The organism is Kitasatospora sp. NPDC088351 (assembly GCF_040685575.1).
Lineage (GTDB): Bacteria > Actinomycetota > Actinomycetes > Streptomycetales > Streptomycetaceae > Kitasatospora.
Genome location: NZ_JBFBIL010000056.1, coordinates 1 through 52,920, shown reverse-complemented (window position 1 = coordinate 52,920; position 52,920 = coordinate 1). Strand labels below are relative to the sequence as shown.

The following is a 52,920-nucleotide window of genomic DNA, read 5'->3' as shown; positions in this document are numbered from 1 at the left end:
CAAGACGCTCGGCTGGAATACCCCAGCCGAGCGTCTACGTGATCTACTCACCACCTAAAACCAAGTGGTGTTGCGACGACCCCTTGAACCCAAGGGTTGCTCGCCGGGGCCCACGTGTGCGGGGAGAAACGTTTATGCACTCAGCGGGTAGCGCGCGTCCAGGTCGCGGAAGACCGCGCCGTTGAGCACGAAGGCGCGCTTGCACTCGTCGACCACCCGGCGGCGCTCGATGTCGTCCAGCGCCAGGCCGGCGGCGTCCAGCCTGGCCCGGTACTCGCGCTTGAAGGCGGCCGGGTTGTCGACCTCCTCGAAGACGTAGAACCGCACGCCGTCGCCCTTGCGCTCGAAGCCCCAGGTCTTCTCGGCTATGCCGCGGATGATCTGACCGCCGGACAGGTCGCCGAGGTAGCGGGTGTAGTGGTGCGCGATGTACCCGGCCGGCCACTCGGCCGCCAGCTCCTCCACCCGGGCGACGTACGCGGCGGTGGCGGGCAGCGGCGCCAGCCCCGCGCGCCAGTCGGCTCCGCGCAGGTGCTCCAGATCGCGCTCGATGGCGGCGGTGCGCAGCAGCGCGCGGTCGATGAACGGTCCGGCCACCGGATGGTCCGCCAGCTCGGCGGTCCGGCCCTCCAGCGCGCGGTAGACGTACCAGAGCTGGCTCGTGAGGTCGGCGTAGGCGTCGATCCCGAGCCGTCCGCCGAGCAGGTGGCTCATGAACGAGGACTGTTCCGCGGCCTCGTGTTCCTCGCTGCTGGCGGTGCGGAGCACGGTGGAGAACGGAGCGGGCTGCTCGGGCGTGGGCATGCGGGCCTCCAGGGGATCGGGATCGCCCCCGATTGTTATGGTTAGCCTAACCTAAGTCAACGTCATGCCGACAGGTTGTCGGTAAACCCGGACCATAGTCCCGGCCCCGGACACGGCGAAGGCCGGGGCCCGCGGATCGCTCCGCAAACCCCGGCCTCCGACTGCCTCGACCTGCCTCGAACGGCCCTGGACGAACGAGATCGGTACGACGGCTCAGTGACCGCCGGACTCCGCCAGACGCTTGATCGAGGCGGTGACCTCGGCCTCGGCCTCGGCGCGGCCGACCCAGTTGGCGCCCTCGACCGACTTGCCCGGCTCCAGGTCCTTGTAGACCTCGAAGAAGTGCTGGATCTCCAGGCGGTCGAACTCCGACACGTGGTGGATGTCGCGCAGGTGCTCCCAGCGCGGGTCGGTCGCCGGGACGCACAGCAGCTTGTCGTCGCCGCCGGCCTCGTCCGTCATCTGGAACATGCCGATGGCGCGGCACTTGATGAGGCAGCCGGGGAAGGTCGGCTCGTCCAGGATGACCAGCGCGTCCAGCGGGTCGCCGTCCTCGCCGAGCGTGCCCTCGACGTAGCCGTAGTCGGCCGGGTAGCGGGTCGAGGTGAAGAGCATCCGGTCAAGCCGCAGACGACCGGACTCGTGGTCGACCTCGTACTTGTTGCGGGAGCCCTTCGGGATTTCGATAAGGACGTCGAACTCCAACGGTTCCTCCAAGGTAGGGACTGACAGAATCCAAGTGTCTCCTACGGGAGTGAGTGCTCGGGAAAGGGGCCGTCGGTGAGAGCTGGGGTCGGGGCGGGGCATCGCCGCCGGGGAACGGCCGCAGGGCTGTTCGGAGCGGCGGTGCTGGTCGCCGGTACGGTCCTGACCTCGGGTGGTGCGTACGCGCAGCCGTCCCCCTCGCCCGGCGGGCACACCGCCGGGCACGGCGAGGGCGACGAGCGGTCCCCCGTCCCGTCCGGCTCCGCGGCCCCGTCCGCCGCCGGCCGCCCGGCGCCCGCCGCGACGGGCGTCCTGACCGCCGCCGAGGCCGGTCCGACGGCCGGGGTGCCGACCCTCCAGGGCCTCCAGCAGGCGCTCGCCGGCGCGCTCGGCGACAAGAGCCTCGGCACCGTCACCTTCGCCGTCGCGGACGCGGCCGGCGGCCGGCTCCTGTACGGCTCCGGGGCGGACACGCCCGCCACCCCCGCCTCCACCACCAAACTGGCGACCACGGTGGCCGCGCTCTCGCTGATCCCGGCGGACACCCGGCTGAGCACCCGGGTCGTCAAGGGAACGGACCCGGACCGGATCACCCTCGTGGGTGGCGGCGACCCGACGCTCACCGCGCTGCCCGCCGACCAGGTGCAGATCGGCGGGCTCGCGGCCGACGCCGACACCGCGCCGGCCTCGCTGGACGCACTGGCGCGCCAGACCGCCGCCGCCCTGAGGGCCGTCGGCACCACCACGGTCAGGCTGGACTACGACCTCTCGCTCTACTCCGGCAACCCGCAGCACAAGAACCACGACGCGGCGAACATCGCCCTGGTCACCCCGCTGATGATCGACGAGGGCAGGGTCGACCCGAAGAGCCGCGAGGAGGCGCCGGCCCGGGTGGCCGACCCGGCCGCCCAGGCGGCCGACGCCTTCGCCGCCCTGCTCAAGGCCCAGGGCATCACCGTCGACGGCAAGGCCAGGCCGTCCGCCGCCCCGGCGCCCGCCGCCGCACCGGTCCTCGGCCGGGTGGACTCGCCGACCGTCGCCCGGCTCGTCGAGCGGCTGCTGACCACCTCGGACAACACCCTCGCCGAGGCGATCGCCCGTCAGGCCGCGCTGGCCGCAGGCCAACCGGCCAGCTTCGAGGGCGCCGCCACCGCCGTCACCCAGGAGCTCGCCCGGCTCGGCGTGCCGACGGCCGGAGTGGTGCTCAACGACGGCAGCGGGCTGCACCCCGACAACGCGATCCCGCCGGCCGTCCTGGTCCACCTGCTCGCGCTGGCCGCCTCGGACCAGCACCCGAAGCTGCGCCCGGTGCTGACCGGCCTGCCGATCGCCGGTTTCACCGGCACCCTCGGCAAGCGCTTCGGCGTCAACTCCGGTGCGGCGGAGGCGGCCGGTCTGGTCCGCGCCAAGACCGGCAGCCTGAGCGGCGTCAACACGCTGGCCGGGACGGTGGTGGACACCGACGGCCGGCTGCTCTCCTTCGCCGTGATGACGAGGACCGCCGCCCCCGCCGACACCGCCCGCGCGGCCATGGACCGCATCGTCGCCCGGCTGGCCGCCTGCGGCTGCCACTGACCCGGACGCACCGGAGCGGTCCACTCCCCAGGACGTCGGCGCCTGTGGCTCCCCCCGACGGACGGGAGCACGTACGGTGAGGGCATGACGAGCGCGAGCGGCGGTGCTGACATGGTCGACTGGAATCTCGCGGTCGCAACCGCGACCAGGCTGGTACGGCCGGGGCCGGAGGTGAGCCGCGCCGAAGCGGCGGCCGTGGTGGCGGAGCTGCGCCGGCACGCCCTGGAGGCCGAGGAGCACGTCCGGGGGTTCACCGGGATGCGCTCCAGCAGTCTCACCGAGGCGGCCGCGACCCCGGTGCTGATCGTGGACCGCCCCGGCTGGGTGCGGGCCAACGTGGCGGGCTTCCGCACCATCGTCCAGCCCCTGGTGGAGAAGCTCCAGGCCCGCCGGGCGGGCAGCACCACGGCGGGCGTCCTCGGCACGGTGGGGGAGAAGGCCACCGGCATCGAGGTCGGCGCCCTGCTGGCCTTCCTCTCCACCAAGGTGCTCGGGCAGTACGAGACCTTCGCCCCGGCGGAGCCCTCGCTGGAGGCGCCGGACAGCCCGGCCGCGCTGTTCGACAAGCCCCGGCTCGGCCCCGAGGACCCGGGCCCGGGCCGGCTGCTGCTGGTGGCCCCGAACATCGTGCACGTCGAGCGCGAGCTGGACGTCGACCCGTCGGACTTCCGGCTCTGGGTCTGCCTGCACGAGGAGACCCACCGCACCCAGTTCACCGCCGTCCCGTGGCTGCGCGACCACATCCAGTCCGAGGTGCAGTCCTTCCTGGCCGAGACGGACGTCGACCCGGGCGCGCTGCTGGACCGCCTGCGGGACGCGGCCGGTTCGCTCGGCGGCGGCCTGCCGGGTCTGGCCGGCCGCGGCGACGGCTCGGCGTCCACCGGTCTGCTGGAGGTCGTCCAGTCGCCCGCGCAGCGCGAGATCCTGGGCCGGCTGACGGCCGTGATGTCGCTGCTGGAGGGCCACGCCGACGTGGTGATGGACGGCGTCGGCCCGGCCGTGGTGCCGAGCGTGGCGGAGATCCGGGAGAAGTTCCAGCAGCGCCGGGACCGCGGCGCCAACCGCCTCGACCTGGTGCTCCGCCGACTGCTCGGCATGGACGCCAAGCTCCGTCAGTACCAGGACGGCGCGGTCTTCGTGCGCGGTGTGGTCGAGCGGGTCGGCATGGACGGCTTCAACCGGGTCTGGACCTCGCCGAACACCCTGCCGACCAAGGACGAGATCCACGACCCGGCCGCCTGGGTCGCCCGCGTCGCCCACTGATCCGACCAGCCGACCAGCCGCCGATCACGCGAGCTGCTGATCAGATTGGCCACCGAAGGGTGGCCGACGGCGGTCAAACCCGTTCGTACGAGTGGTCCAATCGTGCAGATGGCGGGTGAAGATACGTTTTTCCATTCACCCGTACGTGGGACGGTGGTCGTACTGGTGGCGCGGGTGGCGTAGCGGGTCGCTCCTTTCTGCCACCATCTGTGAGCGCCCGGTAACGAGGCGCTTACGGAGGGTGCGGTTCCCGCCGCGCCCGCCGCCGTCCTGTCCCCTCCGCCGAGGAGTCGTCCGCCGTGGGCCCACACCCCGCCGTCGCAGCGATACGCCTGGCCGTACGCCGCACGCTCACCGACCTCGCCGCCGAGGCCGGCACCACCTTCACCGCCCCGGTCCGGGAGCCGCGCGAGCGTTCGAGCGGAGCGCCGCTGGTCGGCGCCGCCGTCGGGACCACCCTGATCGGCAACGCCCACCGCCACCCCTCCGGGCTGCCGCGCACCCCGGCCGCTCCCGGCTCGCCGCTGGTCCTGGTCGCCGTCAGCGGGGGCGCGGACTCCATGGCCCTGGCCATCGCCGCCGCCTTCGAAGCCCCCAAGATCGGCCTGCGGGTCGGTGCCGTCACCGTCGACCACGGCCTCCAGGACGGCTCCGCCGACCGCGCCGCCCAGGTCGCCGACCGGCTGCGCTCGCTCGGGCTCGACCCGGTCGAGGCGGTCCCGGTCCGGGTCGGCCGGGCCGGCGGACCGGAGGCCGCGGCCCGGGACGCCCGCTACGCGGCCCTGGACGAGGCCGCCGAGCGCCACGGCGCGGTCGCCGTCCTGCTCGGCCACACCCGTGACGACCAGGCGGAGACGGTGCTGCTGGGCCTCGCCCGGGGTTCGGGCTCCCGTTCGCTGGCCGGGATGCCCGCCCAGAAGGGCCGCTACCGCCGCCCGCTGCTGGAGCTGGACCGGGCCGCCACCCGGCAGGCCTGCTCCGCCCAGTCGATCCCGGTCTGGGACGACCCGCACAACTGTGACCCGGCGTACACCCGCTCCCGGGTGCGCCACGAGGTGCTGCCGGTCCTGGAGAAGCATCTCGGCGGCGGCGTGGTGGAGGCGCTGGCCCGCACCGCCCGGCTGTTCCGCGACGACGCCGACGCCCTGGACCAGTGGGCCGCGCTGGCCGAGCGCGATCTCCGGTCCGGCGAGGGCGCCCTGGAGGTCGTGAAGCTGGCCGAACTGCCGCCCGCGGTGCGCCGCCGGGTCCTGCGCAGGGCCGCACTGCGGGCGGGCTGCCCGGCCGGGGACCTCTTCGCGCGGCACCTCGAAACGATCGACCTGCTGGTCACCGGATGGCGCGGTCAGGGGCCGCTGCACCTACCCGGGGGCGTCGAGGCCACCCGCAGGTGTGGCACGCTGGTCTTTCGGCGACAGGGCGACTGACGGGCAGGCATGCTCCCGGGGCGCCGGGCCGCCGGCCACACAGACCCCGAACGTTTGAGGACGTATCCCCGGTGGATCAGAACGACATGGGCGCTGACCTCGCGAAGGTGCTCATCAGCAAGGACGAGATCGACGCCAAGCTCCTGGAGCTGGCCGAGCGCATCGACCGGGACTACGCAGGCAAGGATCTGTTGATCGTCGGTGTCCTCAAGGGGGCCGTGATGGTCATGGCGGACCTCGCCCGCACCCTGCACTCGCAGGTGACCATGGACTGGATGGCGGTCTCCTCGTACGGCATGGGCACCAAGTCCTCCGGTGTGGTGCGGATCCTCAAGGACCTCGACACCGACATCGCCGGCCGGGACGTCCTGATCGTCGAGGACATCATCGACTCCGGGCTGACGCTGTCCTGGCTGCTGGGCAACCTGGGCTCGCGCGGCCCGGCCTCGCTGGAGGTCTGTGCCCTGCTGCGCAAGCCCGACGCCGCCAAGGTCGAGATCGACGTCAAGTACGTCGGTTTCGACATCCCCAACGAGTTCGTGGTCGGCTATGGCCTGGACTACGCGGAGAAGCTGCGCAACCTCCCGTTCATCGGCACCCTCGCCCCGCACGTCTACGGCGGCTGAGAGCTCCGTTCGGGCTACGGGCGGGAACAGTACGCCGTTCCCGCCCGTTGAGTCGGGGGGACAAAGAAATACGTCGTGTCGCTGTGCTCCCGCCACGGGCGGGTCGGACTGCGGTACGGTCCAATAAAACCGCTCTTCACATGAGCACAGACCGGATGCGCCGGCGGCCACGGCCCCGCGGCGCCGTTGAGTGGCAGGAGGGACGGGGCGGCAACGCCCCGCATGGATGGACGTCAAGCGATACTTCCGTGCGCCGATCATGTGGATCGTGCTGGCCGTCCTCGCCGTCATCGTCTTGATGCAGGTCGTTTCGGATTCGAACGGCTACAAGACGGTGGACACCGGGCAGGTCGTCGCCGCGATCGACGCCAAGCAGGTCAAGTCGGCGCAGATCACCACCGGTGACTCGAACACGATCAAGATCCAGCTGAAGGACGGCGCAAGCCTGTCCAACGCCGGTACGGGCAAGGTTCCGTCCGGCAGCAAGTTCCAGGCCTCGTACATCGGCGACCAGGGTGTCGCGATCGCCGACAAGCTCCAGGCCCAGATCAACGACAACGACCAGAGCACGCTCTCCGAGGGCTACACCATCAGCCCGGAGAAGCAGAGCACCTTCGTCAGCCTGCTGCTGTCGATGCTGCCCATTGTGATCATCGTCCTGGTCTTCCTGTTCCTGATGAACCAGATGCAGGGCGGCGGCTCGCGCGTCATGCAGTTCGGCAAGTCCAAGGCCAAGCTGCTCACCAAGGACACCCCGAAGACCACCTTCTCGGATGTCGCCGGTGCGGACGAGGCGGTCGAGGAGCTCCACGAGATCAAGGAGTTCCTGCAGGAGCCGGCCAAGTTCCAGGCGGTCGGCGCCAAGATCCCCAAGGGCGTGCTGCTGTACGGCCCGCCCGGTACCGGTAAGACCCTGCTGGCGCGTGCCGTCGCGGGCGAGGCCGGGGTGCCGTTCTACTCGATCTCGGGTTCCGACTTCGTCGAGATGTTCGTCGGTGTCGGCGCCAGCCGGGTCCGCGACCTCTTCGAGCAGGCCAAGGCGAACGCCCCGGCGATCGTCTTCGTCGACGAGATCGACGCCGTCGGCCGGCACCGCGGTGCGGGCCTCGGCGGTGGCCACGACGAGCGCGAGCAGACCCTCAACCAGCTGCTGGTCGAGATGGACGGCTTCGACGTCAAGGGCGGCGTCATCCTGATCGCCGCCACCAACCGCCCCGACATCCTGGACCCGGCGCTGCTGCGCCCGGGCCGCTTCGACCGCCAGATCGCGGTGGAGCGTCCCGACCTCCAGGGCCGGCTGGACATCCTGAAGGTGCACCAGAAGGGCAAGCCGATCGCGCCGGACGTCGACCTCTCGGCCGTCGCCAAGCGCACCCCCGGCTTCACCGGCGCGGATCTGTCGAACGTCCTCAACGAGGCCGCTCTGCTGACCGCCCGTTCGGACAAGAAGCTGATCGACAACGGCATCCTGGACGAGGCGATCGACCGCGTCGTGGCCGGTCCGCAGAAGCGCACGCGGATCATGTCCGACCGGGAGAAGAAGATCACCGCGTACCACGAGGGCGGCCACGCCCTGGTGGCGGCGGCGTGCCCCAACAGCGACCCGGTGCACAAGATCACCATCCTGTCCCGCGGCCGGGCCCTCGGCTACACCATGGTCCTGCCGGACGAGGACAAGTACTCCACCACCCGCAACGAGATGCTGGACCAGCTGGCCTACATGCTGGGCGGCCGCGCGGCGGAGGAGCTGGTCTTCCACGACCCGACCACCGGTGCGTCGAACGACATCGAGAAGGCCACCGCGACGGCCCGCGCCATGGTCACCCAGTACGGGATGACCGAGCGGCTCGGCGCGATCAAGTTCGGTTCGGACAGTGCCGAGCCGTTCCTGGGCCGTGAGATGGGCCACCAGCGCGACTACTCGGAAGAGGTCGCCGGGCTGGTCGACGAAGAGGTCAAGAAGCTCATCGAGACCGCGCACAACGAGGCCTGGGAGATCCTGGTCGAGAACCGCGACGTGCTCGACAACCTGGTCCTGGAGCTCCTGGAGAAGGAGACCCTCAACAAGGAGCAGATCGCCGAGATCTTCGCGACGATCGTCAAGCGCCCGGCCCGGCCGGCCTGGACGGGCTCGTCCCGGCGCACGCCGTCCACCCGGCCGCCGGTGCAGTCCCCGAAGGAGCTGGCGCTGACCAACGGCGCCGCCGCTGCGGAGACCACCCCGGTCGACGTGGTGAAGCTCCCGCCACTGCCGACCGAGCCGCCCGCCGAGGGCTGATCCGGCCGCCTGGCAAAGGACGGAATGGATGCCGCGTCACCAGGGTTTGTACCCTGGAGGCGCGGCATCCGTGCTGTTAAGCCAAGTCCCACCTAGTTAGCGAGGCCCGCATGATCGACCCGGTGACGCTCGACGGTTCGTCCACCGTCGGGACCTTCGACCAGAAGCGGGCCGAGAACGCCATTCGCGAGCTGCTGCTCGCCGTGGGGGAGGACCCGGACCGCGAGGGTCTGCTGGAGACCCCGGCCCGGGTGGCCCGGGCGTACAAGGAGATATTCGCCGGCCTCTGGCAGGAGCCCGAGGACGTTCTGACCACCACCTTCGACCTCGGCCACGACGAGATGGTGCTGGTCAAGGACATCGAGCTGACCTCGGTCTGCGAGCACCACCTGGTGCCGTTCCGGGGCGTCGCGCACGTCGGGTACATCCCGTCCACCAGCGGCAAGATCACCGGGCTGTCCAAGCTGGCCCGGCTGGTCGACGTCTACGCCCGCCGCCCGCAGGTGCAGGAGCGGCTCACCAGCCAGGTCGCGGACGCGCTGATGCGGATCCTCGAACCGCGCGGCGCGATCGTCGTGGTCGAGTGCGAGCACATGTGCATGTCGATGCGCGGGATCCGCAAGCCCGGCGCCAAGACGATCACCTCCTGCGTGCGCGGCCAGCTGCGCGACCCGGCCACCCGGGCCGAGGCGATGAGCCTGATCATCGGGCGGTAGCGGTAGCGGTAGCGGTAGCGGTGGCGGGCGGCGGATGCGCTCAGAGCGCCCCGTGCGGTGCGGGCGAGCCCGGCCGGGAGGGTGGCCACCCTCCCGGCCGCGCCGCCGGTCAGGCCCAGTTGAGCCGGGCGCTCATCCACTCCAGGGCGGCGGGCAGCTCGCGGACCCAGCTCTCGAAGTTGTGGCCGCCGTCGTCCAGGTAGAGCGAATCGACCTTGAACTGCGGGTTGGCGGCCGCCACCTGCCGGGCGTGGTCGACGAACCTCAGCGTGTCCGGGTAGTCCGACTCCTTGCGGGTGCTGATCACCAGCAGTGAGAGGGCCGGCGCCGGGAGGTTCTGCAGCCGCCAGTCGAGGTCGCTCTGGGCGGCCAGGGTCTGATCGCCGCCGAAGAGGTTGCCGCCGGTGAACTGGTCCTCGGCCACCTTGAAGTCGGCGTGCATGCCGGTGCCGTTGCCGTAGACCTCCGGGAAGCGCATCGCCAGACGGAGCGCGCAGCTCCCGCCGGAGGAGAAGCCGAGCACACCCCAGGAGGAGGGCGAGCGGCTGACCCGGTAGGCCGAGCGGAGCGCCTCGGGCACGTCCTTGGCGAACCAGGACTCGGTGCGCGGCCCGCCGGGCACGTCGACGCACTCGGTGTCGCGGGGCGGGGCGACGGTCGGGCGGGCCAGCACGATGATGGCGGGTGCCATCCTCCCGGTCTTCCGCAGCTCCCAGGCGGTCTGCGGGACGGGCAGCTCCTTGAGCAGTTGCAGGGTGGTGCCGGGGAAGCCGGCCAGGGCGAGCAGCACCGGGAAGCGGACCATGGCGAGCTTCGGGTCGAAGTACTCGGGCGGCAGGTAGACGAACATCTGGTCGGAGAGGCCGCTCTCCGCGCCGGTGATCTCGACCGACTCCACCTTGCCGACCTCCTTCGGGGGACCCTTGGGCAGGTCGGTGACGGTCTTCAGGCCGCCCTCGGTGCTCGGCTGGACCAGCTCGTCGGAGGCCGGTGCGCCGCCCTTGTGGTTCTCGTTGCTGGTGAGGGTCAGTTTGGCGCCGCCGGGGTTCAGCAGGTCGTCCCACGAGGTGTAGAAGCCGAAGGAGTTGTTGACGGACAGTGCCAGCACGGCCAGGACCAGAGCCTGAGTGACCGTCATCAGTCCGATCCGGCCGAGCACCGGCAGCGGGCGCTGGCGGGCCAGCCGGGGCCAGAGCCAGAGGGTGGCGACCAGGGCCGCCGCGCCGAGTGCGAGCAGCGAGTTCACCAGCGCGTTGCTGGTCAGTTCCATGCCGTCGGCCTTCCGGTAGGACACTGCGGTGCGGGCTTCATCGTCTGGCGGTCCGTCAGTCGGGGCCACCGCGGCTAGGCTGTCCGGACGCCGGGGCAGGCAGGGGAGGCCGGGAGTGACCGGACGCAACCGGAGCCCTAGAATGCGGCGTCCACCGTACGTACCGCGTACGTGAGGGCCCCGTCGCGCCACGCGGCACCGGGGCTCCGGCTCCCACCCTCGGCTCAATCGCAGCGCGTGCTCGGTTCCGGTTTACCTTCCGTTTCCGGTTCCTTGGTATGCGTATTGCCTGATGAAGGAAAAGGCATGAAGGTCCATCACAACTCCTCCCCCGGAGTGACAGGACACCGCTCCACAGCCTCTACGCTGAGCTTCCATGAGCGTTCCCGTGTCCGTTGAGCCGAGCCCCGAGCAGCCGCGTCGTCGGCGCAGTCTGCAGACGCTTCGCACCCAAGCCGCCGCCGTTCCGAGGGCCTGGCTCCCCGGCGTGGTCGGCTACGCCTGTCTGCTGATCGGGCTGGTGGACATCGCCAGCGCGGTGTTCCCCAGGCTCCGGCACAGCAAGGTGCACAGCTTCGCCGGGCAGCTGCCCGGCGGTACCACCACCCTGGCCGCGGCCGGGACGCTGATGATCGGCCTGCTGCTGGTGCTGCTCGCCCACGCGCTGCGCCGGCGCAAGCGGCGCGCCTGGCGCGCGGTCTGCGTGCTGCTGCCGGTCGGCGCCGCACTGCACATCCTGCGCTGGCACCAGATCGGCCCGGCGGTGGTCTCGCTGGTGCTGTTCGCGGTGATGCTGGTGCACCAGCGCGAGTTCTACGCCAAGGCGGACCCGCGCACCCGCTGGCGGGCCGTGGTCAACCTGGTCGTCATGGGCACCGTCAGCGTGCTGCTCGGCCTGCTGATCGTGAGCACCCGGGCCAAGTACGAGGTCGGCCACCCGGGCCTGTTCGAGCGGCTCCAGCATGTCGGGTACGGGCTGTTCGGCTTCGAGGGGCCGGTCCACTACAACGCGGACCGGATGTCCGACCTGGTCGCCTACCTGCTCGGCGGCATGGGCCTGTTCACCGCCTTCACCACCGCCTACCTGGCGCTGCGCCCGGAGAAGCCGAAGCCGGAGCTGACCCCCGAGGACGAGGAGAAGGTCCGCGGGCTGCTCGACCGGCACGGCGAGCGGGACTCGCTGGGCTACTTCGCGCTGCGCCGCGACAAGAGCGTGCTCTTCTCGCCCACCGGCAAGGCGGCGATCTCCTACCGGGTGGTCTCCGGCGTGATGCTCGCCTCCGGCGACCCGGTCGGCGACGTGGAGGCCTGGCCGGGCGCGATCAAGGTGTTCATGGCCGAGGCCCGCGAGCACGCCTGGGTGCCGGCCGTGACGGGCTGCAGCGAGGTCGGCGGCGAGGTCTGGACCCGCGAGGCGGGCCTGGACGCGCTGGAGCTGGGCGACGAGGCGATCGTCGACACCGGCACCTTCTCGCTCGCCGGGCGGGCCATGCGCAACGTCCGCCAGATGGTCAAGCGGATCGAGCGCAACGGCTACTCCTGCCAGGTGCGGCGGGTCGCCGACCTCAGCCAGGAGGAGAAGTACCGGATCGCCGATGCCGCCGCCCGCTGGCGCGGCACCGACACCGAGCGCGGCTTCTCGATGGCCCTCGGCCGCTTCGGCGACCCGGGCGACGACGCCTGCGTGGTGGTCACCGCCCACAAGGCCCCGGAGGAGGGCGAGACCGGGGACGACCTGAAGGCCGTGCTGCACTTCGTGCCCTGGGGGCCGGACGGCATCTCGCTGGAGCTGATGCGCCGCGACCGGGCCGCCGACCCGGGCCTGAACGAACTGCTGATCGTCGCCGCCCTGCAGGCCGTGCCCGCGATGGGCGTGCGCCGGGTGTCGCTCAACTTCGCGATGTTCCGATCGGTGCTGGCCCGCGGCGAGCGGATCGGCGCCGGCCCGGTGCTGCGGGCCTGGCGCGGGCTGCTGGTGTTCCTCTCGCGCTGGTTCCAGATCGAGTCGCTGTACAAGTTCAACGCCAAGTTCCAGCCCGAGTGGGAGCCGCGCTTCCTGGTCTTCCCCAACACCCGCGACCTGCCGCGGATCGGATTCGCCGCGATGCAGGCCGAGGCCTTCATCACCCTCGGCATGCCGCGCCTGGGCCGCAGGCGCCAGCGGGAGGGCCTGATGCCCGCCCCGGCCCGGCCGGAGGTCGGCGAGGCCGCCTGACCACGCCGCCGCCGACCTGGACGGTGCCCCCGCCGAGAATCCTCGGCGGGGGCACCGTTCGATAATGGGGGTATGAGCGATTTGCTGTCCTTCTCCCTTCCGGCCGGACTGCCGCGGCTCGACCGCTGCGCCGTGATGGGCGTGGTCAACGTCACGCCCGACTCCTTCTCGGACGGCGGGATGTGGCACGACCCCGCCCGCGCGATCGCGCACGGACTCGCGCTCCGGGCCAGGGGCGCGGACCTGGTGGACGTCGGGGGCGAGTCCACCCGGCCCGGCTCGCAGCGGGTGTCCGAGGAGGAGGAGCTCCGCCGGGTGCTGCCGGTGGTGCGCGAACTGGCCGACGCCGGGGTGGTCGTCTCCATCGACACCATGCGCGCCGTGGTCGCCGAGCAGGCCGTCGCGGCCGGCGCCCGGGTGGTCAACGACGTCTCCGGCGGCCTCGCCGACCCGGCGATGGCCCGGGTGGTGGCCGAGACCGGCGCGCCCTTCGTGGTGATGCACTGGCGCGGGCAGTCCGCCGACATGGACGCCCTGGCGGTCTACGACGACGTGGTCGCGGACGTGGTCGGCGAGCTGACCGCCCGGGTGGAGGCGCTGCTGGCGGCGGGCGTCAAGGAGGAGCAGCTGATCCTCGACCCCGGTCTGGGCTTCGCCAAGACCCCCGAGCACAACTGGGCCCTGCTCGGCCGTCTCGACGCCCTCACCGCGCTCGGGCGTCCCGTGCTCGTCGCCGCATCGCGCAAGCGGTTCCTGGGTACGCTGCTCGCCGACCCGGAAACCGGGGAACTGCGCCCGGCCCGGGAGCGCGACGACGCGACCGCCGCGGTGTCGGTGCTGTCGGCCCGGGCCGGTGCCTGGGCGGTGCGGGTGCACGACGTGTCCGGCACGGCGGACGCCGTCCGGGTGGTCGCGGCCTGGCAGCGCGCGGCTCGGTAGGGCTCCTCCTGCCCGTTGGCAGGCAAGGAGGGAGGCGAGACGGGAGGGCCAGTGGCAGGTGACGGCAGGGTGAGTGGCGAGACCGCGGGACAGCGGGCCCGTGAGGCGGACCGGGAGGCCGTACTGGCGGCCAACCAGGCGCTGTACGAGGCCCTGGAGAACGGCGATCTGGAGGCGGTCGAGAACGCCTGGCTGGGGGCCGCCGACGCCGACGACAAGGGCGGCGTGGTGTGTGTGCACCCCGGCTGGCCGGTGCTGCGCGGACGGGCCCAGGTGACCCGCTCGTACATGCTGATCATGATGAACACGGAGTACATCCAGTTTTTCCTGACCGATGTCGAGGCCGAGGTGCACGGCGATGTGGCCCTTGTCACGTGCACCGAGAACATCCTCTCCGGCGGTGAGGCCGAGGAGGAGGGCGAACTCGGCCCGCTGATCGGCGGAAAGGTCGTCTCGACCAATCTCTTCCGCCGGACCCCGGCCGGGTGGAGGCTCTGGTCGCACCATGGTTCACCCGTCCTGACCAGCGGCGACGAGGACGACGAGGACTGAATCGGGCGCCGGCGGGAAAACAGTACCGGGTGGTGGCCCGGGAATGTCCGAGTGGTCACCGAACGTTCATGTCAATTGCCATTGGGGTGTGCGTGGCGACGGTTCGTGCCGGGTAGGACGGTCAGGCGTTGTCAGCGCTCGCGGGTAGATTCGAAACGGAGTGGCGAGCGCGATGCCCGCCTTCACCCTGCCTGCCCACGTCTTTTCCACGGGGGCGGGGCCCGTCCGACTGGGAGCAGTGATTCGTTTGCTGGACCGCGTCACCCTGCGGGGCCTGCGAGCCCGGGGCCACCACGGCGTCTTCGAGCGCGAGCGCATCGAGGGCCAGACCTTCGTGGTGGACCTGGTGCTGTACCTGGACACCCGCCCCGCCGCGGCCGGAGACGACCTCACCCGTACGGCGCACTACGGCATCGTGGCCGAGGAGGTCACCGCGATCATCGCCGGCGAGCCGGTCGACCTGATCGAGACCCTGGCCCAGCGCATCGCGGACCAGTGCCTGAAGCACGACCCGGTCGAGGGGGTCGAGGTCACCGTGCACAAGCCGGACGCCCCGATCACCGTGCCGTTCGACGACGTGACCGTGACCATCCACCGGGGCCGCGCATGACCCACGCCGCGTACCCCGTTCCAGCCGCAGAGGGAATCCGATGAGCACCAGCGACCCGACCGCCCCGCCGACCACGTTCGACCTGGAGAGCCGGGTGGACTCGGCCGACACCACGCTGCACAGCCAGCGCTGCGCCGTGATCGCCCTCGGCAGCAACCTGGGCAACCGTCTGGACACCCTCCAGGGCGCCGTGGACGCCCTCGCCGACACCCCCGGCCTCAGGATCAAGGCCGTCTCCGCGGTGTACGAGACGGCGGCCGTCGGCGGCCCTGACGAGCAGCCCAACTACTACAACGCGGTGGTCGTGCTGCGCACCTCGCTGCCGCCGCAGGACCTGCTGGAGCGCGGCAACGCGATCGAGGACGCCTTCGGCCGGGTCCGCACCGTCCACTGGGGCCCGCGCACCCTGGACGTCGACATCCTCACCTACGAGGGCGTCACCAGCGACGACCCGCAGCTGCTGCTGCCGCACCCGCGCTCGCACGAGCGGGCCTTCGTGCTCGCTCCCTGGCTGGATGCCCAGCCGGAGGCCGAGCTGCCCGGCCGGGGCCAGGTCGCCGAGCTGCTGGCGGCGCTCGGTGGTCCGGACTCCCAGGGGGTCCGGCGGCGTGAGGACATCCGGCTGACCCTGCCGGAATAACCGGCACCGGCCGCGGCCGGGGAACTCGGGCGGGGGCTCCGGCCGTACGAGTAGGTGTCCGCCCTCCGTGCGGGTGTCCGCCCGGCCGGGCCCGGTACGGTGGCCTGACGCCGTCGTACCCGCCCTCGGCTCCTGCCCGTCAACGGGCCGGGGGCACGCTCCCGGCCCGGCTGCCGGGGGAGAGGGCCCAGCCCGGGGGCGGCCGCCCGTCTCCGGTACCCCGGGAAAGGACCTCGTCCGAGTGAAGCTGCTTCGCCTCCGTCTGCTGGTCGGCATCACCGCCGCTACGACGGCGCTGTCCTGGGCCGGCTCCAAGCTCTGGGCCTCCCTGGACACCCTGCCGGCCGTGCCCGGCGCGGCGCCGGTGGTGCTGGCCGCGGTGGCGGTGATCCTGCTGGCCACCGCGCTCTCGTTGCGGTCCCGGCTGAAGGCGGCGCGCGAGCGGCAGCCCGGGGCGAAGGGGGTCGACCCGCTCGGCGCGGCCCGGGCGGTGGTGCTGGGGCAGGCGAGCGCGCTGGTCTCGGCGGTGGTCACCGGCATCTACGCGGGCGCGGGGATCTACCTGCTGGGCGAGCTGGACGTGTCGGCGCGCAAGGACCAGGCCGTCACGGCCGGCTTCGCGGTGCTGGCCGGTGCGGCGGTGATCGCGGCGGCGCTCTGGCTGCAGCACGTCTGCAAGCTGCCGGAGAACCACGACGACCCGAGCGGCCCGGCGGCATCCCCCCGCTGAGCGGGCGGCACTCGGTGATCTTGAGTGAGGGGCCGGGCACGTGCGGTAAAGGTTGCGTGCTGTCAAGGGCTAAAGGGGACCCTGGGCTGACACGGCCCCAATTCGCACGCTAGTTTCTTGGCATGTCTCGCGGACGCCACCGTCATTCCTCCGTCCTCGGCCGGGTCTTTCCCCCCACCGCCGCCGGCGTGCTCATCGTCGCCGCGGTGGCCGCGCTGCTTTTCAGTCAGGACACCGTCCTGGTGCGTTCGGTGGGTGTCGCCGCGGTGCTCGCCACGCTCGGGATCGCGGTGCTGCTGCGCCAGCGCGACCGGGCCGCGCGGGCGGCCGCCGAGGCCTCCGCCGCGCAGCGGCTGCGGGCCGAGGAGCGCTTCGAGGAGCAGCTCGCCGAGGCCGAGTACGCGGCGGAGGTCGCCGAGGAGCGGGCCACCCGGTTCGGCCGCCGGCTGACCGCCGAGAAGTCTCGGCTGGCGAAGGCCGAGACGGAGATCGCCCGGCTGCTGCGCGAGCGGGCCGTCGCCGTCGCCGAGCAGGCGCTCAAGGAGGCCGAGGCGACCCAGCGGGCGCTGGCCGCGAGCCGTCCCAGGTACCCGGCCAGCCCGGCGGCGTTCGTCCGCGCGGCGGCCGTGCTGCGGCAGCTGGAGCGGCGTGCGGCGGCGCAGGAGGCGCAGCGTGAGCGGGCGGCCGGTGCGCAGGTCGCGCTGCGGGCTCGTACGGCGCCCGCCGCACCGGTTCCGGCCCCCGCGCCCGTACCGGCTCCGGTGGTGCCCGCAGTGCCCGCTCCGGTGGCTCCTGCGGTGCCTGCCCCGGCGTCGGCCGCGTCCGTGGCGGCGGAGGACCAGGCCGTGGGCGAACGGCCGGCGGTCGGCGGGTCACCCGCGCGGCCGGTGCTGACCGCGACCGTCGAGCAGCTGGGCGGGACGCCCGCCGCGCCCGTGGTGCCGGCCGAGCGGCACCGGCCGCGGCCGGTGCAGTCCGGGCAGGTCCGGGGGCAGGGCTTCAGCTTCTTCGGCCGCAGCTCCGGCGCGGCCGTCCGGGCGGCGGCTCCGACGCCGGCCGTCGGGAGCGTCTCGGAGCTGGGCGAGCGCGCCGATCTGGCGGACGTGGTGGGGGACGAGGCCGTCGCCGCTCAGGCCCAGGCCCAGGCAGAGGCGCAGGCGCACGCCGCTTCGATGGTGCAGGCAGGGTCTCCCGCGCCGGAGGAAGCGGCGGTGGAGCCCGAGGTCGTCGATCTGACCCCGCACGACGAGACCGAACTGCTCCAGCTTCCGGAGCTGCGCGCCTCGCGCTGAACCCGGCGCCGTCGGCGCGGGCGGCCGGTCCGACCGGCTGCCCGCGCCGCGGTGTTTCCGGTGGCCGTCAACGCCGAAGCGCCCGGCCCTCCGTGGTGGAGGGCCGGGCGCTTCGGCGTGTCCGGGGTGGCGTCAGAGCTGGACGCCGAAGTCCTGGGCGATGCCCGCCAGACCGGAGGCGTAGCCCTGGCCGACGGCGCGGAACTTCCACTCGGCACCGTTGCGGTAGAGCTCGCCGAAGATCATGGCGGTCTCGGTGGCGGCGTCCTCGGAGAGGTCGTAGCGGGCGATCTCGGCCCCGCCGGCCGCGTTGATCACGCGGATGTAGGCGTTCCGGACCTGGCCGAAGTTCTGCGAGCGGGCCACGGCGTCGTAGATCGAGACCGGGAAGGTGATCTTGGCGGCCTCGGCCGGCAGGCCGGCGAGGTTGACGTTGATCGCCTCGTCGTCGCCCGCGCCCTCGCCGGTGCGGTTGTCACCGGTGTGGACGACGGTGCCGTCCGGGGTGCTGGTGTTGTTGAAGAAGACGAAGTGGCCGTTGGACAGCACCTTGCCGTCCGCGTTCAGCACGATCGCGCTGGCGTCGAGGTCGAACTCGGCACCGGTCGTGGTCCTGACGTCCCAGCCGAGTCCGATGGTGACCGCGGACAGGCCGGGGGCCTCCTTGGTCAGCGAGACGTTGCCACCCTTGGAGAGGCTCACTGGCATGGTGTTTGCTGTCCCTTCGTTGCTTTGACCCGGATAACGCGAGAGCCCGGTGACTTGGTTCCGTACCGGGTGGCCAATTTCCGCGGTGAATCACGGTTGGGCAAAGACGAGGGCAATGAACCGTCGGAACAGGCCGATCGGGGCGGGCACGCGAAGTGGTCAGATTCGGCGGTAGCGGCCCTGAAGTGACCAGATGTTCGGATTGTCGGCCAGGTCGGGGTGCATGTCGAAGAGATCGGCGAGGGTGTCCTGGAGGAAGTCCCTGGCCTCGCGCCGCAGCTCGCTGTGGCGGACGACGGCGGGTGGCTCGTCCGGCAGCCAGGTCGCGGTGACCTCGACCCAGTTGAAGCGGCGGGCGAACCGCAGCAGCTCGGTGTTCTGGGTGAAGTCGAGGTCGGCCGTCTGCACCCGGGCCGCGCGGCTGCCGTCCGGGTCGCGGTCCAGCTGCTCGGCGATGTCGCACAGGGCCCAGGCGAAATCGAGCACCGGCACCCATTTCCAGTCGGTGGACAGTTCCGTCCCGTCGGCGTCGAGGTAGACGTCGCCGCAGAAGAGGTCGTACCGCAGGGTGTGCACGGAGGCGCTGCGGTAGTCGGTCTGCGGGGGGTCGGGGAAGCGGTTGGAGAGGGAGTAGCCGAGCTCGATCACGTACGCCATTGTCGGGGTTGCGGGCGCGGCCGGATAACCGGGTGACCGGCGGCCCCGGGCACGGGATGATGGGCGCATGCCCGAGCCCATCCGCGTACGGGGCTCGGTGGTCGTCCCCGACACCGAGCTCGTCTGGCGCTTCTCCCGTTCCTCCGGCCCCGGCGGCCAGCACGTCAACACCTCCGACACCCAGGTGGAGCTGCGCTACGACCTGGCGGCCTCCGCGGCGCTGCCCGAGGTCTGGAAGCAGCGCGCCCTGGAGCGGCTGGCCGGCCGGCTGGTGGACGGGCGGGTGCTGGTGGTGCGGGCCTCGGAGCACCGCTCGCAGTGGCGTAACCGCGAGGTCGCCGCGGCCCGGCTGGCGTCGCTGCTGGGCGAGGCCACCGCGCCGCCGCCGAAGTCGCGCCGGGCCACGAAGCCGAGCCGGGGCATGGTCGAGCGGCGGCTGTCCAACAAGCGGCACCGCTCCGAGCTGAAGCAGGGCCGGCGCGCTCCGCACTCCGACTAGCCCGGGGCCGGGGAGCGGGTCAGCCCAGCTGCCGGTAGGAGCCGCGGAAGTAGAGCAGCGGGCGGCCGCCCGGGTTCGGCACCACGGCCTCCAGGACGCGGCCGAGCAGCAGGGTGTGGTCACCGGCGGCTATCCGCTGCTCGGTGCGGCACTCGACGGTGGCGAGCGCCCCGTCGATCAGCGGTGCGCCGGTGAGCGGGCCGCGGTGGTGCGGCGCGTCGGCGAACAGCAGCCGGTCGCTGAGCCGGCCCTTCATGGCGAACCGCGAGCCGAGCGCCTTCTGCTCCTCGGCGAGCAGCGAGACCGCCCAGGTGTCGGTCCGGGAGAGCACGTCGTCCATCCGGGAGTCCTCGCGGACGGAGATCAGCACCAGTGGCGGCTCCAGCGAGACGGAGAGGAAGGACGTGGCGGTCATGCCGACGTCCTCGCCGTCCTCCGGGTCGTGGACGGTCACCAGGCTCACGCCGGAGGCGAGCTGGGAGAGCGCTGCCCGGAACTCGTCGGGCGTCGCTTGGGGGGCAGCTTCGGGCTGCGGGGACGAGTACACGTACCGCACGGTAGTCGGCGGCCGGGCAGAACGGCATCGGGCCGTGGTCGTAGGACCAACGGCGCAGAGGTTACGGTTCGCCGCCGGACTCACCCGCAGGAGTGAAGCAGGGAGCCCGCCGGCCGTCAGGTGGCTTCAGTGCGCGGTCAATGCGGCCGACCAGGAGAAATATCCCGATGAAGCCCTATGTCCCCATACGGGACGGATGAACTGATTAAGGGCGCATAAGTCTTGTGTGATTTAAGTCACAAGTGGCGGCCTATTGCTGACCGAGCGTGCCGAACGCTGTGCTCCCTGTGATTCAGTTCTTCTGGCAATCGGACGATAACCATTCAAGAACTATCCGAAGCAGCCGGGGAGCCCCCGCATGGAAGCCGAGTCGGAGCCGTACGTCCGTCTCGCGACCCTCCGCACCTTGCACCGGGTCGTGGCGGACCTCAACGCTGCCCGCAGCCTGGCGGGCACGCTGCAGGCCGTGGTCGAGGGCGCGGTGCACGGGCTCGGCTTCGACGCCGCCGCGGTCAGCCTCGTCCGCCCGGACGGCGACCTCGTGGTGGCGGCCGTCTGGGAGCTGGAGGAGAGCGCCATGGGCGGCCCCTCCGTCCTGCTCGGCCAGGTCGGTTCGCGCGAGTCCTGGGACCGGCTGCTCGGCGTCAGCGACCACTGGGGCACCCTGCGCTTCCTCCCCTACGACCGGGGCTGGGCCGTCGCCAGCGACATCCCGCGCTGGATCGGGGACGGCCCGCAGCCCGTCTACGCCAACGACTGGCACCCCGCCGACGGGCTGCTCGCCCCGATGTACAGCGCCGGCGGCGACCTGCTCGGCGTCCTCTCGGTGGACCGTCCGCGCAGCGGCAAGCGGCCCGGCGCCTGGACCCGCGAGGCGCTGGAGATGTTCTCCCTCCAGGCCTCCATCGCGATCGGCAACGCCCGGCTGCGCGCCGAGATGCAGCGTGCGCTGGCCCGCCTGGAGAAGGAGCAGCAGGCGCTGCGGGCCAGCGAGGAGAGCTTCCGCCAGGCCTTCGAGTACGCGCCCAGCGGGATGGCCATCACCGAGCTGCACGGTGCCGGGCGCGGCCAGCTGACCAGGGTCAACGACGCGCTCTGTCGGCTGCTCGGCCGCCCCCGCGCGGTGCTCCGGCAGCAGAGCTTCGCCGATCTCGTCCACCCCGAGGACCGCGCCCTGCTGGAGCGCACCAGCGCCGAGAGCGGCCGGGCGGAACTGCGGCTGTCCCGGCGGGACGGCGGCTACCAGTGGGTCTGTCTGCGGAACTCGATCGTCGCCGACGCCGCCGAGGGCCCGAGCTTCCTGCTCACCCATGTCGAGGACATCGAGGACCGCAAGCGCCACGAGCTCCAACTGGCGCACCGGGCCAGCCACGACGCGCTCACCGGCCTGCCCAACGGCGCCGAGCTCAAGGCCCGGCTGGGGCGGCGGCTCTGCAACGAGCCGCAGGCCGTCGGCGCCGTCGCCGGGCACGGCGAGGGGGCTTACCCGCAGGCGTACCCCGGCTACCCGGCCGACTCCTACAGCGCGCACGCCGCGTACGGGGGGCTGGAGGGGACGGACCCGCGGTCCGGGCCGGTGCACGGTTACGGCGCGCCCGACGGGCAGCCCGGGCCGGACTTCCCCCCGGGCGGGACGGACTGGCCGGGCGGCTACGGCGAACATGTGCACGCCGTGGTCCCCGCCGACCAGGGTGCGGGCGGCGAGGTCTGGTCGGGCCCGTTCCGCTCGGGCGGCGCGGCCGCGGTGGAGAAGGGGCTCGCGGTGCTCTTCTGCGACCTCGACGGCTTCAAGTCGATCAACGACCGGTTCGGCCACAACGCGGGCGACGCCGTCCTGGTCGAGGTCGCCCGCCGGCTGAGCGGGGCCGTCCGGGACGGCGACACGGTGGCCCGGCTCGGCGGCGACGAGTTCGTGGTGCTGGCCGACGGCATCGGCCGGGAGGAGGCCAAGGACCTCGCCCACCGGCTGCGCAACGCGATCATCCCGCCGATGCGGATCGACGGCCGGGCGATGCGGGTCGGCGTCAGCCTCGGCGTCGGCTGGGCGGGTTGCGGGATGAGCATCGAGGAGGTGCTGCACACCGCGGACGAGCGGATGTACGACGAGAAGCGGGCCAGGGGCGGCTCGGTGCGCGGGGCCCGGGGCGAGCGCTCGCACCGACGGGCGGGCTGAGCAGCGGCGCGGCCCCGCCGGGCGCGAGCTACCCGCCGGTTGTCAAGGGCTCTTTCCCCGCTGTGGGAGACGGCAGGTAGGGTTCCCGGGTACGAGCGACCATGACTTGCGCCGGCGGCACGGCAGCCGGGCGGCGCGACCGCGATGGGGAGTTGACCACCGTGACGACCGCCGGCAGCAACGGAGTGCCCGAGAGCCCGGAGGGCGGTGCACCGCAGGACGACGATCCCTTCGGCTATCTCTACCGCCCGGCCGACGGCAGCGCCGCGCAGTCGGCCGAGCCGCAGCAGGGCGTGCCGCGCACGTCGTACAGCCGCCCGATGGAGGTGGGCCGTGCCCAGTACGGGCAGCAGGCCCCGTACGGTCAGCAGCCGTACCCGCCGCAGCAGCCGTACCCGCCGCAGCAACAGCAGGGGTACCCGCAGGGGCAGCCCGCCCAGCCGTACCCGCAGCAGCAGCCCGAGTACGGCGGTGTGCCGACCCAGCAGACCCGCTACGCCGAGCACTCCCGCCCGCAGCCGGGGGAGGAGCGGCCGAGCAGCGGCCGGAGCAAGGGTGCGGTGATCGGTGCCGTGGCGGTGGTCGCGGCGATCGCGATCGGGGCCGGGATAGCGCTCTCCACCGGTGACCCGGAAGGCGACAAGGACGACAAGCCGACGCCCTCGGCCAGCGCGCCCGTCACCCCGACCACCACGGCGGGCAGTACCGCCCCCTCGCCCTCGGCCAGTGCCGCCCCGGCCAACGGCCCCGGCACCGTGGACGCGAGCCAGCTGCAGGGCCAGAACGCGCCGTCCGGGAACACCGTCAAGGGCGCCAAGTCGGCGGACGGCAGCTATCTGACGCTCCAGGCCGGGTCCTCGGTGACCTGGACCGGCGAGGTCGCCGCGGCCGGGACGTACAAGCTGACCGTGCACTTCAACAACCCCGGGGCCGACGTGAAGGCGACGGTCGCCGTCAACGGCAAGGACTGGCCGAGCGGTCTGGCGTTCCGGAACTACTCGCCGGGCAAGGACGCGGCGTCCTCCTGGTACACCACCTACATAACTCCGCCGCTCCAGGCCGGACCGAACACCGTGACCGTCTCGGCCCCGGTGGGCGGCACCGTCCTGATCGACCAGGTGACGCTCGAACCCAGCGCCGGCTGACCGGCCCCGGGCACACCACGGCCGCCCGTCCCCTCTGTGCGGAGGGGGCGGGCGGCCGTGGCCGTCGGTCAGACGGACGTGACCGGGGCGAACTTCTCGGCGCCGGTGATCCACTCGCCGCGGCGCATCACGGCGACCAGGTCGTAGCTCTCGGAGTCGACGACCACCAGGTCGGCGTTCTTGCCGGTCTCCAGCGAGCCGATCGAGTCGGCGAGGCCGAGCAGGCGGGCCGGCGCGGCGGAGAGCGACTCGGCGGCCTGGTTCAGCGTCAGGTTGTTGACGGTGACGGACCGCTTGAACGCCACGTCCAGGGTGAGTGTGGAGCCGGCGATCGCGCCGCCCTCGACCAGACGGGCCACGCCCTCCTTCACCTCGACCTGGAGCGGGCCGAGCGGGTAGAGGCCGTCGCCCATGCCGGCCGCGCCCATCGCGTCGGTGATCAGCGCGACCCGGGAGGCGCCGGCGGTGCCGTAGGCGAGGTCGAGCACCGAGGGGTGCAGGTGGATGCCGTCGTTGATCAGCTCGACGGTGACCCGCTCGTCCTCCAGCAGCGCCACGATCGGGCCGGGCGCGCGGTGGGCGATGCCGGGCATGGCGTTGAAGAGGTGGGTGGCGACGGTGGCGCCGGCCTCGATCGCCTCCAGGGTCTTGGCGTAGTCGGAGTCGGTGTGGCCGACGGCGGCGATCACACCGAGGTCGGCGAGCATCCGCACGGACTCCAGGCCGCCGGCCAGCTCCGGCGCCAGGGTGACCATCCTGGCGTGGCCGCGGGCGGCGTCGACCAGCTTGCGGACCAGCGCCGGGTCGGGGTCGCGCAGTAGGTCGGGGCGGTGGGCGCCGCAGCGGTTGTGCGAGATGAACGGGCCCTCGAAGTGGATGCCGGCGAGGACGCCGTCCTCGACCAGCTCGGAGAGCACGGAGGCCTGGCGGGCGACCTCGTCGATCTCACCGGTGACGGTGGACGCCATGGTGGTCGTGGTGCCGTGTTCCAGGTGGGTACGGGCGACCTTGAGGGCCTCCTCGGCGATGCCGGAGGTGTACGAGGCGCCGCCGCCGCCGTGGACGTGCAGGTCGACGAAGCCGGGGACGACGGTGTACCCGGTCAGGTCGAGGTCGCCGGGCTCGGCCGCGCCGCCGAAGCCGGCGATCAGCGGGCCGTCGATCGAGAGCCGGTCGCCCTCGACGACACCGCCGGGCAGGACGAGTCGGGCGCCGGCCAGTGCGGTACGCCGCGGCAGAGCCGCTGATTGAATCCGCGTGGTCACGCGGTCACCTCCATGGAGAGCAGGTCCCAGGCGAGCAGGCCCGCGCCCAGGGATGCGGCGGTGTCTTTGAGCATGGCCGGTACGACCTCGGGGGGCATCTGGAAGGTCAGCCGCTCGTTGACCGCCGCGCGCAGGGGAGTGAAGAGGGTGTCACCGGCCTCGGCCAGCCCGCCGCCGACGATCACCGTGGACGGGTCGAGCAGGCTCTGGGCGAGCACGATGCCGTCGGCGAGGGCGTCCACCGCGTGCTGCCAGACCGCGACGGCACGGTCGTCCCCGGCGTCCACCGCGACGGCGCAGGATGCCGCGTCGGCGTCGGGGTCACCGCAGGCCGCGGCCCAGGCCCGGGAGACGGCGGAGGCGGAGGCGAGCGTCTCCAGGCAGCCCCGGGCGCCGCAGCCGCACTGCGGGCCGCCCGGCCGGACCACCACATGGCCGATCTCGCCGCCGTAGCCGTGGGCTCCGGCCTCGATCCGGCCACCGATGCCGATGGCGCCGGCGATGCCGGTGCCCAGCGCGATGAACAGGAAGCGCTCGACGCCCCGGCCGGCGCCGAGCCGGCCCTCGGCGAGACCGCCCGAGCGCACGTCGTGGCCGAGCGCGACCGGCATGGGCGGGCCGCCCGGGCCGGCCAGGCGCTCGCCCAGCAGCTTGCGCAGGGGGAGGTCCCGCCAGCCGAGGTTGGCGGAGAAGACCGCGATACCGTTCCTCTCGTCGATCGTCCCCGGGACGGCGACGCCCGCCGCCAGCGGGGCGACGCCGAAACGGCTTCGGCCCTCGTCCGCCAGATCGGCGGCGAAGTCGAGGATGGCGGCGACGACGGCGTTCGTGCCGTGCTCCCGCCCGGTCGGTCGGCGTGCTTCGAACAGCACGGAGCCGTCCTGGGCGAGCAGCGCGGCCTTCATGCCGGTGCCGCCTACATCGAGTGCGATGACGTGCTTCACGGAGGACAGTTTCCCTTGGTCGGGTCGGAGAGGTCTAGTCCAGTTGTCGGATTGGTCTGGTCCAAAGTAGGTGAGCTTTGTCGCAGAACCATGTCGTGTGCGGCACTTTGCGCGTCCTGCTGCGGCTCGCCGCCATTGCGCATCGTGCAATGACCTCCGCACTTCGATAACTACCCGGCACGTACCGGCCAGAGGTGTGGACCACCGTGCGGTGGGTTTGACAGTGTTACGCCTCCCCCCTGCCGGATTCCCCCGTCCGGCCGCTTTTCAGACAACTCCGACGTCCATCGGACTCCCCCCTCGAAGGCGGTACCCGCGTTGAACAGGCGCGCCCAGGTCCCCACCCGTCTGCTCGGCACCGCGCTGGCCGGAGCGCTGCTGCTCACCGGCTGCGGTGGGCAGGGCGACAGCACGGTCACCCTCAAGCTGGTCGCGGCCGACTACGGCGAGAGCGCGGAGACCAGCTCCAAGCCGTACTGGGACGACATCGCCCACCGCTTCGAGGCCGCCAACCCCGGGATCAAGGTCGATGTCGAGGTGGTCGGCTGGACCGACATCGGCAAGCGGGTCGACGACCTGATCGCCGCCGGCACGTCGCCCGACCTGCTGCAGACCGGCGGGTTCGCCGACCAGGCCGCCGCGGACCGGCTCTACCCGGCCACGGACGTGCTGTCCCTGGAGACCCAGGCCAACATGATGGATTCCTTCACGCACGCCGGGCAGATGCTCGGCACGCAGTACGGCATCCCGTTCGTCTCCTCCTCGCGGGTGCTGTTCTACAACAAGGCGGTCTTCCAGAAGGCCGGGATCAGCCAGCCGCCGGCCACCTGGAGCGAGCTCAAGCAGGACGCCGAGAAGATCAAGGCCAAGGTGCCGGGGGTCACCCCGTACGGCCTGCCGCTCGGCCCGGAGGAGGCCCCGGCCGAGTCGATGCTGTGGACGCTCAGCGGGGGCGGCAGCCTCTCCGACGACGTCGGCAACTACACCATCGACAGCCAGCAGAACCAGGCGACCTTCAGCTGGCTGCGCACCAACCTGGTCGACACCAGGCTCACCTACGCCGAGCCGGGCAAGATGAACCGCACGCCGGTGTTCACGGACTTCGCGGCGGGCAAGGTCGGCATGCTGAACGGGCACCCCACCCTGCTGCGGATGGCCGCCGCCGGGAAGATCGACTTCGGTACGGCGCCGATACCGAAGCGGGACGGGGTGGCCAAGACCGGCAGCCTCGGGGTCGCCGACTGGATGATGGCGTTCAAGGCCAACGGGCACAAGAACGAGATCAAGAAGTTCCTCTCCTTCGTGTACACCAAGGAGAACCAGCTGAAGTTCGACGAGACCTACAACCTGCTGCCGGTGACCCAGGACGCCTTCACCCAGATGACGACGGACGGCAAGCACGACGACCTGAAGCAGTTCGCGACGGGTCTGACGAACGCCAGCTTCTACCCGTTCGGGGATCCGGCGTGGACCGACGTCAGCAACCGGATCAAGGCGGGGATCGGGGAGGCCGTCACCGGCGACGCCAAGAAGGTGCTCGAGGGGCTGCAGGGGGCCGCGCTGAAGGAGGCCGCGCGGGTCCGGAAGTAGCCGGACCGGCGCGCGGGCCCCTCGGCGGCCACGGGCGTGGCGGGTGGTCGGAGCGCTCCGTCAGAGCGTGATGGCGTAGGCCTTGCGGAGGGTCTCGTGGACCGTCCAGGTGGTGCGGTCGCCGGCCCGGAGCACGGCGCAGTCGCCCGGGCCGACCTCCAGGGTCGGGCCGCCGTCGATCTCGATGGTGGCCCGGCCGCCGAGCACCACGAACAGCTCGTCGGCCTCGACGTCGGTGACCACCCCGGGGGTGATCTGCCAGATGCCGCGGAGCTGGCGGCCGTCGGGGGACTCCGAGAGGACCTTGCCGGAGACCTCGGGGGTGCCGGAGACGATCTGGGCCGGGTCCAGCGGGTCGGGTTCGAGCTCGGCGGTGGGGATGTGCAGGGCGAAGCTGGTGGTCATGCCAGCGACGGTAGCGGCGCGGGCGGGGAGCGCGGGGGCGCAGAGTGTGTCGGACCGGCGGGGGAGAATGACAGGTCGTAGCGGACCGGGGCGTCGGAGGCGGTGACGGGGCATGGGTGAGCTGACCGGGCGGGACCGGGCGGTGCTGGAGCTGGAGGGACGGCAGTGGCGCACGGCCGGGGCCAAGGAACGGGCGATCCGGGAGGAGCTGGGGCTCTCCAGCACGCGGTACTACCAGCTGTTGAACGGGCTGCTGGATCGGCCGGAGGCCCTGGCCCACGCGCCGGTGCTGGTGAACCGGTTGCGGCGGGTACGGGCGGCCCGGCGGGCGGCCCGGTAGCGGGTCGGCAGTGGGTCGGTAGCGGCCGGTGGCGGTCGGTAGCCGACCGCCGGCCGGGTGACGGCGCGGCCGCGTGGGTAGGGTCCGGGCATGGTCTTCAAGGAGATTCCGCAGCCGGACACGGACGCCGGGCGCACGGGGCTGGAGGCGGTGCTCGCCTCGCCCGGGGACGCGGTGGTCGCCCTCGACTTCGACGGGACGCTGGCACCGATCGTGGCCGATCCGAGCCTGGCGCGCGCGCATCCGGGCGTGGCGGGGGCGCTGCGGGGGCTGGCCCCGCACGTCGGCTCGATCGTGGTGGTGACGGGCCGGCCGGCCGCGCTGGCGGTCGAGTACGGCGGGTTGGCGGCGGTCGACGGGCTGGTGGTGCTGGGGCACTACGGCGCCGAGCGCTGGGAGGCCGGAGAGGTCACGGCGCCGCCGGTGCACCCGGGGGTGGCGGGGGTGCGGACGGCGCTGCCGGACGTGCTGGCGGGGGCCGGGGCGCCGGCCGGGACCTGGGTGGAGGACAAGGGCCGCTCGCTGGCGGTGCACACCCGGCGCACCGGGGCACCGGAGGAGGCGTTCGAACTGCTGCGGGCACCGGTGGCGGCCCTGGCCGCCGAGTACGGGCTGGTGGTGGAGCCGGGCCGGCTGGTGCTGGAGCTGCGGCCACCGGGGGTGGACAAGGGCGCCGCGCTGACCGGGTTCCTGCGGGAGCGGGCCGCCCGGTCGGTGCTGTACGCCGGGGACGATCTGGGCGATGTGGCGGCCTACGCGGCGGTGGAGAAGCTGCGCGGGGAGGGGCTGGCCGGGCTGCTGGTGTGCAGCGGGACGACCGTCCGCGAGCTCGCCGACCGGGCCGACCTGGTGGTCCCGGGCCCGGCCGGCGTGGTGGAGCTGCTGGCGGCGCTGGGGGAGGAACTCAGCCGAGCGCGTTGAGCTGGTCGAGGAACCACTGCTGGGGCGGCAGGGCGGTCGCGGCGGCGGCGAGGCGCTTGGTGCGGTCGGCGCGTTCGTCGGCGGGCATGGTGAGCCCGGCGTGCAGGGCGTCGGCGGTGGCGATGATGTCGTACGGGTTGACGGTGATCGCGTCGTCGGCGAGTTCGGCGTACGCGCCGGCCTCGCGGGAGAGGACCAGGGCGCAGCCGTGGTCGGAGACCACCGGGACCTCCTTGGCGACCAGGTTCATGCCGTCCCGGATCGGGTTGACGAGGGCCACGTCGGCCAGCCGGTAGGCGGCCAGGGAGCGCGGGAAGTCGTCGTCGACGTGCAGGATCAGCGGCTGCCAGGTGGGGGTGGCGAACTCGTCGTTGATCTCCTGGGCCAGCCGCCGGACCTCGGCGGTGTAGGCCCGGTACTCGGCGAGGTCGGTGCGCGAGGGGTAGGCGAAGGCGACGTGCACGACCCGGTCGTGCCACTCGGGGCGGGTGCGCAGCAGGTGCCGGTAGGCGAGCAGGCCGCGGACGATGTTCTTGCTCAGTTCGGTGCGGTCCACCCGGACGACGGTGCGCCGGCCGCCGACGGCCTCACGGAGGGCGGCGAGGCGCTCGTCGACGTCCGGGCGGTGGGCGCGGTCGCGCAGGAAGTCGGCGTCGGCGCCGAGGCCGTGGACGCCGAGGAACGTGGTGCGGCCGTCGTGGGTGACCGTGAGGGCGGTCCGGTCGACGGTGGCGCCGAGCAGCGCCTCGCAGCAGTCGGCGAAGGCCAGGGCCCAGCGGCGGGTGAGGAAGCCGGCCCGGTCGGCGCCGAGGATCCCGGTGAGGACGGCGGCCGCGACATCGTCGGGAAGCAGCCGGAAGTACTCGGGCGGGGCCCACGGGGTGTGCGAGAAGTGGCCGATCCGCAGGTCGGGTCGGGCCGCGCGGAGCAGGGCGGGGACGAGGGACAGGTGGTAGTCCTGCACCAGGACCGCGGCGCCGGGGGCCGCCTCGGCGGCGAGGGCGTCGGCGAAGGCGGCGTTGTAGGCCAGGTAGGCCTGCCACTCGGTGCGGAAGCCGGCGTCGAAGGCGGGGGCGGTGGGGGTGGCGTACAGCAGGTGGTGGACGAACCAGAGGGTGGAGTTGGCGACCCCGTTGTAGGCCCGGGCGAAGGTCTCCGGATCTATGTCCAGCATCCGGACGGCCTGTCCGCCGACGTCGTGGCCGGCCAGGTCGAGGCGGCCGTGCGGGGCCTCCGCGGCGGCCCGGCGGTCGGCGTCGCCGAGGGCGGCGCAGACCCAGACGGCGCTGGGGTCGGCGATGGCGGAGAGCCCGGAGACCAGGCCGCCGCCGCCCCGGCGGAGGGTCAGCGTGTCGTCGTCCGCGGTGCTGAACGACACCGGTCCCCGGTTGGAGGCCACCAGTACGGGGGCGGTGCCGGTCGGACTCGAACGTTCGGTCGTGAGATCGCCCATGGTTGGTACGTTGCCGGGGGCCAGGGTCGGCAAACCCCGGTCAGTGCGGCAGGTGGCGGCTCACGTACTCGGGGACGGTGTGCATCGGGGGCCGTTCCAGGCCGGTGACCGGGTGGGTGTGGGCGGTGAAGGCACGGGTTTCCGGGTCGCGGGTGAACTGGGTGAGCAGCGGGTGCACCAGGTCGGCGGAGGCCTTGAGGCGGTGGGTGCGGTCGAGGCGTTCCAGGGCCGTGCGGTAGATGGTGGCGGCCATCCGGCCGAGCGCCTGGCCGTCCTGGTGGCGGTGGTGGCGCACGCCCACGTCCACCTGGGCCAGGGCGTCCAGACCGGCGGTCTCCAGGGCGTCGACCAGCAGGCCGAGCTCGACGCCGTAGCCGGTCGGGAACGGCAGCCGTTCGAGGAGCGAGCGGCGGGCCGCGTACTCGCCGCCGAGGGGCTGGACGAAGCCGGCCAGCTCCGGCCAGTGCAGGTTGAGCAGCGGGCGGGCGACCAGCTCGGTGACCCGGCCGCCGCCGGAGGGGACGACCGCGCCGCCCGCGTCGGACGGGCCGCTCGACGGCACTTCGAGCGGCCGGTCGTACATGGCCTTGACCAGCTGGATGTCGGGTTCGGTGAGCAGCGGGCCGATGATGCCGGAGACGAAGGCCGGGTCGAACTCGCGCAGGTCGGCGTCGACGAAGCAGACGATCTCGCCGCTGGTGACCAGCAGGGAGCGCCAGAGCACCTCGCCCTTGCCGGGGGCGGCGGGCAGCCGGGGCAGGATGTCGTCACGGTGCACCACCCGGGCGCCGGCCCCGGCGGCGACCGCGGCGGTGGCGTCGGTGGAGCCGGAGTCGACCACGACGAGTTCGTCGACCAGCGGGAGGCGCTCCATCAGCTCGCGGCGGACGGTGCGGACGATGTCGCCGACGGTGGCCTCCTCGTCCAGCGCGGGCAGGACCACGCTGACGGTGCCCGCCCGGCCCGCCGCCCGTTTGGCGTCCAGCAGCGTGCCGACCGGGCGGTCGGCCGCGCTCCAGGAGCGGCGGCGCAGCCAGGACGCCGCCTGCGGAAGGAGCGCGGGGGTCGGTTCGGCGGGCACGGGTCTCTCCTCGGCGGGTTCGGGTGGGACGGGTTCGGACGGGACGGGGCATCTCGCGTGGCGGACGGTCCCGTTCGGGGTTGACGCCTTCGGATACAGTCTTCGTACAGCGATCGGACCTTCGCACGCCGGGGTCACCGCTGAGCAGGACCACAACTTCACAGAGCTCATCCAGAGGGACTGAGGGAACGGCCCGTTGACGTCCCGGCAACCTTCTCGCGCGGCTGTCGTACAGGCCCGGCGGGACAGGTGCCAATTCCGGCCTGTGGCGCGACCGCGTCACGGGGAAGATGAGGAGAGAGGCCTCCGCCATCATGGCTATCGACACCGCCGCACCCGCATCCCTCACCGTTGACCTCGGCCCCGCCGCCGCGCTGTCCTGTCGGGAGTGCGGCACCCGCTTTCCGCTCGGTCCGAGCTTCGCCTGCCTGGAGTGCTTCGGGCCGCTGGAGATCGCGTACGACTTCGGCGGCGAGGCCGCCGAGGACCTGCGCAAGCGGATCGAGGCCGGCCCGGCGTCGATCTGGCGCTACGCCCCGCTGCTGCCCGTTCCGGCCGATGTCGCCGGGAAGCCCAACCTGAACCCGGGCTGGACCCCGCTGGTGAAGGCCGACAACCTGGGCCGTGAGCTGGGCTTCACCGCTCAGCTGCACATCAAGGACGACTCGGGCAACCCCACCCACTCGTTCAAGGACCGCGTGGTGGCCTGCGCCATCGAGGCGGCCCGCGCGTTCGGCTTCACCACGCTGTCCTGCTCGTCCACCGGCAACCTGGCCGGCGCGGTCGGTGCGGCGGCGGCCCGGGCCGGATTCAAGTCCTGCGTGTTCATCCCGCACGACCTGGAGCAGGGCAAGGTCGTGATGGCCGGGGTCTACGGCGGCGAGCTGGTCGGCATCGAGGGCAACTACGACGACGTCAACCGCTTCTGTTCGGAGCTGATCGGCGACCCGGCCGGCGAGGGCTGGGGCTTCGTGAACGTCAACCTCCGCCCGTACTACGGCGAGGGCTCCAAGACGCTGGCGTACGAGATCTGCGAGCAGCTCGGCTGGCGGCTGCCGGAGCAGATCGTCATCCCGATCGCCTCGGGCTCCCAGCTCACCAAGATCGACAAGGGGCTGCAGGAGCTGATCAGGCTCGGTCTGGTCGAGGACCGGCCGTACCGGATCTTCGGGGCGCAGGCGGCCGGCTGCTCGCCGGTGTCGGCCGCGTTCAAGGCCGGCCGGGACGTGATCCGCCCGGTCAAGCCGGACACCATCGCCAAGTCGCTGGCGATCGGCAACCCGGCCGACGGCCCGTACGTGCTGGACATCGCCCGCCGCACCGGCGGCGTGGTCGAGGACGTCACCGACGCCGAGGTGGTGGCCGCGATCAAGCTGCTGGCCCGCACCGAGGGCATCTTCGCCGAGACCGCGGGCGGGGTGACCGTCGGCGTGCTGAAGAAGCTCGTCGAGACCGGGCAGCTGGACCCGGCCAAGGAGACCGTCGCGATCAACACCGGCGACGGCCTGAAGACCTTGGACGCCGTCTCCGACTCCGGCATGACCACCGTCATCCGCCCGACGCTGGAGTCCTTCCGCGACGCCGGCCTCGCCTCCGCCTGACCACCACCCCGCTAGGAGAGCCCCCGCCATGAGCGCCAACGTCCGCATTCCCACCATCCTGCGCACCTACACCGGCGGCTCCGCCGAGGTCGCCGCCGAGGGTGCCACCCTGGGCGATGTCATCGCCGACCTCGACAAGAACCACCCGGGCATCGCCGCCCGCGTCCTGGACGACGCCGGCAAGCTGCGCCGCTTCGTGAACGTCTACGTCAACGACGACGACGTGCGGTTCGCGGAGGGGCTGGCGACCGAGATCAAGGACGGCGCGAGCGTGTCGATCATCCCGGCGGTGGCCGGCGGCTGCTGAGCCCGTCCGCCGCTCTTCCCGGCCGGCCGTTCCCGCGTACGGAATTCCGAATTCCGTACGCGGGGGCGGCCGGCCGCATTTCGGCGGGAATATTTCCGGGTCCAGTCGGAGTAGAGTGTCGCTCGGCTGGGAACAGGGCTCCCCTTCCCCTTTCACCGGCGCCCGAATCCGGCTGAACCCGTATCGCCGGTGACCGTCCGGCCGCTGAGACCGGCGCCGCGCGCACGGCCGTGAAACATGTCAGGCAGATGTCAGAATTCTCAAGGGGATTTGAGTAATTCGTCCGCTATGTCCGGCGTGAAATGCCGATTTCCTCCTGATTTCACCTGAGGTGTCCCCTGGCGGGCCCGGGGAATTCCCTGCGGCTGACCCTGTTGCAGAGGGCGTCGATCCGGATACATTCAGCCGCGATCGACGCGATCGCCCGCCCATCGGATGCCGTCCGGTGGCTCGGCGGGGGACCGCGGCGTGCACGGCTGCGTCCAGGGGGGGTTCCCCGGGCCGGCCTCGAAACCAGACCCGGGCCCGCGACCTGCGGGCGCGTGAAGGGCCAGCACAGCACTAGGGGAGTTCGGAATGGCTCAGGGCACCGTCAAGTGGTTCAACGCGGAGAAGGGCTACGGCTTCATCGCGGTCGACGGTGGTGCGGACGTCTTCGTCCACTACAGCGCGATCCAGATGGACGGCTACCGCACCCTTGAGGAGGGCCAGCGGGTCGAGTTCGAGATCTCTCAGGGGCAGAAGGGCCCGCAGGCGGACATGGTCCGCGCCGCGGTCTGACCTTTCCGACCCCCAGGAGTTCGGCTCGGCCCATCGGCTGGTGCGCCTCTTGCTTCGCGACGGGCCCGTACGACACACGTCGTACGGGCCCGTCGGCACGTGCGGCGGCGGGCGCCGCCGCACGTGGCGCCCGGGGCCCGTCGCGCGTCCGCCCGCGGGTGGCCGGTGCGGCTCGCGGGTTGCCGATTGGGCTTGCACTCGCCCTGCCAGAGTGCTAATCATTGGCGTTAGCACTCACAGCGTGAGAGTGACAGCGGACCGGGTCGGTGAGGCCCCCGGGAGCGGTAGGGGAAAGGACCCCCGCACACCAGGGCCGTCCGTCGCGGGCACCCCTTGGTCCGAGCAGTCGACCGTGTCCCGGAGGACCACTTCAGATGGCCAAGATCATCGCCTTTGATGAGGAAGCTCGCCGCGGCCTTGAGCGTGGCATGAACCAGCTCGCCGACGCAGTGAAGGTCACGCTCGGCCCCAAGGGTCGCAACGTCGTTCTGGAGAAGAAGTGGGGCGCCCCCACGATCACCAACGACGGTGTCTCCATCGCCAAGGAGATCGAGCTCGAGGACCCGTACGAGAAGATCGGCGCGGAGCTCGTCAAGGAGGTCGCCAAGAAGACCGACGACGTCGCGGGTGACGGCACCACCACCGCCACCGTGCTGGCCCAGGCGCTCGTCCGCGAGGGTCTGCGCAACGTCGCCGCCGGCGCCAACCCGATGGCCCTGAAGCGCGGCATCGAGAAGGCCGTCGCCGCCGTCTCGGACCAGCTGCTGGCCCAGGCCAAGGACGTGGAGACCAAGGAGCAGATCGCCTCCACCGCCTCCATCTCGGCCGCCGACACCCAGATCGGCGAGCTCATCGCCGAGGCCATGGACAAGGTCGGCAAGGAAGGCGTCATCACCGTCGAGGAGAGCAACACCTTCGGTCTGGAGCTTGAGCTCACCGAGGGCATGCGCTTCGACAAGGGCTACATCTCCGCCTACTTCGCCACCGACCTGGAGCGTATGGAGGCGAGCTTCGAGGACCCGTACATCCTCATCGCCAACTCCAAGATCGGCTCGGTCAAGGACCTGCTCCCGCTGCTGGAGAAGGTCATGCAGAGCGGCAAGCCGCTGGTCATCATCGCCGAGGACGTCGAGGGCGAGGCCCTGTCGACCCTGGTCGTGAACAAGATCCGCGGCACCTTCAAGTCCGTCGCCGTCAAGGCCCCGGGCTTCGGCGACCGCCGCAAGGCCATGCTCGGCGACATCGCCATCCTCACCGGTGGCACCGTGATCTCCGAGGAGGTCGGCCTCAAGCTCGAGAACGCCGGCATCGACCTGCTGGGCACCGCCCGCAAGGTGGTCATCACCAAGGACGAGACCACCATCGTCGACGGTGGCGGTGACAGCGAGCAGGTCGCCGGCCGCGTGAACCAGATCCGCGCCGAGATCGAGAACAGCGACTCGGACTACGACCGCGAGAAGCTCCAGGAGCGCCTCGCCAAGCTGGCCGGCGGCGTGGCCGTCATCAAGGCCGGCGCGGCCACCGAGGTGGAGCTCAAGGAGCGCAAGCACCGCATCGAGGACGCCGTCCGCAACGCCAAGGCCGCCGTCGAGGAGGGCATCGTCGCCGGTGGTGGCGTCGCCCTGCTGCAGGCCTCGGTCGCGTTCGACAAGCTGGAGCTCGAGGGCGACGAGGCCACCGGTGCCAACATCGTCAAGGTCGCGCTGGAGGCCCCGATCAAGCAGATCGCGACCAACGCCGGCCTGGAGGGTGGCGTCGTGGTGGAGAAGGTGCGCAACCTTCCCGCCGGTCACGGCCTGAACGCCGCCACCAACGAGTACGTCGACCTGGTCGCCGCGGGCATCATCGACCCGGCCAAGGTCACCCGCTCCGCGCTGCAGAACGCCGCCTCCATCGCGGCGCTCTTCCTCACCACCGAGGCCGTCATCGCCGACAAGCCGGAGAAGGCCGCCGCGGCCGCCGGCGGCGGCATGCCGGGCGGTGACATGGACTTCTGATCCGACTCGATCGGATCGGGCAGTTCCTCGCTCGCATGGGCGGTTCCCTCCGGGGAGCCGCCCATGCGGCGTTCTGCGGGAGAATGGACGGATGGCTTCCACCGGTGACACCGCTGACATCGAGACCGCCCTGCACAACGCGCGGGCGCTGATCCTCGCCGACCTCTCCGCCCGGGACGTGGCGGACGCCGCCGTGGTGTCGCTGGTGGAGAACGCCGTGACACACCGGCGCTGGTGGCTGGGGCAGTGGCCGGACGGCGCCGAGTACGTGCTCGGGCTGGTCGCCCAGGACGTCCAGGACGCGCTGCTGGAGGAGTACGGGCGGTGGCCGCTGTGCACCGCGTGCGCGGCGGACGGGGACCCGCACGCGCTCGGCGTGGAGCCGGAGCTCGGGCCCGAGCCGCACTGGGTGTGCGGCAAGGAGGGGGCGGTGGTGTCGCCCGTCGGCCGGCTGTCGTAGACCGCGCCCGGCCGGGACCGCTTTCGGCCGCCGTCGCGCTCCGGGGCGCGACGGCGGCCCTTGTGCCGCCCGGGGCGTTCGCGGTCCGTGGCGTCCTACTCGGAGCCCTCCAGGAGGCCGAGTTCGGCGGCCAGGTTGGCTCGGGCGGGGGCGTCGAAGCGTTCGCGGGCGGCTGGGGTGCGGTAGAGCGCGGGGAGCGCGAGGAGCCGGCGCAGGACCGCCGCGCGCCCGGCCCGGAAGTCCGGCTCGGGGACGAAGGCGTACTCCGCGCGTACGGCGGCCGCGTACGCCGCGTACGCCTCGGGGGTGCCGCCGAGGACGGCGAGGTCCGCGTCACAGAGCACCTCGCCGTCCCGGTCGCCGGGGGCGGGGCGGTGGGTGGTGGTCAGCCGGACCAGCCGCGCGACCTCGGCCACCCGGGCGGCCGGCAGAGCGGCCTCGGTGAGCGCCCGGACGGCGAGGGCCGCGCTGCGCTCCTCGTTCTCGGAGCGGTCGGGGCGGTAGACGGCGTCGTGGAACCAGGCGGCCAGCCGGACGGTGTCCGGTGCGTCGGCGTGTCCGGCGAGCGTGTCGACGTGGCCCAGCACCGCCCGCAGGTGATCGGTGGTGTGGTAGCGGCGCTGCGGCTCGGCCCAGCGGCGCAGCAGCTCGCGCCCGTACGGTTCGGGGTCGGTGCCGGTGCCGCAGCGGTGCAGCAGGGCGGTCCAGTCGGCGAGCAGATCGGCGGCGGCGGGCGGGCCGGCGGCGGCGGACGTGTTCGGCATGGGGTTCATTGTGCTGGCCCGGGCGGACGGTGTGGCCGGGGCGTCGGGATCGGTCGGGTCGTCCTGATCAGTCTGGGCGTCCGGGTCGGGCGGGTCGGGCGGGTCGGCCGGTGGGAGTTCCACTGGACCTATATGTAGGTTAGCGATATATGTAGTCCTATGACAGAACGTGCGATGCAGGAGCCCACGCTGCTTCTGCTCACGGCATTGGCCGATGCCCCACGGCACGGCTACGCGCTCATCCAGGAGGTCGCCGCGATCTCCGGCGGCCGGGTCACGATGCGGACGGGCACGCTCTACGGCGCCCTCGACCGGTTGCTGCAGCAGGGGCTGATCGAGGTCGCGGCCGAGGAGGTGGTGGACGGCCGGGCCCGGCGCTCGTACGCGCTGACCGGGGCCGGCCGCGCCGCCCTGGCCGGTGAGGCCGAACGGCTGCGTGCCGTCGCCACCGAGGCCGAGCGGCGCCTCGCCGTTGTCCGACCGAGGGTCAGGGGGACCTTCACATGACCACACCCACCGTCATGACCACACAGACGGTCGTCCTGCGGGTCGCGCTCCAGCTCTACCCGGCCCGCTACCGCCGCGAGCGCGGCGACGAACTGGCCGCGGTCTTCGCCGACACCACGGCCGAGGCGGGCAGGCAGGCGCTGGCCCGGGAGGCGCTCGACCTCGCCGCGTACGGCCTGCGGGTGCGGACCAGGCTGACCTCCAGCTCCCTCGGCGGGCGGCTGCTCGGGGCGGCCGCGCCACTGATCGCGGCCGCGGTCGCGGGGGCGAGTCTGTCGCCGTGGTTCAGCGATGTGGACGCCGTCGCCTGGAACTTCGCCGGGGAGACGAGCCTGGGCCGGGCGATCATGATCGCGCAGCCGGTGGTGGCGCTCCTGCTGGCCCTCGCCGCGATGGTGGGGAGCTGGACGGTGGCGCGGATCTTCGCGGTGGGGGTGGTGGTCACCGGGCTGCTCGGCATGAGGGGCGCGTTCGCGCCGGAGGCCATGGGCTGGTGGTGGACCCTCTACACGAGCACCTCGGTCGTGCCGTTCGTGCTCTCCGGGCTGCTGGTCATCGCCGCGCCACGGGACCTGCTGAGCCGCCCGACGGGGTGGCCGCGCGCGCTGATGGCGGCGTCGGCGGTCCTGGGCGGACTCATGGTCGCGGCCCAGGGGAACTACGACACCCGCTACCTGATGAACGCCCCGTGGTCGACCGTTCTGGTGGTCGTTCCGCTGTTCCTGGTGCTCACCGTGGTGCGCGGCTGGCTGCTGCCCGCCGCGGCGGGGCTCGCGATGCTGCCGCTGAGTGCGGCCTTCAGCGTGTTCAGCCTCTGGGAGGAGACCGGCGGTATCTGGCGGCTGCTCCCGGTCGGTACGGCGGCGGTGGCGCTGATGCTGGCGGCGGTTCTGGTCAAGCGGCGGCGCGGCGGCGTTCCCCCGGGTACGGAGGGATGGCGCACCGCGATCTGATCGGACCGGGCCGGGCCGCCGCCGGGTGGCCCGGCCCGGCGGCGTGACGACCGGAGGACGGGCCGCGACCGGAGGGCAGGTCCCGGCCAAACGGCCGCAGGGGGCTCGCCGGGGGGCCGCGGGATGTGGCAGTCTACCGATATGTCTAGACCAATTCTCGAAGTCATCGCGCTGACGCCCCAGGACGCCCAGGCCGCCGAGTCGGGCGGCGCCGACCGGCTCGAACTGGTCACCGACATGGCCGCCGACGGGCTCACCCCGTCGGTCGAGGACTTCGCCAAGATCCGCGCGGCGGTGGACATCCCGCTGCGCGTGATGCTGCGGATCCGGGACGGCTTCGCGCCGGGCGACCTGGACGAGCTGCGCGCCCGCGCGGCCGCGCTCCGGGCCGAGGGCGCCGACGAGTTCGTCCTCGGCTTCCTGGACGCCGACGGCGCCGTCGACCTGGCCGCCACCGAGGCCGTCGCCGAGGCCGTGGCGGGCTGCCGCTGGACGTTCCACCGGGCGATCGACCACAGCGCCGACCGCGCCGCCGTGCGCGCCGCCGTCGGCGCGCTGCCCGGGCTGGACACCTTCCTGACGTCCGGTGCGGTCGGCGGCGTGGACGCGGGCCGGGAGGTGCTGCTGGCGGAGCTGGCCGCGGCCGGGAAGCCCGGTTACGGCCAGCGGATCCTGATCGGCGGCGGGCTGCGGGCCGAGCACCTGCCGGGCCTGCGGGCGGCCGGCTTCGACGCCTTCCACGTCGGTGGCGCGGTGCGCGTCGACGGGTGGCAGTCGCCGGTGGACGCGGGCAGGGTCGCCGAGTGGCGGGCGCTGATCGACGGCTGAGGGGTGGGTGACGGGTGACAACTGACAGATAACAGACTCTGTTATCTGTCAGTTGTCACCCGTCGTCCGGCTGTCGTCAGCGCAGCTGTTCGGGCAGCGGTTCGGCGTGCAGCACCGTGAGCCCCGAGACCGCGCGGGTGAGCGCCACGTACAGGCGCCGCAGGCCGGTCCGCCGGTCGGGCTCGCCGGCGATCACGGCGGCCGGCTCGTCGAGCACCACGTAGTCGTACTCCAGGCCCTTGGCCAGCGAGGCCGGGACGAGGGTCAGCCGGGCCTCCGCGCTGGTCTCGGCGCCGGGGGAGAGGTGCGGCAGACCTGCGGCGGCCAGCGCCTCGGCGAGCAGTGGGACGCGCTCGTCGGCGGCGATCAGGCCGGTCGAGCCCTCGTGCTCCAGCGCCCGGTGACAGGCCGCGATCACCGCCTCCGCCAGCACGCCCCGCTCGACCTGACGGATCGTCAGCGATCCGGGCGCCTCGCGGACCGAACTGGCCGGAGCCAGGCCCGGGGCGATCGCGGGCAGCAGCCGGGAGGCGTACGCGATGACCTCCTCCGGCACCCGGAAGCCCTTGGTCAACTCCTCGATGTGGGCGGCGGGTTTGCCCAGGTGGTGCAGGGCGTCCGGCCAACTGGCCGTCGCCCAGGGGGTGGTGCCCTGGGCGAGGTCGCCGAGGACGGTCGCCGAGCCGGTGGTGCAGCGGCGGCCGACCGCGCGGTACTGCATCGGGGAGAGGTCCTGCGCCTCGTCCAGCACCACGTGGCCCAGCGAGGGGGTGCGCTGCACCAGGTTGGTGGCCTCGTCGACCAGGACGGCGTCGGCGGCCGTCCAGCGGGCGGTCTTCACCGAGCGGCCGGGCCTGGGCCGGAGCACCGTCCGCTGCTCCTCGGGGGTGAGGACGCCGTCCGCGCACTCGGCCAGGAACTCCGGTTCGGAGAGCAGCCGCAGGACCAGCTTGGCCGGTTCGACCGGCGGCCAGCACTGCTTGACCACCGCCTTGACCGCCGGGTTGCGGGCCACCGCGTCCTGCACCCGGTCGTCGGGGGCCTCGCCGCCCTGCTCCATCTTCAGCAGCACGGTGTGCGCGATCCGCTGCGGCAGCGCGTCCCTGGCGGCACCGTAGCGGATCGCGCGGCCCTTCAACTCCTCGATGATCTCGACCAGTTCGTAGGCCGGTACGCGCCAGCGCCGGGAGCCGCGGACCACCACGCAGGGCTCGGTGGGCAGCGTGATGCCCGAGCGCACGGCCCGGCGCAGCACCTCGGCCATCCGGGCGTCGCCCTTCAGCCGGGCCGCCTCCGCGGTGTCCTCGCCCCGGACCTCGACATGCGCGACCAGCTGCTGCACGGTGGCCTGCGCCACCTCCAGCTCGCCCAGGGCGGGCAGCACCTGCTCGATGTAGGAGAGGAAGGCGTTGTTCGGGCCGATGACCAGCGTGCCGGTCCGGGCGAGGCGCTCGCGGTGCGCGTACAGGAGATAGGCGACACGGTGCAGGCCGACGGCGGTCTTCCCGGTGCCGGGGGCGCCCTGGACGCAGACCGTGCCGCTGATGTCGGCACGGACGATCTCGTCCTGCTCGGGCTGGATGGTGGCGACGATGTCGCGCATCGGCCCGACGCGGGGCTTCTCGATCTCGGCGGCGAGCAGGGCGGAGGCGGTGTCCGACTCGGCGGGGTCGGTGAGGTGCTCGTCCTCGTAGGCGGTCAGCTCGCCGCCGGTGTAGCCGAAGCGGCGGCGCCGCTCGACGTCCATCGGCGCGGTCCGGCTGGCCCGGTAGAACGGCTGGGAGACCGGCGCGCGCCAGTCGATCACCATCGGGTCGCCGTCGGCGTCGTGGACGTGCCGCCGGCCGATGTAGAAGTTCTCCCCTCCACTGCCTTCGGACAGCTCCTCGCTGATCGCGTGCAGGTAGTCGAGGCGGCCGAAGAACAGCGGGGTGTGCGAGAGGTCGGCCAGGGCGGCGATCCGGGCCTCGATCTGCTTCTGGAGGACGATGGCGGTGACCCAGGTGCCGGTCACGTCGCGGATGTCCAGCGACTGGACGTCCTCGCGCATCGCTCGCAGCGCGGCCCTGGAGGCGGCCAGATGGTCGCGTTCGCGCTGGAGGGGGTCGGTGGTGGGGGTGGCGGGCACAGCGAACCTTCCCGGCTGCCCCGGAAGCGGGCGCAGCGGATCGTTGGAGCTCACAGTGGGTACAGCCGACCGGTTGCCGAACGGTCGGCGCCTCCCCCGGCTGCCTGCGGGACTCAGCAGGTACCACGGTTCGGGAGGGGGCAGACGAACGATCCTAGACCCGGTGGCCCCAGGGTTCCACCCCCGGTTTCCCCGGACGGGGCCCTCAGGGCCTCCGTACATCGGGAGGACGACCTCCGTCCTGCCGGATACGGCCTTTGGGGTGATGTGTCCGGCGCGCCCGGGTTCTACCGTTGAAGACATGAGCACCGTACACATCACGGCGCCCCGGGCAGCGGCCACGACCCCCCGGGTGCCGACCCAGAAGTCCGTCGCCCGCCCCGCCGGAGCGACCGCCGCGACCGTCCCCGGCCGCCGCCGCAACCCGCTGGCCAGGGCCGTCCGCAACGTCGGCATCGCCCTGGACACCGCCGCGCGCGTGGTCTTCCTCGGGCGCGACGGCGTCGGGTACTGATCCTCGGCGGGTACGGACCGGCGGGTACGGACCCGCTAGAGCACGTCGTCCGCGTCGATGATGCGGTAGGCGTAGCCCTGTTCGGCCAGGAAGCGCTGGCGGTGGGCGGCGAAGTCCTGGTCGACGGTGTCGCGGGCCACCACGGAGTAGAAGTGGGCCGCGTGGCCGTCGGCCTTGGGGCGCAGGACGCGGCCGAGGCGCTGGGCCTCCTCCTGGCGGGAGCCGAAGGTGCCGGAGACCTGGATGGCGACGGTCGCCTCGGGCAGGTCGATGGAGAAGTTGGCGACCTTGGAGACCACCAGGACGCTGATCTCCTTGTTCCGGAAGGCCTCGAAGAGCTTCTCCCGCTGGGCGTTGCTGGTCTCGCCCTTGATCACCGGGGCGTCCAGGACCTCGCCGAGCTCGTCGAGCTGGTCGATGTACTGGCCGATGATCAGCGTCTGGTCCTTCTCGTGCTTCTTGACCAGGGCCTCCACCACCCGACGCTTGGTCGCCGTGGTGGCGCAGAAGCGGTAGCGCTCCTCGGGCTCGGCGGTGGCGTAGGCGAGCCGCTCGGTGTCGGTCAGGGTGACGCGGACCTCGCAGCAGTCGGCGGGCGCGATGTAGCCCTGCGCCTCGATCTCCTTCCAGGGCGCGTCGAAGCGCTTGGGGCCGATGAGCGAGAAGACGTCGCCCTCGCGGCCGTCCTCGCGGACCAGGGTGGCGGTCAGACCGAGGCGGCGACGGGCCTGGAGGTCGGCGGTGAACTTGAAGACGGGCGCGGGCAGCAGGTGCACCTCGTCGTAGACCACCAGGCCCCAGTTGCGGGCGTCGAAGAGCTCCAGGTGGGCGTAGACGCCCTTCCGCTTGGTGGTCATCACCTGGTACGTGGCGATGGTGACCGGGCGGATCTCCTTCTTCGTCCCGCTGTACTCGCCGATCTCGTCCTCGGTGAGCGAGGTGCGCTTGACCAGTTCGTGCTTCCACTGCCGGGCCGAGACGGTGTTGGTGACCAGGATCAGGGTGGTCGACTTGGCCTCGGCCATGGCCGCCGCGCCGACCAGCGTCTTGCCGGCGCCGCAGGGCAGGACGACGACGCCGGAGCCGCCGTGCCAGAAGCCCTCGACGGCCTGGGCCTGGTACGGGCGCAGCTGCCAGCCGTTCTGGTCGAGCTCGATGGGGTGCGCCTCGCCGTCCACGTACCCGGCGAAGTCCTCGGCGGGCCAGCCGAGTTTGAGCAGCACCTGCTTGATCTGGCCGCGCTCGGACGGGTGGACGACGACGGTGTCGGGGTCGATCCGGGCGCCGACCAGCGGGGCGATCTTCTTGGAGCGCAGCACCTCCTCCAGCACCGGCCGGTCGGTGCTGGTGAGCACCAGGCCGTGGGTCGGGTGCTTGGAGAGCCGGAGCCGTCCGTAGCGGGCCATGGTGTCGGCCACGTCCACGAGCAGTGCGTGCGGTACCGGGTAGCGCGAGTACGTCACCAGGGCGTCGACCACCTGCTCGGCGTCGTGCCCGGCCGCGCGGGCGTTCCAGAGCCCGAGCGGGGTGATCCGGTAGGTGTGCACGTGCTCGGGGGCGCGTTCGAGTTCGGCGAACGGCGCGATGGTGCGGCGGCAGTCGGCGGCCTTGGGGTGGTCGATCTCCAGGAGAAGAGTTTTGTCGCTCTGGACGATGAGCGGTCCGTCGTTCACGCGGGGAAGCCCTCCACTGGCTGACACTGACAGGCTGGACTGATGACCGGCCGACCGGCCGGGTCGACCGGTTGGTCTGACCGGTTGGTCTGACCGGCTGGTCCGACGCAGACCCTCCAGTGTCGCGCATTTCGTGGCGGACGCGGGCGGCCACCGTGATTCGGCCGCCTTCGAGGGGCCGGAGCCGCTGTCCGCCGCCCGGGCGGTCGGTGGGCCGGGCGGTGACCGGGGGGCCGCTCCGTCGTTGAGCCGGGCATGAACAAGTCGAAGCGCGTCCTCACAGCCCTCGCCCTCGCCGGTACGGCCTTCGCCGCCACCGCCTCCTCCGCCGGTTCCGCTCATGCCCTCGCGGGCCTCGGCGAGACCGGCGGCCCGTTCGCGGCCGGCGGGTTCCTGCTCGCCGATCTGGTCAGCGGCGGCAGCCTGCCGGTCGGCCAGAGCGAGATCGGCACGCTGGCCGATCAGGCGATCAAGGAGAAGATGCAGCAGGGGCAGGCGCACTGACCCGCTGCGGTGAGCAGGGCCCGCCCCGGGGAGCGGGCTCCGTCCCGGCGGCCGGGCTCCGTTCCGGCGGTCAGGCGGAGTCCTCCAGTTCGGCCACGCCGGTGATCCGGTGGAGGGCGAAGGTGCGGAGTTCGTCGGCGTGGTGGTCGAAGGCGGTGACGTAGCCGCCTTCGACCTTCACCGGGTCGATGATGCGCTGGCTGGCGAGGCCCTCGGCGTTGAGGTAGCCGATCCACATCCGCTCGCCGAGCAGGACGGCGGTCTGCAGGGCGGCGAGGGTCTCGGCCGCGGCGGTGCGCGGCAGCTGCCGCGGGTCGGGGGTGGGCTCGCGGCGGATGGCGGTGGCGGCGCGGTCGCCGGCCCGGATGGCCTTGATGGCGGCCGCGAGGAGAGTGTCGTCGGGCGTGGGCGGGCCGTCGGGGACGGGGACGGGGGCCGCGCGCGGCGGGGTGCGGTGGCGGTCCGGGCGGGTGATCAGGACATCGCCCTCGGCCGACTCGGCGGCGGGCGCGTAGCCCATGGTGCGCAGGGCGGCGAGCAGGACGTCGGGGGCGGCCTGGGAGGCCAGGACGGTGGGGGCGAGCAGGCGCAGCCGCAGATCGACGGAGCGCCGGTCGGCCAGCACCTCGGCGAGCAGCGCCGGGTCGTCGCAGCGCAGGTACGAGGAGGCGGCGCCGACCCGCAGCACGCCGTGCCGGCGGGCGACGTCGTCGATCAGATAGGTGAGCGGCTGGGGTACGGGCGTGCGGGAGTGCTGCTCCAGGAAGACCTGCAGGTCGGCGGCGGTGCGGCCGGCGTCGAGCGCGCGGCGGACGGACTCCGGGGTGAACCGGTAGACGGTGGCGCCGCCCTTGGACTCGATGTCGGCGCAGAGCGCGAGGGCCTGGCCGAGCGGGGCGAGCAGCGGGCCGGGGGCGATCGCGGTGAGGTCCGGCTGGAGGATGACGTGGTCCAGCGGGCGCGGCAGCAGCGGGGCGAGCACCTCGGCCGGGTCGGCCTCGGCGGTCAGCAGGGCGCGGGCGGGGGCGGCGAGGGCGCCGCGGCCGGTGACACCGAGGAGTTCGGCCTCGGCGAGGGTCCAGGCGGTGAGGTCGTCGCGCAGATCGCGGCCCTCGCCGGTGGCCGGGCCGCCGCGCAGCGGGCGCTGCCAGCGCAGGGTGGGCAGCAGTTCGTCGGCGGTGGCGGGGGTGCCGGGCGGCAGTTCGGCGAGCAGGGCGAGGGTGGCCCGGCGGACGGACGGGGCCAGGGTGCGGTCGAGTTCGGGGCCGAGCGCGGCCCGCGGCTTGCCCTTGCCGTCCGGGCTGCCGGTGAGGGCGGCGACGCGGGTGGCGGTGAGCCAGCAGCCGGCCAGCCGGGCCCAGCGTCCGGCGGTGTCCTGCTGGAGCCAGGCGTCGTACCCGGGGGTGGGGGCCCAGCGTTCGTCGGCCTCACCGTCGGGGGCCAGCAGGCCCGCGGTGTAGGCGAGTTCGAGCCAGAAGGCGGCCTGGCGCTCGGTGGTTTCGAGGGCCTGGGCGGTGCGCTTGAGGTCGCGGACGCCGACGCCGCCGGCCCGCAGGGTGGCGGGCGGGGTGAGGCCCCAGAGGTCGAGCAGTTCCTCGACGATCCGGACGGCGGTGTGGGCCTGGCCGGCGGCGGCACTGTCCACAGCCTGTGGATCGCGCGGTGGAGCGTCGGGTACGGGCTCGGGCTGGACCGGTTCGGTCATGCGGTGGGTGCGGCCGCCGCGCAGGTGCAGAGCGAGTTCGCGGGGCAGCACGACGCTGCCGGGGCTGGTGGGCAGCAGCAGACCGCGGGCGAGCAGCCACTCGACCGGGCTCTGCGCGTCCTCGGCGGTGACCGGGCGGGTGGCGTCCGGGACGGTCCCGGTGGGCGGGCCCCAGACCAGGCGGTCCAGCAGGCGCAGGGCCGGTTCGGGGGCGCCGGCGAGCAGGGCGTCGCAGCGGGCGCGGTCGGTGAGCAGCGCGGTGAGCGCGGCGACGGCGGTGACCGGGTCGGGGGTCGCGGGCAGGCCGGCGGAGGCGAGCAGTTGCTGCAGCCGGGCCGGGGACATTCCGGGCGTGGCCTCGGCGAGGGTCGGGCCGAGGCCGGTGCGGCCGGGGTTGGCGGCGGTCGGGGTGAGGGCCTCGCGGACCGCGATGACCAGGCGCAGTCCGTTGTCGGGGCCCCAGAGCAGGGCGCGGTCGCGCAGTGTGGCGAGGGCCCGGGGGAGGGCGGCGGCGACGGCGGCGCGGTCGGCGGTGGTGAGCGGGGTGGCGCCGGGGTGCGGCTTCACCTTGGCGGGGCCGGCCAGCAGGGTCCGGACGGTGGCGAGCGACGCGCCGTCGGGGGCGGCGGCCAGGGCCTCGGCGACCTGGAGGGTGAACCGGTCGAGGCGTTCCAGGGCGCGCAGCGCGGAAGCACGGGAGGAGAGCCGGGCGGCGAGCTGGGTGAGGTCGCCGGGGACGGGATTGAGCAGGTCGGGGCGGGACCGGAGCAGGGCGGCGAGGTCGTCGTCGGGGCGGGTGCGGAGCTCCTCGGCGAGGGTGCGGGGGCCGGCGGCGGACTTCCCGGGGCGTTGGGGGCCCTGCGATGTGGTCATTCGACCTAGGTTAGTCGCGTCGGGTGGCGGTGCGGGATGAGTCGCGGGCGGCTGTCGATCATCCGGGCGGCCCGGGCTCGCGTGGGCGGGGGCCGGATGGGTAGCGTCACGATCGGCGGGGACGGGCTCGGGCAAGGCGGGGTGTTGGGTGATGTCGGACGGCGAGTGGTGGCGTAAGCGCGGGCCGTGGAGCGAGCCGCCGGGCGGAGGCGGGCCGGCGGACGGGGACAGTGTGTACGCGGCCGGGCCGCCCGGTGTGCCGGGGATGCCGTCCGTCCCGCCGGCCCCCGCGGCTCCGCCCAGGGTGTCGGAACCGTTCGGCGAGACGTCCGAGGGGCCGCTCGCGGGGTCGTCGGCCGGTGCGGACGCTCCGCCGGCGTCGCAGCTGTACTCGGCGGACCCGGGCGGCTGGGACCTCGTGATGCTCAACTTCTCGGACGCGCCGCAGGCGCCCCCCAAGCCGATCCCGGAACAGCGGACGCCCGCGGAGGACACGCCGGACCCGGCGCCGGCCGAGGAGACGGCAGCGGGGAAGGCGGCGGGGAAGGGCGGGCGCAGGAACAAGAGGAAGGCCAGGGCCAAGTCCGGGAGCGAGGGCGGCGGGGCCCCGGCGGGGGCGCCGCGGCAGAGCGTGCTGGCCGGCCGCCGCCCGTCGCCGTTGCTCCTGCTGTCCTCGGTGACGCTGGTCGGCGGTGCGGTCGTCGGGCTGGTCCCGGCGCTGCTGGTGGGCTGGGCGCTCGGCTACCTGTCCCGTCAACTGACCGACTTCACCCGTAAGTTCGCCATTCTCGGCATTCCGCTGATCACGATGAGCGCGACCACCGTCTGGTTCTGGGGCCGCGCCCAGGGCCGCTGGGGCGAGGCGCTTCAGCCGGGCGAGCAGGTCGGCCAGGTGACCTGGTCCGCGGCCCCCGGGGCGCTGCGGGTGGCGGCGGTGCTCTCCGCGCTGTTCCTGCTCGGGGTGACCATGCGGCGGGCGGCCCGGACGGAGGGCTGAGGCCGGGGCCTCGCGTGCCGCGCCTCCCGGCTGTTCTCGCCGGTCCCCGTCCGCGCCGATCACGGGTGGAGCCGGACGGGCGGCACGCGGCCGGCCAGGCCTACGCCCCCAGAAAGCGCTGGAGCTGGGCGAGGACGAAGTTGGCGCCGGTGTAGCCGATGCCCTGGAACCAGAGCTGGTCGTCGACGGGGAAGGCCCGGTGGGCGTGGACGGCGCCGAGGGCCTGCCAGCCGGGGCTCGCCAGGGTGGCGGTGGTGCCGGCCCGGCCGGGGTTGCCGTAGGTGGCGTAGAGCAGCAGGTCGCCGTCGGCCCTGGCGATCTGGTCCAGGGGGATCTCGATGTCGGCCTGGTCGACGTTCTGGGCGTCCGGGCGGCCGAGTTGGACGTCGGTGAGCAGGGTGCCGGGGAAGCTCTGTTTGCCGTACAGCCGGATGCCGCCGCCCTCGACGAAGCGGACGAGGCTGATCTTCCGGCCGGACGCCTTGGCGCCGGCCAGCGCCTGGATCACCTGGGAGACGTGCCGCTGGTAGGCGCCGGCGAAGGCGGTGGCCGCGTTCTGACGGCTGAGCGCCTGGGCGTGCAACTGGACGTTGGCCTTCCACGGGGCGCCGGTGGTCTGGGTGAGGACGGTGGGGGCGATCTGCCGCAGCGTGTCGTAGCGGTCGCCGTCCCGGGCCTGGTTGGAGAGGATCAGGTCGGGACGCACGGCGCGGATCGCGTCGAGGTCCGGGGCGCCGGGAGCGCCGACCGGGGTGATCCCGGCGACCCGGGAGGCGGGCCAGTAGTCGGGGAACGTGGGGTCGACGGCTGCCCGGGCCGCGCCGACCGGGGTGATGCCGAGGGTCAGCGCGGAGTCGAGTTCGGCGGTGTCCAGGGTGACGACACGCATCGGCGCGCCCGGTACCGTCACCGGGCCCATCGCGGTGTTGACGGTGACGGCGGGCAGCGGGGTGGGGGAGAGGACACCGGCGGCGTTGTCGGCGAGCGGGGTGCCGCGCCGCGCGGTGCACCCGGTGAGGGCGGCGCCGCCGAGCCCGGTGAGCAGGGTACGGCGGGTGATCGGGGGCATCGGCGGTCCTCGGACGGGGGCGAACGGGCGGCGGCGCGTCGATTATGTCCGAAATGATGCTATGCGTCCTCGTCTGCGGCCTGTGGCGCGCCCCCCGCCGGTCGTGCCGTGGTCGTGCCGTGGCCGTCAGGCGTCCGCCTTCACCGCCCACGGCGAGCCCGGGACGACCAGCGGTGTGCCGGTGACCGGGTCCGGCACGACCACCGAGTCCAGCCCGAAGACCTCCCGCACCAGCTCCGCCGTGACGACCTCGCCCGGCGCGCCCTGGGCAACGATCCGCCCGTCCCGCATCGCGACCAGGTGGTCGGCGTACCGGGCGGCCTGGTTGAGGTCGTGCAGCACGGCGACCACCGTCCGGCCGCGTTCGACGTTGAGCCGTCGTACCAGGTCCAGGACCTCGACCTGGTGGGCGATGTCCAGGAAGGTGGTCGGCTCGTCCAGCAGCAGGATGTCGGTGCCCTGGGCGAGCGCCATCGCGATCCAGGCCCGCTGGCGCTGACCCCCGGAGAGCTCGTCCACACTGCGTTCGGCCAGCTCGGCGGTCGACGTCCGCTCCAGTGCCTCGGCCACCGCCTCCTCGTCCTCCGCCGACCACTGCTGCCACCAGCTCTGGTGCGGCTGGCGGCCGCGCGAGACCAGGTCGGCCACCGAGATGCCCTCGGGCGCGGTCGGGGACTGCGGCAGCAGCCCGATCCGCTGGGCGATCCGCTTGGTGGGGATCCGGGCCAGCTCGGCGCCGTCCAGCAGCACCGCGCCCCGGACGGGCTTCAGCAGCCGGCCGAGCGCGCGCAGCAGGGTGGACTTGCCGCAGGCGTTCGGGCCGACGATCACCGTCACCCTGCCGTCGGGAATCCGCAGGTCCAGCCCCTCGGCGACGGTACGCGCCTCGTAGGCGAGGGTCAGGCCCCGGGCTTCGAGGCGGTGGTCGGGCGCCGGGCCGGCGGGCGCCGGGGCGGCGGGCACCAGGTGATCGGGCATCAGGAACCTCCACGGCGGGATCGGACGAGCAGCCACATCAGGTACGGCGCGCCGACCAGGCCGGTCACCACGCCGACCGGCAGTTCGGTGGGCGCGAGCAGCCGTCGGGCCAGCAGGTCGGCCAGGACGACCACCAGCGCGCCGGTCAGCGCCGAGCAGAGCAGCGGGATCTGCGCCGAGCGGGCCAGCCGCAGGGCGATCTGCGGGGCCATCAGCGCGACGAAGTCCACCGGCCCGGCCGCGCCCGCCGCGCACGAGGCCAGCACGATGCCGAGCAGCGCCATGCCGAGCCGGATCCGGTCCAGCCGCAGGCCGAGCCCGACGGCGGTGGTGTCGTCGAAGGAGATCGAGCGCTGTGCCCGCGCCGCCCAGAGCGCCACCGGGACGGCGGCCAGCAGCACCCGGGCCAGCCAGCCGGCCTGGTCGTAGCCGGAGCCGTTGAGGCTGCCGGTCATCCAGACCTTGGCGGCCTGCGCCTGGAAGCCGTCGCCCTTGGTGAGGAAGACCGAGGTGAGCGAGGAGAGCGCGACGCTGATGCCGATGCCGATCAGTACGAAGCGCTGGGCGTGCAGGCCGCGCCGCCAGGCCAGCGCGTACACCAGCAGGCCGGCCACCAGCCCGCCGGCCACCGCCGCGTAGGGCACCTGGCCGGTGGAGCCGACCACGCCGTACGCCATCAGGCCGACCACCGTGGCGGTGGCGCCCCAGGAGACGCCGACCACGTCGGGGCTGGCCAGCGGGTTGCGGGCGACGGTCTGGATCAGCGCGCCGGCCAGCCCGAGGGCGGTGCCGACCAGCAGACCGACCACCACCCGGGGCAGCCGGAACTCGCCGACCACCAACTGGTGCGCGCTCGGCTGCCCGAGCACCACCTTCACCACCTCGGCGGGCGAGACGGTGGACTCGCCGAGGCAGAGCGAGGCGACGACGGTGACGGCCAGCGCCAGCAGCAGACCGGTGGCCACGAACGCGGAGCGGCGGTGCAGCAGGAAGGAGGCGCGGCCGGCCCGCAGCACGGTGTACCCCCGCAGCGCGACGGAACTCATGCCGCCACCACCTTCCGGCGGCGGACCAGGGCGACCAGCACCGGCACCCCGACCAGTGCGGTCATCACACCGGCAGGCACCTCGGAGGGCGGGAAGAGCACCCGGCCGAGCGCGTCGGCGAGCAGCAGCAGCGCCGGGCCGAGCACGGCGGAGAAGGCGAGTACCCAGCGGTGGTCGGCGCCGGCCACCGCGCGGGCGGCGTGCGGGACGGCGAGGCCGACGAAGGCGATCGGGCCGGCCGCGGCGACCGCCGAACCGGTCAGCACGGTGGCGCCGAGCGCGCCGACCGCCCGGACCAGCCCGGTCTTCGCGCCGAGCCCCCTGGCGGTGTCGTCGCCGAGCGCCAGCGCGTCCAGCCCGCGCGCCACCGCGAACACCAGCACCGTGCCGACCAGCAGGAACGGCATCAGCTGCCAGGCCACGTCGGCGGTGCGCCCGGAGAGCGAACCGACGTGCCAGAAGCGGAACCGGTCCATGGTGGCCGCGTCGGTGGTGAGCACCAGGGTGTTGAGCGAGGCGATGAACGCGGACATCGCGGAGCCGGCCAGCGCCAGCTTGATCGGGGTCGCCCCACCCCGCCCGCGCCCCGCCAGCCCGTACACCAGCACGGTGGCGATCACCGCCCCGGCGAAGCCGAACCAGACGTAGCCGGTCAGGGAGGAGATCCCGAACCCGGAGATCGCCACCACCACGCCGGCCGCCGCGCCCTGGCTGACGCCGAGGATGCCCGGGTCGGCGATCGGGTTGCGGGTGATGCCCTGCATGACGGCGCCGGCCAGGCCGAGCGCGGCGCCGACCGCGAGGCCGACCACCGTCCGCGGCACCCGCAGCTCGCGGACGACCACGGCGTTGGTGCTGTCCCCGCCGTGCAGCAGGGCGTCGACGGTCTCACTGAACGGGATGGTGCGGCTGCCGACCGCCAGGCTCAGCAGCACCGCGGCGACCAGCACGGTCAGCGCGGCGGCGAGCCACAGTGCGCGGCGGCGCAGCAGGCGCCGTTTGCCGGGCGCGGTGGTGTCGGTCATGGCTCTCTCTCGCAGATAACTGAGGCAAACCTAAGTTCCGCGGAGAAGCCGGGGCAAATCACCCCCGTGTCCATGGTGGACGGGTTGGATAACCTGGCGGTATGCCCTCGACCCCGCCTGCCGCCCCGCTCACCGTCGGCTTCGACCTCGACATGACGCTGCTCGACACCAGGCTCGGCATCCGGGCCACCTATCTCGCGCTCTCGGCCGAGACCGGCACGTACATCGACGCCGACCTGGTGGTCACCCGGCTCGGCCCGCCGCTCCTGGACGAACTGGGCAACTGGTTCCCGGCCGACCGGCTGCCCGGCATCGCCGACCGCTACCGCACGCTCTACCAGGAGCACGCCTTCGCCCCCACCGTCGCCCTGCCCGGCGCCCACGCGGCGGTCGAGGCGGTCCGCGCGCACGGCGGCCGGGTCGCGGTGATCACGGGCAAGTACGAGCCGAACGCCCGGTTGCACCTGGAGCACGCGGGTCTGCACGCCGACGCGCTGGCCGGCGACCTGTGGGCGGAGACCAAGGGCGACGCGCTGCGCGAGCACGGTGCGACGGTGTACGTCGGCGACCACCTCGGCGACATCCGGGGCGCCCGGCACGCGGACGCGGTCGCGGTGGGCGTGGCCACCGGCCCCTACCGCGCGGACGAACTGCTGGCGGCGGGCGCGGACGCGGTGCTGGCCGACCTGACGGAGTTCCCGGCCTGGCTGGCCGGGCACCTGGCGGAGACGCTCTAGCCTGCGCGTTTCATCCGGGGTCGCGTCCGGATCATGATCGGAAAAGCGAAAGTGCCTTCTGAGCTGCAACGATGAGGCTTGTCTAAGGTCCCAGT

50 protein-coding genes and 1 riboswitch are annotated in these 52,920 nt (G+C 73.0%); of the genes, 31 read left to right on the top strand and 19 right to left on the bottom strand.

Going from position 1 to position 52,920, the window contains the following annotated elements; all coding sequences use genetic code 11:
- Positions 1-132: 132 nt before the first annotated feature.
- Positions 133-804 carry a biliverdin-producing heme oxygenase gene (locus tag AB0P06_RS29585; protein ID WP_363612660.1) on the bottom strand — a complete coding sequence of 224 codons (672 nt, stop codon included), beginning with the start codon at positions 802-804 and terminating at the stop codon, positions 133-135.
- Positions 805-1,017: 213 nt separating this feature from the next.
- Positions 1,018-1,509 carry an inorganic diphosphatase gene (locus tag AB0P06_RS29580; protein WP_363612658.1) on the bottom strand — a complete coding sequence of 164 codons (492 nt, stop codon included), beginning with the start codon at positions 1,507-1,509 and terminating at the stop codon, positions 1,018-1,020.
- A 75-nt stretch (positions 1,510-1,584) separates the two neighbouring features.
- Here AB0P06_RS29580 and dacB point away from each other — a divergent pair, with 75 nt between their 5' ends.
- The 6 genes from dacB to folE all read left to right on the top strand — a co-directional run bounded on the left by dacB (position 1,585) and on the right by folE (position 9,394).
- A complete protein-coding gene (gene dacB, locus AB0P06_RS29575) occupies positions 1,585-3,084 on the top strand; it encodes a D-alanyl-D-alanine carboxypeptidase/D-alanyl-D-alanine-endopeptidase (RefSeq protein ID WP_363612656.1) in 1,500 nt (499 codons plus the stop codon).
- An 84-nt stretch (positions 3,085-3,168) separates the two neighbouring features.
- Complete coding sequence (locus tag AB0P06_RS29570) at positions 3,169-4,347, top strand: zinc-dependent metalloprotease (protein WP_363612654.1); 1,179 nt, start codon at positions 3,169-3,171, stop codon at positions 4,345-4,347.
- Positions 4,348-4,646: 299 nt separating this feature from the next.
- Positions 4,647-5,774, top strand: coding sequence for a tRNA lysidine(34) synthetase TilS (gene tilS, locus AB0P06_RS29565; protein WP_363612652.1), 1,128 nt, complete (start codon positions 4,647-4,649; stop codon positions 5,772-5,774).
- Between the two features lie 71 nt (positions 5,775-5,845).
- On the top strand, positions 5,846-6,400 hold the full coding sequence (gene hpt, locus AB0P06_RS29560) for a hypoxanthine phosphoribosyltransferase (RefSeq protein ID WP_049654051.1): 555 nt from the start codon (positions 5,846-5,848) through the stop codon (positions 6,398-6,400).
- Between the two features lie 226 nt (positions 6,401-6,626).
- Entirely contained in the window at positions 6,627-8,678 is a 2,052-nt protein-coding gene (gene ftsH, locus AB0P06_RS29555) for an ATP-dependent zinc metalloprotease FtsH (protein ID WP_363612649.1), read from the top strand.
- 110 nt (positions 8,679-8,788) lie between these two features.
- Positions 8,789-9,394, top strand: coding sequence for a GTP cyclohydrolase I FolE (folE, locus tag AB0P06_RS29550; protein WP_363612647.1), 606 nt, complete (start codon positions 8,789-8,791; stop codon positions 9,392-9,394).
- A gap of 109 nt (positions 9,395-9,503) precedes the next feature.
- Here the strand turns inward: folE and AB0P06_RS29545 are convergent, their stop codons facing one another.
- Entirely contained in the window at positions 9,504-10,688 is a 1,185-nt protein-coding gene (locus AB0P06_RS29545) for an alpha/beta hydrolase-fold protein (protein WP_363612645.1), read from the bottom strand.
- A gap of 352 nt (positions 10,689-11,040) precedes the next feature.
- On the opposite strand from AB0P06_RS29545, the gene AB0P06_RS29540 reads away from it, so the two are divergent.
- The 7 genes from AB0P06_RS29540 to AB0P06_RS29510 all read left to right on the top strand — a co-directional run bounded on the left by AB0P06_RS29540 (position 11,041) and on the right by AB0P06_RS29510 (position 17,642).
- Entirely contained in the window at positions 11,041-12,879 is a 1,839-nt protein-coding gene (locus AB0P06_RS29540) for a phosphatidylglycerol lysyltransferase domain-containing protein (RefSeq protein WP_363612642.1), read from the top strand.
- Between the two features lie 72 nt (positions 12,880-12,951).
- The gene (folP, locus tag AB0P06_RS29535) at positions 12,952-13,818 is read left to right on the top strand and encodes a dihydropteroate synthase (RefSeq protein WP_363612640.1); all 867 of its coding nucleotides are present in this window, start codon (positions 12,952-12,954) and stop codon (positions 13,816-13,818) included.
- A 69-nt stretch (positions 13,819-13,887) separates the two neighbouring features.
- Positions 13,888-14,370 carry a nuclear transport factor 2 family protein gene (locus tag AB0P06_RS29530; protein ID WP_363612638.1) on the top strand — a complete coding sequence of 161 codons (483 nt, stop codon included), beginning with the start codon at positions 13,888-13,890 and terminating at the stop codon, positions 14,368-14,370.
- A gap of 250 nt (positions 14,371-14,620) precedes the next feature.
- Positions 14,621-14,980: a dihydroneopterin aldolase gene (folB, locus tag AB0P06_RS29525; protein WP_363612664.1), complete on the top strand. Its 360-nt coding sequence runs from the start codon at positions 14,621-14,623 to the stop codon at positions 14,978-14,980.
- Between the two features lie 40 nt (positions 14,981-15,020).
- Positions 15,021-15,620, top strand: coding sequence for a 2-amino-4-hydroxy-6-hydroxymethyldihydropteridine diphosphokinase (gene folK, locus AB0P06_RS29520; RefSeq protein ID WP_363612635.1), 600 nt, complete (start codon positions 15,021-15,023; stop codon positions 15,618-15,620).
- Positions 15,621-15,861: 241 nt separating this feature from the next.
- Positions 15,862-16,350 carry a DUF3180 domain-containing protein gene (locus tag AB0P06_RS29515; RefSeq protein ID WP_363612633.1) on the top strand — a complete coding sequence of 163 codons (489 nt, stop codon included), beginning with the start codon at positions 15,862-15,864 and terminating at the stop codon, positions 16,348-16,350.
- Positions 16,351-16,472: 122 nt separating this feature from the next.
- Positions 16,473-17,642, top strand: a complete 1,170-nt coding sequence (locus AB0P06_RS29510) for a hypothetical protein (RefSeq protein WP_363612631.1) — start codon at positions 16,473-16,475, stop codon at positions 17,640-17,642.
- 132 nt (positions 17,643-17,774) lie between these two features.
- Here the strand turns inward: AB0P06_RS29510 and AB0P06_RS29505 are convergent, their stop codons facing one another.
- Both AB0P06_RS29505 and AB0P06_RS29500 read right to left on the bottom strand, forming a co-directional pair.
- On the bottom strand, positions 17,775-18,350 hold the full coding sequence (locus AB0P06_RS29505) for a TerD family protein (protein WP_363612629.1): 576 nt from the start codon (positions 18,348-18,350) through the stop codon (positions 17,775-17,777).
- Positions 18,351-18,509: 159 nt separating this feature from the next.
- Entirely contained in the window at positions 18,510-18,998 is a 489-nt protein-coding gene (locus AB0P06_RS29500; protein ID WP_363612627.1) for a hypothetical protein, read from the bottom strand.
- Positions 18,999-19,074: 76 nt separating this feature from the next.
- Here AB0P06_RS29500 and arfB point away from each other — a divergent pair, with 76 nt between their 5' ends.
- Positions 19,075-19,506, top strand: coding sequence for an alternative ribosome rescue aminoacyl-tRNA hydrolase ArfB (gene arfB, locus AB0P06_RS29495; protein WP_363612625.1), 432 nt, complete (start codon positions 19,075-19,077; stop codon positions 19,504-19,506).
- Positions 19,507-19,525: 19 nt separating this feature from the next.
- On the opposite strand, the gene AB0P06_RS29490 is transcribed toward arfB, so the two are convergent.
- The gene (locus AB0P06_RS29490; protein WP_363612623.1) at positions 19,526-20,053 is read right to left on the bottom strand and encodes a flavin reductase family protein; all 528 of its coding nucleotides are present in this window, start codon (positions 20,051-20,053) and stop codon (positions 19,526-19,528) included.
- Positions 20,054-20,420: 367 nt separating this feature from the next.
- Here AB0P06_RS29490 and AB0P06_RS29485 point away from each other — a divergent pair, with 367 nt between their 5' ends.
- Both AB0P06_RS29485 and AB0P06_RS29480 read left to right on the top strand, forming a co-directional pair.
- Positions 20,421-22,235: a diguanylate cyclase gene (locus AB0P06_RS29485; RefSeq protein ID WP_363612621.1), complete on the top strand. Its 1,815-nt coding sequence runs from the start codon at positions 20,421-20,423 to the stop codon at positions 22,233-22,235.
- Positions 22,236-22,396: 161 nt separating this feature from the next.
- Positions 22,397-23,380, top strand: a complete 984-nt coding sequence (locus tag AB0P06_RS29480) for a carbohydrate-binding protein (RefSeq protein WP_363612619.1) — start codon at positions 22,397-22,399, stop codon at positions 23,378-23,380.
- Positions 23,381-23,448: 68 nt separating this feature from the next.
- Here the strand turns inward: AB0P06_RS29480 and nagA are convergent, their stop codons facing one another.
- Positions 23,449-24,618 (bottom strand): N-acetylglucosamine-6-phosphate deacetylase, encoded by a 1,170-nt coding sequence (nagA, locus tag AB0P06_RS29475; RefSeq protein WP_363612662.1) that lies wholly within the window; start codon positions 24,616-24,618, stop codon positions 23,449-23,451.
- A gap of 23 nt (positions 24,619-24,641) precedes the next feature.
- Positions 24,642-25,589: an ROK family protein gene (locus AB0P06_RS29470; protein WP_363612617.1), complete on the bottom strand. Its 948-nt coding sequence runs from the start codon at positions 25,587-25,589 to the stop codon at positions 24,642-24,644.
- A gap of 318 nt (positions 25,590-25,907) precedes the next feature.
- Here AB0P06_RS29470 and AB0P06_RS29465 point away from each other — a divergent pair, with 318 nt between their 5' ends.
- Positions 25,908-27,179, top strand: coding sequence for an extracellular solute-binding protein (locus AB0P06_RS29465; protein ID WP_363612615.1), 1,272 nt, complete (start codon positions 25,908-25,910; stop codon positions 27,177-27,179).
- Between the two features lie 60 nt (positions 27,180-27,239).
- Here the strand turns inward: AB0P06_RS29465 and AB0P06_RS29460 are convergent, their stop codons facing one another.
- Positions 27,240-27,584 (bottom strand): cupin domain-containing protein, encoded by a 345-nt coding sequence (locus AB0P06_RS29460; protein WP_363612613.1) that lies wholly within the window; start codon positions 27,582-27,584, stop codon positions 27,240-27,242.
- A 112-nt stretch (positions 27,585-27,696) separates the two neighbouring features.
- On the opposite strand from AB0P06_RS29460, the gene AB0P06_RS29455 reads away from it, so the two are divergent.
- Positions 27,697-27,924, top strand: coding sequence for a DUF3263 domain-containing protein (locus AB0P06_RS29455; RefSeq protein WP_363612611.1), 228 nt, complete (start codon positions 27,697-27,699; stop codon positions 27,922-27,924).
- Between the two features lie 90 nt (positions 27,925-28,014).
- The gene (gene otsB, locus AB0P06_RS29450) at positions 28,015-28,845 is read left to right on the top strand and encodes a trehalose-phosphatase (RefSeq protein ID WP_363612609.1); all 831 of its coding nucleotides are present in this window, start codon (positions 28,015-28,017) and stop codon (positions 28,843-28,845) included.
- On the opposite strand, the gene AB0P06_RS29445 is transcribed toward otsB, so the two are convergent.
- Together AB0P06_RS29445 and AB0P06_RS29440 are read right to left on the bottom strand one after the other, a co-directional pair.
- Entirely contained in the window at positions 28,829-30,298 is a 1,470-nt protein-coding gene (locus AB0P06_RS29445; protein WP_363612607.1) for a trehalose-6-phosphate synthase, read from the bottom strand. The two genes, otsB and AB0P06_RS29445, sit on opposite strands and share 17 nt — an antisense overlap.
- A 40-nt stretch (positions 30,299-30,338) precedes the next feature.
- Positions 30,339-31,379 (bottom strand): glucosyl-3-phosphoglycerate synthase, encoded by a 1,041-nt coding sequence (locus AB0P06_RS29440; RefSeq protein ID WP_363612605.1) that lies wholly within the window; start codon positions 31,377-31,379, stop codon positions 30,339-30,341.
- 164 nt (positions 31,380-31,543) lie between these two features.
- Positions 31,544-31,676, top strand: a riboswitch (SAM riboswitch).
- A gap of 17 nt (positions 31,677-31,693) precedes the next feature.
- On the opposite strand from AB0P06_RS29440, the gene thrC reads away from it, so the two are divergent.
- From thrC to AB0P06_RS29415, 5 genes are all read left to right on the top strand, one after another.
- The gene (thrC, locus tag AB0P06_RS29435; protein ID WP_363612603.1) at positions 31,694-32,980 is read left to right on the top strand and encodes a threonine synthase; all 1,287 of its coding nucleotides are present in this window, start codon (positions 31,694-31,696) and stop codon (positions 32,978-32,980) included.
- A gap of 28 nt (positions 32,981-33,008) precedes the next feature.
- Complete coding sequence (locus AB0P06_RS29430; RefSeq protein ID WP_363612600.1) at positions 33,009-33,287, top strand: ubiquitin-like small modifier protein 1; 279 nt, start codon at positions 33,009-33,011, stop codon at positions 33,285-33,287.
- A gap of 576 nt (positions 33,288-33,863) precedes the next feature.
- On the top strand, positions 33,864-34,067 hold the full coding sequence (locus AB0P06_RS29425; RefSeq protein WP_030289665.1) for a cold-shock protein: 204 nt from the start codon (positions 33,864-33,866) through the stop codon (positions 34,065-34,067).
- A 374-nt stretch (positions 34,068-34,441) separates the two neighbouring features.
- Positions 34,442-36,064 carry a chaperonin GroEL gene (gene groL, locus AB0P06_RS29420; protein ID WP_363612598.1) on the top strand — a complete coding sequence of 541 codons (1,623 nt, stop codon included), beginning with the start codon at positions 34,442-34,444 and terminating at the stop codon, positions 36,062-36,064.
- Positions 36,065-36,155: 91 nt separating this feature from the next.
- The gene (locus AB0P06_RS29415) at positions 36,156-36,524 is read left to right on the top strand and encodes a hypothetical protein (protein WP_363612596.1); all 369 of its coding nucleotides are present in this window, start codon (positions 36,156-36,158) and stop codon (positions 36,522-36,524) included.
- Positions 36,525-36,619: 95 nt separating this feature from the next.
- Here the strand turns inward: AB0P06_RS29415 and AB0P06_RS29410 are convergent, their stop codons facing one another.
- The gene (locus tag AB0P06_RS29410) at positions 36,620-37,288 is read right to left on the bottom strand and encodes a hypothetical protein (RefSeq protein WP_363612594.1); all 669 of its coding nucleotides are present in this window, start codon (positions 37,286-37,288) and stop codon (positions 36,620-36,622) included.
- 159 nt (positions 37,289-37,447) lie between these two features.
- Between AB0P06_RS29410 and AB0P06_RS29405 the strand changes: the two genes are divergently transcribed.
- The 3 genes from AB0P06_RS29405 to AB0P06_RS29395 all read left to right on the top strand — a co-directional run bounded on the left by AB0P06_RS29405 (position 37,448) and on the right by AB0P06_RS29395 (position 39,576).
- Positions 37,448-37,795 (top strand): PadR family transcriptional regulator, encoded by a 348-nt coding sequence (locus AB0P06_RS29405; RefSeq protein ID WP_363612592.1) that lies wholly within the window; start codon positions 37,448-37,450, stop codon positions 37,793-37,795.
- A 14-nt stretch (positions 37,796-37,809) separates the two neighbouring features.
- The gene (locus AB0P06_RS29400) at positions 37,810-38,748 is read left to right on the top strand and encodes a hypothetical protein (RefSeq protein ID WP_363612590.1); all 939 of its coding nucleotides are present in this window, start codon (positions 37,810-37,812) and stop codon (positions 38,746-38,748) included.
- A gap of 141 nt (positions 38,749-38,889) precedes the next feature.
- On the top strand, positions 38,890-39,576 hold the full coding sequence (locus AB0P06_RS29395; RefSeq protein ID WP_363612588.1) for a copper homeostasis protein CutC: 687 nt from the start codon (positions 38,890-38,892) through the stop codon (positions 39,574-39,576).
- Positions 39,577-39,652: 76 nt separating this feature from the next.
- On the opposite strand, the gene AB0P06_RS29390 is transcribed toward AB0P06_RS29395, so the two are convergent.
- On the bottom strand, positions 39,653-41,704 hold the full coding sequence (locus tag AB0P06_RS29390; protein WP_363612586.1) for an AAA family ATPase: 2,052 nt from the start codon (positions 41,702-41,704) through the stop codon (positions 39,653-39,655).
- A 301-nt stretch (positions 41,705-42,005) separates the two neighbouring features.
- On the opposite strand from AB0P06_RS29390, the gene AB0P06_RS29385 reads away from it, so the two are divergent.
- Complete coding sequence (locus AB0P06_RS29385; protein ID WP_363612584.1) at positions 42,006-42,218, top strand: hypothetical protein; 213 nt, start codon at positions 42,006-42,008, stop codon at positions 42,216-42,218.
- A gap of 35 nt (positions 42,219-42,253) precedes the next feature.
- Here AB0P06_RS29385 and AB0P06_RS29380 read toward each other — a convergent pair whose 3' ends face one another.
- Complete coding sequence (locus AB0P06_RS29380) at positions 42,254-43,891, bottom strand: DNA repair helicase XPB (RefSeq protein WP_363612582.1); 1,638 nt, start codon at positions 43,889-43,891, stop codon at positions 42,254-42,256.
- A 255-nt stretch (positions 43,892-44,146) separates the two neighbouring features.
- Between AB0P06_RS29380 and AB0P06_RS29375 the strand changes: the two genes are divergently transcribed.
- Positions 44,147-44,395 (top strand): hypothetical protein, encoded by a 249-nt coding sequence (locus tag AB0P06_RS29375; protein WP_363612580.1) that lies wholly within the window; start codon positions 44,147-44,149, stop codon positions 44,393-44,395.
- Positions 44,396-44,465: 70 nt separating this feature from the next.
- Here AB0P06_RS29375 and AB0P06_RS29370 read toward each other — a convergent pair whose 3' ends face one another.
- Positions 44,466-46,973 (bottom strand): helicase C-terminal domain-containing protein, encoded by a 2,508-nt coding sequence (locus AB0P06_RS29370; RefSeq protein ID WP_363612578.1) that lies wholly within the window; start codon positions 46,971-46,973, stop codon positions 44,466-44,468.
- Between the two features lie 304 nt (positions 46,974-47,277).
- Here AB0P06_RS29370 and AB0P06_RS29365 point away from each other — a divergent pair, with 304 nt between their 5' ends.
- Positions 47,278-47,970 (top strand): hypothetical protein, encoded by a 693-nt coding sequence (locus tag AB0P06_RS29365; RefSeq protein ID WP_363612576.1) that lies wholly within the window; start codon positions 47,278-47,280, stop codon positions 47,968-47,970.
- Between the two features lie 100 nt (positions 47,971-48,070).
- On the opposite strand, the gene AB0P06_RS29360 is transcribed toward AB0P06_RS29365, so the two are convergent.
- The 4 genes from AB0P06_RS29360 to AB0P06_RS29345 form a co-directional block, all read right to left on the bottom strand.
- Positions 48,071-49,039, bottom strand: a complete 969-nt coding sequence (locus AB0P06_RS29360) for an iron-siderophore ABC transporter substrate-binding protein (RefSeq protein WP_363612574.1) — start codon at positions 49,037-49,039, stop codon at positions 48,071-48,073.
- A gap of 126 nt (positions 49,040-49,165) precedes the next feature.
- Complete coding sequence (locus tag AB0P06_RS29355) at positions 49,166-50,017, bottom strand: ABC transporter ATP-binding protein (protein ID WP_363612572.1); 852 nt, start codon at positions 50,015-50,017, stop codon at positions 49,166-49,168.
- Entirely contained in the window at positions 50,017-51,063 is a 1,047-nt protein-coding gene (locus tag AB0P06_RS29350) for an iron chelate uptake ABC transporter family permease subunit (RefSeq protein WP_363612570.1), read from the bottom strand. Before AB0P06_RS29350 ends, AB0P06_RS29355 begins: the two co-directional genes overlap by 1 nt.
- Positions 51,060-52,088: an iron ABC transporter permease gene (locus tag AB0P06_RS29345; protein ID WP_363612568.1), complete on the bottom strand. Its 1,029-nt coding sequence runs from the start codon at positions 52,086-52,088 to the stop codon at positions 51,060-51,062. The genes AB0P06_RS29350 and AB0P06_RS29345 overlap by 4 nt, the downstream gene beginning before the upstream one ends.
- A gap of 101 nt (positions 52,089-52,189) precedes the next feature.
- Between AB0P06_RS29345 and AB0P06_RS29340 the strand changes: the two genes are divergently transcribed.
- Entirely contained in the window at positions 52,190-52,825 is a 636-nt protein-coding gene (locus tag AB0P06_RS29340) for an HAD family hydrolase (protein WP_363612566.1), read from the top strand.
- The last annotated feature ends 95 nt before the right edge of the window (positions 52,826-52,920 follow it).

Bases quoted from the DNA above. Each gene is read 5' to 3' on its own strand.
- AB0P06_RS29585 (WP_363612660.1), bottom strand. From the start codon at position 804: ATGCCCACGCCCGAGCAGCCCGCTCCGTTCTCCACCGTGCTCCGCACC.
- AB0P06_RS29570 (WP_363612654.1), top strand. From the start codon at position 3,169: ATGACGAGCGCGAGCGGCGGTGCTGACATGGTCGACTGGAATCTCGCG.
- ftsH (WP_363612649.1), top strand. From the start codon at position 6,627: ATGGACGTCAAGCGATACTTCCGTGCGCCGATCATGTGGATCGTGCTG.
- folE (WP_363612647.1), top strand. From the start codon at position 8,789: ATGATCGACCCGGTGACGCTCGACGGTTCGTCCACCGTCGGGACCTTC.
- AB0P06_RS29540 (WP_363612642.1), top strand. From the start codon at position 11,041: ATGAGCGTTCCCGTGTCCGTTGAGCCGAGCCCCGAGCAGCCGCGTCGT.
- folP (WP_363612640.1), top strand. From the start codon at position 12,952: ATGAGCGATTTGCTGTCCTTCTCCCTTCCGGCCGGACTGCCGCGGCTC.
- folK (WP_363612635.1), top strand. From the start codon at position 15,021: ATGAGCACCAGCGACCCGACCGCCCCGCCGACCACGTTCGACCTGGAG.
- AB0P06_RS29510 (WP_363612631.1), top strand. From the start codon at position 16,473: ATGTCTCGCGGACGCCACCGTCATTCCTCCGTCCTCGGCCGGGTCTTT.
- AB0P06_RS29505 (WP_363612629.1), bottom strand. From the start codon at position 18,350: ATGCCAGTGAGCCTCTCCAAGGGTGGCAACGTCTCGCTGACCAAGGAG.
- arfB (WP_363612625.1), top strand. From the start codon at position 19,075: ATGCCCGAGCCCATCCGCGTACGGGGCTCGGTGGTCGTCCCCGACACC.
- AB0P06_RS29485 (WP_363612621.1), top strand. From the start codon at position 20,421: ATGGAAGCCGAGTCGGAGCCGTACGTCCGTCTCGCGACCCTCCGCACC.
- AB0P06_RS29460 (WP_363612613.1), bottom strand. From the start codon at position 27,584: ATGACCACCAGCTTCGCCCTGCACATCCCCACCGCCGAGCTCGAACCC.
- AB0P06_RS29455 (WP_363612611.1), top strand. From the start codon at position 27,697: ATGGGTGAGCTGACCGGGCGGGACCGGGCGGTGCTGGAGCTGGAGGGA.
- otsB (WP_363612609.1), top strand. From the start codon at position 28,015: ATGGTCTTCAAGGAGATTCCGCAGCCGGACACGGACGCCGGGCGCACG.
- AB0P06_RS29445 (WP_363612607.1), bottom strand. From the start codon at position 30,298: ATGGGCGATCTCACGACCGAACGTTCGAGTCCGACCGGCACCGCCCCC.
- thrC (WP_363612603.1), top strand. From the start codon at position 31,694: ATGGCTATCGACACCGCCGCACCCGCATCCCTCACCGTTGACCTCGGC.
- AB0P06_RS29430 (WP_363612600.1), top strand. From the start codon at position 33,009: ATGAGCGCCAACGTCCGCATTCCCACCATCCTGCGCACCTACACCGGC.
- AB0P06_RS29425 (WP_030289665.1), top strand. From the start codon at position 33,864: ATGGCTCAGGGCACCGTCAAGTGGTTCAACGCGGAGAAGGGCTACGGC.
- groL (WP_363612598.1), top strand. From the start codon at position 34,442: ATGGCCAAGATCATCGCCTTTGATGAGGAAGCTCGCCGCGGCCTTGAG.
- AB0P06_RS29415 (WP_363612596.1), top strand. From the start codon at position 36,156: ATGGCTTCCACCGGTGACACCGCTGACATCGAGACCGCCCTGCACAAC.
- AB0P06_RS29410 (WP_363612594.1), bottom strand. From the start codon at position 37,288: ATGCCGAACACGTCCGCCGCCGCCGGCCCGCCCGCCGCCGCCGATCTG.
- AB0P06_RS29405 (WP_363612592.1), top strand. From the start codon at position 37,448: ATGACAGAACGTGCGATGCAGGAGCCCACGCTGCTTCTGCTCACGGCA.
- AB0P06_RS29400 (WP_363612590.1), top strand. From the start codon at position 37,810: ATGACCACACAGACGGTCGTCCTGCGGGTCGCGCTCCAGCTCTACCCG.
- AB0P06_RS29395 (WP_363612588.1), top strand. From the start codon at position 38,890: ATGTCTAGACCAATTCTCGAAGTCATCGCGCTGACGCCCCAGGACGCC.
- AB0P06_RS29385 (WP_363612584.1), top strand. From the start codon at position 42,006: ATGAGCACCGTACACATCACGGCGCCCCGGGCAGCGGCCACGACCCCC.
- AB0P06_RS29375 (WP_363612580.1), top strand. From the start codon at position 44,147: ATGAACAAGTCGAAGCGCGTCCTCACAGCCCTCGCCCTCGCCGGTACG.
- AB0P06_RS29370 (WP_363612578.1), bottom strand. From the start codon at position 46,973: ATGACCACATCGCAGGGCCCCCAACGCCCCGGGAAGTCCGCCGCCGGC.
- AB0P06_RS29360 (WP_363612574.1), bottom strand. From the start codon at position 49,039: ATGCCCCCGATCACCCGCCGTACCCTGCTCACCGGGCTCGGCGGCGCC.
- AB0P06_RS29355 (WP_363612572.1), bottom strand. From the start codon at position 50,017: ATGCCCGATCACCTGGTGCCCGCCGCCCCGGCGCCCGCCGGCCCGGCG.
- AB0P06_RS29350 (WP_363612570.1), bottom strand. From the start codon at position 51,063: ATGAGTTCCGTCGCGCTGCGGGGGTACACCGTGCTGCGGGCCGGCCGC.
- AB0P06_RS29345 (WP_363612568.1), bottom strand. From the start codon at position 52,088: ATGACCGACACCACCGCGCCCGGCAAACGGCGCCTGCTGCGCCGCCGC.
- AB0P06_RS29340 (WP_363612566.1), top strand. From the start codon at position 52,190: ATGCCCTCGACCCCGCCTGCCGCCCCGCTCACCGTCGGCTTCGACCTC.